This window comes from Aequorivita sp. IT1183 (assembly GCF_058068265.1).
In genome coordinates this window covers 115,343-173,013 of sequence record NZ_JBYRHS010000006.1, presented here as the reverse complement: position 1 = coordinate 173,013, position 57,671 = coordinate 115,343, and the positions used below count along the sequence as shown (strand labels likewise).

The 57,671-nt window shown below is 36.5% G+C and carries 50 protein-coding genes (1 of these 50 cut by a window edge); 34 read left to right on the top strand and 16 right to left on the bottom strand.

All coding sequences use genetic code 11. From position 1 onward, the window contains the following. The 3 genes in view from AC3RVF_RS13455 to AC3RVF_RS13445 are tightly spaced (each overlapping or abutting the next) and all read left to right on the top strand, a layout consistent with a single transcriptional unit that may run on beyond the window. On the top strand, window positions 1–158 hold the 3' portion of the coding sequence (locus AC3RVF_RS13455; RefSeq protein ID WP_489693586.1) for an RNA polymerase sigma factor. 388 nt of this gene lie to the left of the window's left edge; 158 of the gene's 546 nt are visible here — the last part of the coding sequence; its start codon lies beyond the left edge, outside the window; it ends in the stop codon at window positions 156–158. Beyond that, complete coding sequence (locus AC3RVF_RS13450; protein WP_489693585.1) at window positions 142–762, top strand: hypothetical protein; 621 nt, start codon at window positions 142–144, stop codon at window positions 760–762. The genes AC3RVF_RS13455 and AC3RVF_RS13450 overlap by 17 nt, the downstream gene beginning before the upstream one ends. After that, on the top strand, window positions 713–2,149 hold the full coding sequence (locus AC3RVF_RS13445) for a DUF4097 family beta strand repeat-containing protein (protein WP_489693584.1): 1,437 nt from the start codon (window positions 713–715) through the stop codon (window positions 2,147–2,149). The genes AC3RVF_RS13450 and AC3RVF_RS13445 overlap by 50 nt, the downstream gene beginning before the upstream one ends. A 247-nt stretch (window positions 2,150–2,396) precedes the next feature. Here the strand turns inward: AC3RVF_RS13445 and AC3RVF_RS13440 are convergent, their stop codons facing one another. The 15 genes from AC3RVF_RS13440 to AC3RVF_RS13370 form a co-directional block, all read right to left on the bottom strand. Beyond that, complete coding sequence (locus AC3RVF_RS13440) at window positions 2,397–5,048, bottom strand: YCF48-related protein (protein ID WP_489693583.1); 2,652 nt, start codon at window positions 5,046–5,048, stop codon at window positions 2,397–2,399. A 184-nt stretch (window positions 5,049–5,232) separates the two neighbouring features. Next, a complete protein-coding gene (locus AC3RVF_RS13435) occupies window positions 5,233–6,360 on the bottom strand; it encodes a tetratricopeptide repeat protein (RefSeq protein ID WP_489693582.1) in 1,128 nt (375 codons plus the stop codon). Further along, a complete protein-coding gene (locus AC3RVF_RS13430) occupies window positions 6,344–7,831 on the bottom strand; it encodes a helix-turn-helix domain-containing protein (RefSeq protein ID WP_489693581.1) in 1,488 nt (495 codons plus the stop codon). Before AC3RVF_RS13430 ends, AC3RVF_RS13435 begins: the two co-directional genes overlap by 17 nt. Window positions 7,832–8,007: 176 nt before the next feature. Next, window positions 8,008–8,484 (bottom strand): DUF4199 domain-containing protein, encoded by a 477-nt coding sequence (locus AC3RVF_RS13425; RefSeq protein ID WP_489691741.1) that lies wholly within the window; start codon window positions 8,482–8,484, stop codon window positions 8,008–8,010. Between the two features lie 117 nt (window positions 8,485–8,601). After that, window positions 8,602–9,255: a DUF1579 domain-containing protein gene (locus AC3RVF_RS13420; protein WP_489693580.1), complete on the bottom strand. Its 654-nt coding sequence runs from the start codon at window positions 9,253–9,255 to the stop codon at window positions 8,602–8,604. A 151-nt stretch (window positions 9,256–9,406) separates the two neighbouring features. Beyond that, window positions 9,407–12,766, bottom strand: a complete 3,360-nt coding sequence (gene secA, locus AC3RVF_RS13415; RefSeq protein ID WP_489693579.1) for a preprotein translocase subunit SecA — start codon at window positions 12,764–12,766, stop codon at window positions 9,407–9,409. A gap of 249 nt (window positions 12,767–13,015) precedes the next feature. After that, window positions 13,016–13,237 (bottom strand): DUF2795 domain-containing protein, encoded by a 222-nt coding sequence (locus AC3RVF_RS13410; protein WP_014782927.1) that lies wholly within the window; start codon window positions 13,235–13,237, stop codon window positions 13,016–13,018. Between the two features lie 181 nt (window positions 13,238–13,418). Then, window positions 13,419–13,994, bottom strand: coding sequence for a cob(I)yrinic acid a,c-diamide adenosyltransferase (locus tag AC3RVF_RS13405; protein WP_489691738.1), 576 nt, complete (start codon window positions 13,992–13,994; stop codon window positions 13,419–13,421). Between the two features lie 92 nt (window positions 13,995–14,086). Further along, on the bottom strand, window positions 14,087–14,263 hold the full coding sequence (locus AC3RVF_RS13400) for a hypothetical protein (RefSeq protein WP_489693578.1): 177 nt from the start codon (window positions 14,261–14,263) through the stop codon (window positions 14,087–14,089). A gap of 108 nt (window positions 14,264–14,371) precedes the next feature. Continuing rightward, window positions 14,372–15,055 (bottom strand): ABC transporter ATP-binding protein, encoded by a 684-nt coding sequence (locus tag AC3RVF_RS13395; protein WP_489691736.1) that lies wholly within the window; start codon window positions 15,053–15,055, stop codon window positions 14,372–14,374. Between the two features lie 109 nt (window positions 15,056–15,164). Next, window positions 15,165–15,938 (bottom strand): O-methyltransferase, encoded by a 774-nt coding sequence (locus AC3RVF_RS13390; protein ID WP_489691735.1) that lies wholly within the window; start codon window positions 15,936–15,938, stop codon window positions 15,165–15,167. 160 nt (window positions 15,939–16,098) lie between these two features. Then, complete coding sequence (locus AC3RVF_RS13385) at window positions 16,099–17,970, bottom strand: ABC-F family ATP-binding cassette domain-containing protein (RefSeq protein ID WP_489691734.1); 1,872 nt, start codon at window positions 17,968–17,970, stop codon at window positions 16,099–16,101. 74 nt (window positions 17,971–18,044) lie between these two features. Then, window positions 18,045–18,977 (bottom strand): leucine-rich repeat domain-containing protein, encoded by a 933-nt coding sequence (locus tag AC3RVF_RS13380; RefSeq protein WP_489693577.1) that lies wholly within the window; start codon window positions 18,975–18,977, stop codon window positions 18,045–18,047. 86 nt (window positions 18,978–19,063) lie between these two features. Next, window positions 19,064–22,075 carry an alkaline phosphatase PhoX gene (locus tag AC3RVF_RS13375; RefSeq protein ID WP_489693576.1) on the bottom strand — a complete coding sequence of 1,004 codons (3,012 nt, stop codon included), beginning with the start codon at window positions 22,073–22,075 and terminating at the stop codon, window positions 19,064–19,066. 252 nt (window positions 22,076–22,327) lie between these two features. Next, window positions 22,328–24,157: a cytochrome-c peroxidase gene (locus tag AC3RVF_RS13370; RefSeq protein WP_489693575.1), complete on the bottom strand. Its 1,830-nt coding sequence runs from the start codon at window positions 24,155–24,157 to the stop codon at window positions 22,328–22,330. Between the two features lie 187 nt (window positions 24,158–24,344). Here AC3RVF_RS13370 and AC3RVF_RS13365 point away from each other — a divergent pair, with 187 nt between their 5' ends. From AC3RVF_RS13365 to AC3RVF_RS13355, 3 genes are all read left to right on the top strand, one after another. Continuing rightward, window positions 24,345–25,139 carry a polysaccharide biosynthesis/export family protein gene (locus AC3RVF_RS13365; RefSeq protein WP_489691730.1) on the top strand — a complete coding sequence of 265 codons (795 nt, stop codon included), beginning with the start codon at window positions 24,345–24,347 and terminating at the stop codon, window positions 25,137–25,139. A gap of 4 nt (window positions 25,140–25,143) precedes the next feature. Beyond that, entirely contained in the window at window positions 25,144–27,606 is a 2,463-nt protein-coding gene (locus AC3RVF_RS13360) for a polysaccharide biosynthesis tyrosine autokinase (protein WP_489693574.1), read from the top strand. Window positions 27,607–28,102: 496 nt separating this feature from the next. Further along, window positions 28,103–28,465, top strand: coding sequence for an endonuclease domain-containing protein (locus tag AC3RVF_RS13355; RefSeq protein WP_489693573.1), 363 nt, complete (start codon window positions 28,103–28,105; stop codon window positions 28,463–28,465). A 274-nt stretch (window positions 28,466–28,739) separates the two neighbouring features. Here AC3RVF_RS13355 and AC3RVF_RS13350 read toward each other — a convergent pair whose 3' ends face one another. Further along, window positions 28,740–28,913 (bottom strand): hypothetical protein, encoded by a 174-nt coding sequence (locus AC3RVF_RS13350; RefSeq protein ID WP_489693572.1) that lies wholly within the window; start codon window positions 28,911–28,913, stop codon window positions 28,740–28,742. A gap of 140 nt (window positions 28,914–29,053) precedes the next feature. Between AC3RVF_RS13350 and AC3RVF_RS13345 the strand changes: the two genes are divergently transcribed. The 28 genes from AC3RVF_RS13345 (at window position 29,054) to AC3RVF_RS13210 (ending at window position 57,645) form a co-directional block, all read left to right on the top strand. Next, entirely contained in the window at window positions 29,054–29,920 is an 867-nt protein-coding gene (locus AC3RVF_RS13345; protein WP_489693571.1) for an ABC transporter permease, read from the top strand. Window positions 29,921–30,100: 180 nt separating this feature from the next. Next, the gene (locus AC3RVF_RS13340) at window positions 30,101–31,372 is read left to right on the top strand and encodes an ABC transporter ATP-binding protein (RefSeq protein WP_489693570.1); all 1,272 of its coding nucleotides are present in this window, start codon (window positions 30,101–30,103) and stop codon (window positions 31,370–31,372) included. Then, window positions 31,369–32,097: a class I SAM-dependent methyltransferase gene (locus AC3RVF_RS13335; protein ID WP_489693569.1), complete on the top strand. Its 729-nt coding sequence runs from the start codon at window positions 31,369–31,371 to the stop codon at window positions 32,095–32,097. Before AC3RVF_RS13340 ends, AC3RVF_RS13335 begins: the two co-directional genes overlap by 4 nt. 2 nt (window positions 32,098–32,099) lie before the next feature. Further along, on the top strand, window positions 32,100–33,086 hold the full coding sequence (locus tag AC3RVF_RS13330) for a glycosyltransferase family 2 protein (RefSeq protein ID WP_489693568.1): 987 nt from the start codon (window positions 32,100–32,102) through the stop codon (window positions 33,084–33,086). Continuing rightward, window positions 33,079–34,047 (top strand): glycosyltransferase family 2 protein, encoded by a 969-nt coding sequence (locus AC3RVF_RS13325; protein WP_489693567.1) that lies wholly within the window; start codon window positions 33,079–33,081, stop codon window positions 34,045–34,047. The genes AC3RVF_RS13330 and AC3RVF_RS13325 overlap by 8 nt, the downstream gene beginning before the upstream one ends. Next, the gene (locus AC3RVF_RS13320) at window positions 34,040–34,867 is read left to right on the top strand and encodes a glycosyltransferase family 2 protein (RefSeq protein WP_489693566.1); all 828 of its coding nucleotides are present in this window, start codon (window positions 34,040–34,042) and stop codon (window positions 34,865–34,867) included. The genes AC3RVF_RS13325 and AC3RVF_RS13320 overlap by 8 nt, the downstream gene beginning before the upstream one ends. Before the next feature lie 8 nt (window positions 34,868–34,875). Then, the gene (locus tag AC3RVF_RS13315; RefSeq protein ID WP_489693565.1) at window positions 34,876–35,784 is read left to right on the top strand and encodes a glycosyltransferase family 2 protein; all 909 of its coding nucleotides are present in this window, start codon (window positions 34,876–34,878) and stop codon (window positions 35,782–35,784) included. Continuing rightward, window positions 35,781–36,728, top strand: a complete 948-nt coding sequence (locus tag AC3RVF_RS13310; protein ID WP_489693564.1) for a glycosyltransferase family 2 protein — start codon at window positions 35,781–35,783, stop codon at window positions 36,726–36,728. The genes AC3RVF_RS13315 and AC3RVF_RS13310 overlap by 4 nt, the downstream gene beginning before the upstream one ends. Beyond that, complete coding sequence (locus tag AC3RVF_RS13305; protein WP_489693563.1) at window positions 36,728–37,561, top strand: glycosyltransferase family 2 protein; 834 nt, start codon at window positions 36,728–36,730, stop codon at window positions 37,559–37,561. Before AC3RVF_RS13310 ends, AC3RVF_RS13305 begins: the two co-directional genes overlap by 1 nt. 7 nt (window positions 37,562–37,568) lie before the next feature. Further along, window positions 37,569–38,504, top strand: a complete 936-nt coding sequence (locus AC3RVF_RS13300) for a glycosyltransferase family 2 protein (protein WP_489693562.1) — start codon at window positions 37,569–37,571, stop codon at window positions 38,502–38,504. Window positions 38,505–38,561: 57 nt separating this feature from the next. Further along, window positions 38,562–39,464, top strand: a complete 903-nt coding sequence (locus AC3RVF_RS13295; protein WP_489693561.1) for a glycosyltransferase family 2 protein — start codon at window positions 38,562–38,564, stop codon at window positions 39,462–39,464. Beyond that, window positions 39,461–40,675, top strand: coding sequence for a glycosyltransferase family protein (locus AC3RVF_RS13290; RefSeq protein ID WP_489693560.1), 1,215 nt, complete (start codon window positions 39,461–39,463; stop codon window positions 40,673–40,675). Before AC3RVF_RS13295 ends, AC3RVF_RS13290 begins: the two co-directional genes overlap by 4 nt. Then, the gene (locus AC3RVF_RS13285; RefSeq protein ID WP_489693559.1) at window positions 40,668–41,489 is read left to right on the top strand and encodes a polysaccharide pyruvyl transferase family protein; all 822 of its coding nucleotides are present in this window, start codon (window positions 40,668–40,670) and stop codon (window positions 41,487–41,489) included. The genes AC3RVF_RS13290 and AC3RVF_RS13285 overlap by 8 nt, the downstream gene beginning before the upstream one ends. An 8-nt stretch (window positions 41,490–41,497) precedes the next feature. Beyond that, complete coding sequence (locus tag AC3RVF_RS13280; protein ID WP_489693558.1) at window positions 41,498–42,517, top strand: glycosyltransferase; 1,020 nt, start codon at window positions 41,498–41,500, stop codon at window positions 42,515–42,517. A gap of 7 nt (window positions 42,518–42,524) precedes the next feature. Next, window positions 42,525–43,433 (top strand): glycosyltransferase family 2 protein, encoded by a 909-nt coding sequence (locus tag AC3RVF_RS13275; RefSeq protein WP_489693557.1) that lies wholly within the window; start codon window positions 42,525–42,527, stop codon window positions 43,431–43,433. Between the two features lie 2 nt (window positions 43,434–43,435). Next, window positions 43,436–44,101, top strand: a complete 666-nt coding sequence (locus AC3RVF_RS13270; RefSeq protein WP_489693556.1) for an acylneuraminate cytidylyltransferase family protein — start codon at window positions 43,436–43,438, stop codon at window positions 44,099–44,101. A 50-nt stretch (window positions 44,102–44,151) separates the two neighbouring features. Further along, the gene (locus tag AC3RVF_RS13265) at window positions 44,152–45,201 is read left to right on the top strand and encodes an N-acetylneuraminate synthase family protein (protein WP_489693661.1); all 1,050 of its coding nucleotides are present in this window, start codon (window positions 44,152–44,154) and stop codon (window positions 45,199–45,201) included. Between the two features lie 39 nt (window positions 45,202–45,240). Then, window positions 45,241–46,359 (top strand): UDP-N-acetylglucosamine 2-epimerase, encoded by a 1,119-nt coding sequence (gene neuC / locus AC3RVF_RS13260; RefSeq protein WP_489693555.1) that lies wholly within the window; start codon window positions 45,241–45,243, stop codon window positions 46,357–46,359. Between the two features lie 56 nt (window positions 46,360–46,415). Then, the gene (locus tag AC3RVF_RS13255) at window positions 46,416–47,804 is read left to right on the top strand and encodes a hypothetical protein (protein WP_489693554.1); all 1,389 of its coding nucleotides are present in this window, start codon (window positions 46,416–46,418) and stop codon (window positions 47,802–47,804) included. Beyond that, complete coding sequence (locus AC3RVF_RS13250; RefSeq protein WP_489693553.1) at window positions 47,795–48,877, top strand: glycosyltransferase family 4 protein; 1,083 nt, start codon at window positions 47,795–47,797, stop codon at window positions 48,875–48,877. Before AC3RVF_RS13255 ends, AC3RVF_RS13250 begins: the two co-directional genes overlap by 10 nt. Further along, window positions 48,874–50,016 (top strand): glycosyltransferase family 4 protein, encoded by a 1,143-nt coding sequence (locus tag AC3RVF_RS13245; protein WP_489693552.1) that lies wholly within the window; start codon window positions 48,874–48,876, stop codon window positions 50,014–50,016. Before AC3RVF_RS13250 ends, AC3RVF_RS13245 begins: the two co-directional genes overlap by 4 nt. Continuing rightward, window positions 50,013–51,542, top strand: a complete 1,530-nt coding sequence (locus AC3RVF_RS13240; RefSeq protein WP_489693551.1) for a glycosyltransferase family 2 protein — start codon at window positions 50,013–50,015, stop codon at window positions 51,540–51,542. Before AC3RVF_RS13245 ends, AC3RVF_RS13240 begins: the two co-directional genes overlap by 4 nt. 5 nt (window positions 51,543–51,547) lie before the next feature. Then, window positions 51,548–52,582, top strand: coding sequence for a glycosyltransferase family 2 protein (locus tag AC3RVF_RS13235; RefSeq protein WP_489693550.1), 1,035 nt, complete (start codon window positions 51,548–51,550; stop codon window positions 52,580–52,582). Window positions 52,583–52,589: 7 nt separating this feature from the next. After that, complete coding sequence (locus AC3RVF_RS13230) at window positions 52,590–53,141, top strand: serine O-acetyltransferase (RefSeq protein ID WP_489693549.1); 552 nt, start codon at window positions 52,590–52,592, stop codon at window positions 53,139–53,141. Beyond that, a complete protein-coding gene (locus AC3RVF_RS13225) occupies window positions 53,138–54,247 on the top strand; it encodes a glycosyltransferase family 4 protein (protein ID WP_489693548.1) in 1,110 nt (369 codons plus the stop codon). Before AC3RVF_RS13230 ends, AC3RVF_RS13225 begins: the two co-directional genes overlap by 4 nt. Then, complete coding sequence (locus AC3RVF_RS13220; RefSeq protein ID WP_489693547.1) at window positions 54,247–55,314, top strand: glycosyltransferase; 1,068 nt, start codon at window positions 54,247–54,249, stop codon at window positions 55,312–55,314. Before AC3RVF_RS13225 ends, AC3RVF_RS13220 begins: the two co-directional genes overlap by 1 nt. 32 nt (window positions 55,315–55,346) lie before the next feature. Next, window positions 55,347–56,660: an O-antigen ligase family protein gene (locus AC3RVF_RS13215; protein ID WP_489693546.1), complete on the top strand. Its 1,314-nt coding sequence runs from the start codon at window positions 55,347–55,349 to the stop codon at window positions 56,658–56,660. Beyond that, window positions 56,623–57,645, top strand: a complete 1,023-nt coding sequence (locus AC3RVF_RS13210) for a glycosyltransferase family 4 protein (RefSeq protein ID WP_489693545.1) — start codon at window positions 56,623–56,625, stop codon at window positions 57,643–57,645. The genes AC3RVF_RS13215 and AC3RVF_RS13210 overlap by 38 nt, the downstream gene beginning before the upstream one ends. Window positions 57,646–57,671 lie beyond the last annotated feature (26 nt).

The following is a 57,671-nucleotide window of genomic DNA, read 5'->3' as shown; positions in this document are numbered from 1 at the left end:
GACTTACGGTAAAGCTATTTTTATTGGAAGGGTACGATCATCAGGAAATTTCAGAAATACTGCAGATTTCTGAAAATGCTTCACGCACATATTTACATCGGGGGAAAACGAAATTGAAAGAAAAACTAAAACACTTGCGTTATGGGACGGGATATTAAAAAAATGTTTGAAAATTATGAACCTAAGAATGTCAATCTTCGGGAAGGGCATCGGGCTCGTTTTGAGGATAAACTTGACAAGGCGTTTGTAGAAACTATTTCTAAAGAAAAAGCCGCTTCAATTCCTTGGTTGAAAATAGCTGCAATACTTGTGGTTTTTCTGTCAGTTGGCTTTTTCGGATACCTACAATTGTCAAAAAATGGTTCGGTAATTTCTGAAAACCCAAATAATTCTATAGTTGAAAATACTCCCGAAAATGTGGTGAACACCGAGGCTCCAAAACTTACATTGGCAGATATTTCGCCAAATCTTAAAAAAATCGAAGAATATTATATGACTGGCATTAACGTGCAACTGGCTTCCCTTAAAATAACCGAAGACAACAGAGATGTGGTAGACGGCTATATGCAGCGGCTTGCAGAACTTGACAGAGAATACAATTCGCTTAATGCCGAACTGAGCAACTTTGGCCCCACCGAAGCCTCCGTTACTGCCTTGATTGATAATTTGAAATTGCGTTTGGATTTGCTGTTCAAACTAAAAAACAAATTAAATGAACTTAAAACTCAAAATAATGAAGAATTTAAAGCTATACAATCGTAGTGCCATTATCGTACTGTTACTGGTTTCTGCCTTTGGCTATTCGCAAAAAAAATATGTGGAGAGCTTCAACGTAAACGATAACGTGGAAGTTTCTGTGAATACTTCTTTTACAAACGTCATTTTTGAAACTTGGAACAAAAATAAAGTTGAAGTTGAAGCTTTTATTGAGGGCGAAAACCTTTCAGAAAGTGAAAGGGAGCAACAAATGAAAAACTGGAAGCTGGATGTTTCGGGCAATAGTAAAAAAGTAAGTATAAACTCCAACGTATCAAACCAAAGTTTTGCGATGACTGATATGCCTTCAATGGATTTTATTGGTCCGCTGATGGAAGATATGGTTATGCCGATGATCCAAAATATAAAGGTGCCACCGCTACCCAAAGATTTACTTGAGAATATTGGCAATATTCAGTTTGATTATGAAGCTTTTAAAAAGGATGAAAAGGGTTATATGAAGAAATTTGAAGCCCAAATGGATAAAAAATTCGGAAAGAATTTTGAAAAGCGAATGGAGGAATGGGGCAAAAGTTTTGAAAATTCGTGGGACGAAAAAAGGGCCGATAGCATTGGCGATGCCTACGGTAAAAAGATGGAAGCTTGGGGTGAAAACTTCGGGAAACGCATGGAAGCTTGGGGCGAAGAATACGGAAGTAAAATGGAGGCTTGGGCTAGCGAAATGGAAAGAAACGCAGAAAAGGAAGGCGGTAATTATTCAAAAACCGTTACAAAATCGCCTAACGGTACATCTGTAACTATTCAAGGAAACGGTAACAACGTTAATAGTAGCAATGTAAAAAGAACTATAATTATACGTGTGCCGAAGAATACCAAAACAGATGTAAACATTCGCCATGGCGTGTTAAAAATGGCAGATGCTAACAATGTAAAAGCCAATTTAAATTATACGCCATTTACGGCAAACAGTATTGATGGGGGGCAAACTCTCATCAATGCTGCTTATGCGCCGGTGACGGTTAATGTTTGGAAACAAGGGGTTTTAAACGTAAAGTATGTGGACAACTGTAGAATTGAAAACGTTCAAAATATAAATCTGCAAGCTAATTCCAGCGATGTGCGGATAGGGAATATTTCAAACCAAGCTTTTCTATCTGGTTCGTTTGGCGATTTGCGAATCGATAAGGTTGCCGATAGTTTTGAAACTTTAGACATCCGTTTAGAAAATACGGATGCACGCGTGAAAGTTCCGGCGGGTGCATTTTCGTTTTATTTCACAGGAAATAAATCTACTTTAAAATACCCAAAATCACTTCAACTTAAAGAATCAAAAAGTGCAGATAGGGTATTGGTGAAAGGGTTTAATCAAAATAACGGGTCTAATAAAACCATTACGATTAACTCCAATTATAGCAATGTTTCACTTCAATAAAAATAAAGTATGGTTTAAAATTTACTCTCGTATTTATTTCAAAAGAAAACCCGCTCCAAAAAATGAGGCGGGTTTTTAAATGAACTAAGAATTAGGGAGTGTTGACCATTGTTTAACCACTTTTAATTTGAAATAGGGAAGGCACTAATCCAGAGCAGCGTTATTTAATACCACCGCCCCCAAATAATTGGAGGCGGGGCTTAAATAAACAAATTAACTATGAAAAGAATTACCTATTAACTAAAAATTAGTTTTTTATGATTTTGAAAGTTCCAACAGTGTTGTTTGATAAAACTCTAGCAAAATAAATACCTGTTGATAAAGAATTTAAATCGATTTCACCGTGAACGGCATTTAGTGTTTTACTCATCAATTGTTGACCGTTGATATTATAAATTTCAACTGAAGAGATTTCGGTTTTTGCTGAAATTTGTAATATATCTGTTACAGGGTTTGGATATAAAGCTACTCCGGTTAATTGATTATCATTAACACCCATAACATCACAAGTAAGTTCTAATTGGAAATTGCCTGCTTTTGTGTCATCATAACCTTCGATCATTATAATATATGTACTAGTTCCATCAGACTGAAATTCAAGTTCTGGTTGGTTTACGCAAGAACTGTCGTTGAATGCAATTTGAGTGGTAAGCGTACAATCACTATAAACTCTAACCGTTGTTGGAAAGTTGGTGTCTGGACCACAAGCATTAAGTATAATCGTTTCTGCAATACCGTTTCCAGTGTATGAATAAAATACATCTGGAGATGCGTTTCCGCCAGAATCAGTTCCAAAAATAGTTGAGTTTGTAACAAGATCGCCGCAAGCTAGTTCAATTGCTTCTACGCAACCATCATTAGTTGGTACTCCTGGCATTTCAACTCTGTAAGTAAAAATATCGCCCCATGGGCCAATAGTTGGATCGTATCCCCAACCAACAACGTATTTTCCGTTCGCAGATATTGAAGTTACAGACCATATTGGACTAGCACTCATTGTAATTCCCAATGTTTCTGTAACAAAGGAGTTAAACTCAACGATACCGGTTGATTCAGTCCAGATGAAAGGAATCATTGGATCCCAAGGTCCTACATTAAAAAAGCCAACTATTCTACTACCATCAGCGCTCATGTCTGTTACAACACCTGAGGCACCAGCAGACAAAGTACCTAATGATTCATATCCTGTAGCTTCGCTCCATCTCCAAGGCTCATTATTGTTAGCGTAATCACCATCACCAGCTATCCAGATTCCGTCTGCAGAAACTGCTTTGGCTTCTCCTAATTGATTGTATTCATCATTTGGATCTCCAGCAGGATCTACTAATAAATATTCGTTTGGTAAATAATCGCCATTAACGTCTTTTCTCCATACGGCAGCTTTCCACGGGCCGTTAAAATCTTGCCAGCCTACAATAACACTTCCATCTCCGTTTACAGCGTTTGCACGTGTACTTCTGTTAATATTAGAATAAAGACTTCCTAAATCTATTAAACCAGTTGCAGCTGTCCAAGCTGTAGCGTGAGCGGGAGATCCAGGTACACCGGGTGTTTTTACAACATATGAAAGTCCTACTATAGTTGAGCCATCATCAGAAATATCGTAACCTGAGCTTCTGCTTGAGTCAACATTAATTCCAAAACTTCCCATTACAGTCCATTCATTGTTTACTATACTATACATTGATTGTTCAGTATAAGTGACGTTCTCTGGAAGTTTTTTGAACATTACACCATGCGCGCCAACAATATAACCGGTACCATTTGGTGTATAAACAATGTCATAAAGTGCCTCGCTAAAGGTAGTAGTGCCAAGATTGTTTGTTGGCCACGTAGCGCCACCATCTGTAGATTCAGCAATAATTTCTGGTGTTCCTACTATAACTACATTATCATCGTCTAACCAAGCTGCATCACGCCAAATTACTCCTTCAATTACTTCTTGTCCTGTCCAGGTTGCACCACCATCAGTGGTTCTATATACATCGCTATCTGCTGTTGCAATTCCATTCATAGCATCGTTGAAAGCAATTCCAACCAAAATAGCATTTCCGGGAGTAGTATAAACTGTGCTCCAAGTTGCGCCATTATTGGTAGATTTTTGAATCTGCCCTGCATTAGTTACTAAGAAATAGGTATCACCTTCAACATAAGTTAATTTATAAGGAATCGCTGCTAAGCCTGAACCTTCAACCCAAGTAGTCCCACCATCGTTGGTAGTATATACTGCCATACCAGTATCGGTTTGCGCAGTAACAACGCCATTCCAATCATCTTTAAATTCAATTCCTGTGTAGATATATGCATCTGGAATTGGAGTTTGTTGCGTCCAAGTATTTCCGCCATCTTCAGTTTTTGCAAAATATTGATTCCAGCCCCCAACATATCCAGTCCAAGGGGTAGGAAAGCTCATAGCTTCCAAGCCTTGGTCTATTCCTGACCAAAGTTCGGTCCAAGTAGCTCCAGCATCAGTAGTTGTCAATATTATTCCATCACCATTATAAGTTAATGATTCGCCTATTGCAAAGGCAGTAAAATCACTACCTCCCGGAAATTCAATATCTCTAATTATGTAGTCAAAACCAACATTTAATTTTTCCCAAGCTGTAGGATCTGTGTCAGTAACATAGCTTGTTCCTGATAGGAAGTTTCCGTCATCAGAAAATTCTGCAGAACCACCTCCACCTAAACCAGGTGCGGCACCGCCAATTTCTTCGAATGAATTTGTTTCGGGAGTCCATAATGAATATGGGCCTGCTTGATTTTCGTACCCTGAAACCACTCCTGTGTTTGAAACATCTTGTGTTTCAAAAAATGTGGGCTTCACCTCAAATTGGGCAAACATTGTGGCTGTCCCAATAGTGCAAAAGAATAAAAGAAGTAAAAATGTTTTTTTCATTTTGAAAAGTTTTATTGATTTATGTTACCGCTAAAGTATGGCAGCTAATACTATAATAAAAGGAACTATCTTTTAAAATTCACGAAATTTGAAAGGGAAAAACAACCATAAAACACTGTTGATTAAGCGCTTAAGTTGATTTTGTGAAAATTTTTAAATTGGAGAGATAAATAGCTTTTGTAGCCTAATTTTTAAGCTTTTTTTGAAGTTCTTTCAATTTTTTCTCCTCAGAAAAGACTAACCGAAGTAAAATTAAAAGCGCAATAACTATAAAAATTAATAAACCTATCTGAAAAGGTTTATAAAACATTTCTAACTGATCAATTTCTTTAGCTTTGATTTCGGTTAGATTTACTAATGATTGATTGACGGTTTTTCTTTCTGAATTTTTGGTCTCTTGTTGCAAGGCCAGAAATTTATTGTGAAAAAGTATGTAATTGTTCCAATCGTGCAATGCCAGATAATTATTAGACAATCCATCGTAAAGTCCTTTATTCAAAATTAGATCGCCCACACTTTCAGAAATAGCGGTGGCATTGTTTAAAAGTGAAATGGCTTCTTTGTAATTTCCTTCTAAAGTAAATACTTCAGCTAAGCCTTTTTTACCAAAGGCTATTAAACTTTTTGCTTCTGCATTTTGTGCATACGCTATGGAGCTTAAATAACTGGCCTTTGCTTCTACAGTTTTCGTCATTGATAATAAACAATTGCCCTTGTTGTAATAACAAATACTTAAGTTGGCATTTTTTACGTGTTCTTGTAGTGTCTTTTTGTAAGCCTCTATTGCCTTATTGAAATAAGTAAGAGCAATATCGCAGTTCATTTGTTCTCTGTAAATAAAACCTCGCATAGTAGCATTATACCCCAAAAATGGCTGGACGGAATCTTGAGCCGGGTACTTTTCAATCAGTATTAATGCTTCATCTAAATATTCAATTGCCTTGTCATAAATCTGAAGTTCTTGGTAATGACCCGCAATTCTATTTAGAATATTCATTCGCAAGCGGTCATTCTTAATTTTTGGAAAAAGCTCTTTTATTTTTTCTACATATTCTGAAGATTTATTGTAATCTCTTTTTGAAGAATAAGCAGTTGAGATGGTTAGTAAAGAATTTACTTTATTCTTAACTAAAACATTCGGATAATTATACGCTTCCTGCGCAAGAGAAATTGCCAGGTCAGGATTTTCATAAATCTGCTTATTGGCCTTTACCAAAATACTGTCCACTTCTTGTTGAGCATGGGCAGTGTGTATAAGCAGGAAAAAGCTTATCAAAAATAATAGAAATGTATATTTAGTCTGCTTCCTCATACTGTTCTGCAAAAGCTTTTGAAGCTGATTTTTTAGTTCTTAAAAGTTCTATGAATACAGTTGGAGGTATTCCTGTAACCGCTTTAAAAACGGTTGCAAAACTACTGTGCGACGAAAAGCCACTCTCTTCGGCCAAATAGCTAATTTTGTAGTGTAAGTAGGTTCTGTTGTTTTTAAGTTTATCGGTTATATAATTTATACGCAGCTCGTTGATATAACTATTGAAATTTTTATTTTTATGCGAATTGATTATTTCTGAAAGATATTTGGTGTTGGTGTCAAAGTGCGAAGCCAACATAGCAAGAGACATATCTTGCTTTGTATATTGTTTCGAATTTTCGAATTGTTTTAGCTTTTGAACAATTGCATCTTCCGTTTCCTTTGGAATATTTAAACTTTTTGAAACTTCTTTTACAGGAATTGTTTCCGCCGTTTTTTTCTTGTTTTCAAAATAACTGATAAAATTCTCGTATTGTCTCGCTCTATTGCTGTATCGATATCTTAAAATTAACCAAGTAAGCAAAATGAGAGATAAAACGCCACTTAAAATTAAAAGATTGCGTTGGTACATTTTTTTTACGGAATCCCATCGTTCGGTGTGGTTATCGTTTATGTAGTTGTAAATAGAATTTATTGCTTTGTCTTCTTCAATTTCCACTTCATTTGCCACTTGTCCGCTTTCGGTTCTATTGGAATAAAAAAGAGAAGCTTCGTCTAAAGCTAAATAAGTGGTTGAAAGTCCTTCGATGATTCTAGATTGGTAGGGTTTGTTGCTTAGTTGCTGAGAAATTTCTAACGCAGTTTGATAGGAGGTAAGCGATTTTTCATATTCTTTTTTCAGAAAATACAATTTACCTAATTGGTTTAAGGCAACCATTCTTAAAAAAATATTGGGGTGTTCACCAATTGCATTTTGAAGTGTGGTTTGAATGTATTGTTCTGCCAAATCAATAGTTGAAGCTTTTAGATAGGCCTCAATAATAGCAGCGGTAGTTTCGTTTGTGAGTATGAGATTGGGAATTTTTTCGAAATAGGTATTGGCTATTTCAAAATTGCTTAAAACCTCGTTGGGCTTGTTATTTTCGATGGCATTGTATGCTGTTACAAGCGCGGTGCCAGCGTTAAAATAATTGGCAATTATTTTATTATTTGTTTTAGAAGCTAATGTATTGATTTGTAGTAAATATTCTTCAGCTACACGGTTCATTCCCAATTGGTTTAACAAGTGGATAGACGAGATGCCTGTAATAATCTGCATTTCTAAATCGTCCGTAGTTTCTGCAAGTTTTTTTGCTTCAATATTTGCTTTTATGGCATTATTAAAACTGCCCATAGCATAATATGAAGCCCCACTATGAAGATATGCCTGAATGCGTAAGCGTGTATTGTCTGAATTCTGAATTAAGTGTTCAGCTATTTTTATCGACTCTTTGGGTTGGGAATACAGAATGCTTTCCGCCTCTAGCAACATCTGATTGTAATCTTTGTTACTTTGGGCAGAAATGTTTGTAATGAAGCATACAAATGTTATTAAAATAGAGAAAAAGCGCATACATACTACTATGAGCGACCAAGGTACATAAAAATTAATTTTTTAGGATTCAAATTTTTAAATAACAGTTGCACTTATTTAAGAAATTTTTAAATCTATTTTTTCCGCACAAAAATTGCAACTACAGCTGCTGTAATAATTCCTAAACCTAAGGCGCCAAACAACGATTGCCATATATAATTGTTTATATTGAAATATTCATTTGCCTTGGTTCGCGTCATTAAATCGTTTGTAACTGAGTGCTCTATTACGTTATTGAAGTATTCGGGAGTTATATAATTATGTGTTATATATTGCGCTAACGGTGAAAGAAGCGCCACAAAAACACTTAGCATTACCCCTGAAAGAAAACCTTGTAACCAAGTCATTTTTTTATTGTAAACGCGTCTTCTTTTTTCGCGCATCGCTAATAAATACATCAAAATAGAAAAAGGAGCGAATAATAAGGATAGCCATTGATGGTCTGCAATTTGCTCTTCGTGCCAGCCTAAAGTTTTCTCTAGCAGCATCCATGCAAGTATCGTGATTGTGAAAATTACGGCCCACTTAAATTCGATGTATAGTTTTTTCATTGAAGTATAATAGTATTTCTTTTTATTTCAATTTTTATTAAAGATAGCCTTTTTTGGGTAAAAAAATCCCGAAGTTTTTTTACTTCGGGACTTAAGTTTTAATGGATATTAGTGAGATTAAGCTCTCTTCATCACGATTTCCATATTTTTAATTTCTTCACCACCCGCAGATATTTCAAACATTTCCATTTTACGGGTATTGTCATCTATAAATGTATATACTTGTTTCATCTGCTTTTCTTTTCCCGTCATGGGGTCTACCATGGTGCCGGTTAGTGTTGTAGATTTACTAGCCGCATCATATTTTCCGCGCATTACAGCCAAACCAGTGCCCATATTGTCAATCCAAGTAGAAATATATTCATTGCTAGCATTGTCGTAAGCAAGGGTCGAGCGCCCCTCAAAGGGCATGCCCATCATTTCTCCAGTGGTGGTGCCAACTTGATAACGGCCGCCCAATATCATTTTTATATTTTCAGTTGCAGTTGCTTTTTCTGGCGGAGCATCGGGACCCATCCAAAAAGTGAGTTCGTCATTCCATTTGCCTTCATCGGCAGCCATTTTTTTGTGAACTTCGCCAGGCGTCATATAGGCTTCCCAAGCTTTTTGCATGGCAACGGAATCCATTGGTTCCGCAATCATCTCGGGTTCTTCAGTAGCAGTAGTGTCTGCTACAACTGTGGTTTCGGCTTCCATAGCTTCCTTATTTTCATCTTTACAGGATACAAAACAAAGTGAAGCGACTGATAACAGAATTAATAATTTTTTCATAATCGTTGAATTTAAGGTTGTTACAGAGAACTAAGTTATGAAAAAAGCTATAAAAAAGATAGCATATTATAAAGTTAAAGGTAGGTATGTAAATCAAAACCCCTTACGGTTTTTTACTGTAAGGGGTTGAAATATTTAAAATATAAACTTTCTATTCATCCACAAGTACCCAATCTCCTTTGTCTAACAACGGAATTGCTTGCTTGAATTTCATCTCTTTGTTTTCACCGCTCATAACATTTTTTATAGTCACTTTATCGTTGCGGTTAATCTTTGGGCGCTCGCGAGTAATGGTTTCCGTTATCTGCTGACGCTGAGGTTGTGTATTTCCAGCAGCTCTAGATTGTGAAGAACGTTCATCCAAATTCGGGATTTCGTCTTTCTGCTCGCTTAAGTTTTCTTTTCGTTTTACCTCTCTTGCTTCTTGAATTTGTTGTTGGTTTTCCTCTGGCAATTCACCTTTAAACAGGAATGAAACAACATCTTTATTCACTTTTTCAATCATCGCTTTAAAAAGTTCAAAAGCTTCAAACTTATAGATAAGCAACGGATCTTTTTGTTCGTGAACTGCAAGCTGAACAGATTGTTTCAATTCGTCCATTTTGCGTAAATGCGTTTTCCAAGCATCATCAATAATTGCTAAAGTGATGTTTTTCTCGAAGTCATTTACCAATTGCTTTCCATTGGTTTCGTACGCTTTTTCAAGATCGGTAGCAACGTTCAATGTTTTTACGCCGTCTGTAAAAGGAACAAGAATACGTTTGTATTTGTCTTTCTGAGTTTCGTAAACATTTTTAATAACTGGGAAAGCCATTTCAGCATTACGCTCCATCTTATTTTGATAGTGAATAAACGCTGCTTTATAAATTTTTCCTGCAATTTCCGTGCTGTCCATTTTATCGAATTCCTTTTCAGAAATAGGGCAACTCATGGAGAAGAAACGTATTAATTCGAACTCAAGATTCTTGTAATCCTGCGCCATTTTATTACTCTCGGCAATTACTTCTGAAGTATCAAAAATCATATTCGCAATATCTACGCGTAGACGATCGCCGAATAATGCGTGGTAGCGACGTTTGTAAACTACTTCACGCTGCGCATTCATAACATCATCATACTCAAGCAATCTTTTACGAATACCAAAGTTGTTTTCTTCTACTTTTTTCTGCGCACGCTCAATAGATTTCGAAATCATAGAGTGCTGAATCACTTCGCCTTCTTTCAAGCCCATACGGTCCATCATTTTGGCAATTCGATCACTTCCGAAGAGACGCATCAAGTTGTCTTCCAAAGAAACATAAAATTGTGAGCTTCCTGGATCGCCTTGACGACCACTACGACCACGTAACTGTCTGTCTACACGTCGTGAATCGTGACGTTCTGTACCTACAATTGCAAGTCCGCCAGCTTTTTTAACTTCTTCGCTTAGTTTAATATCCGTACCACGACCCGCCATGTTTGTGGCTATGGTTACGATTCCGCTTTTTCCTGCTTCGGCAACAATATCTGCCTCGCGTTTGTGAAGTTTCGCGTTCAATACGTTGTGTGGAATATTTCGGATACTCAACATACGGCTAAGTAATTCTGAAATTTCTACAGAAGTTGTACCAATAAGTACTGGTCTTCCTGCTCGTGAAAGCGCTACAACTTCTTCACCAACGGCATTGTATTTTTCGCGTTTGGTTTTATAAATTTTATCTTCTCTATCGAAACGTGCAATTGGACGGTTGGTTGGAATTTCAACCACATCCAGTTTGTAGATTTCCCAAAGTTCACCAGCTTCCGTAACTGCAGTACCCGTCATTCCCGAAAGTTTGTTGTACATACGGAAGTAATTCTGAAGTGTAACCGTTGCAAATGTTTGGGTCATTGCTTCAATCTTCACATCCTCTTTTGCTTCAATTGCTTGGTGAAGTCCGTCACTGTAGCGGCGACCGTCCATAATACGACCGGTTTGCTCATCTACAATCATTACTTTGTTATCCATCACCACATATTGATCATCTTTTTCGAAAAGCGTGTACGCTTTCAAAAGCTGATTCATTGTGTGAATACGTTCACTTTTTACAGAAAATTCACGGAAAAGCTCTTCTTTTAATTCTACTTCTTTTTCAGTAGGAAGACCTTGCTTTTCTATTTGGGCTATTTCGTTTCCAATTTCTGGCATTACGAAGAATTCTGGATCTCCTTCGCCAGATAGATAATCTACCCCTTTATCAGAAAGTTCTATTTGGTTATTTTTCTCATCAATTACAAAATAAAGCTCAGCATCAACCTTCGGCATTTCGCGATTGTTATCGCTCATGTAATGATTTTCAGTTTTCTGAAGAATTTGTTTTACACCTTCTTCCGAAAGATATTTTATCAAGGCTTTGTTTTTCGGTAAACCGCGGAAAACACGTAGTAATTGAAAACCACCTTCTTTATGGTCGCCTTCTTTAATAAGTTTTTTTGCTTCCGATAAAACTCCGGTTAAATATTTTTTCTGAACTTCAACTATATCGTTAATTTTTGGTTTAAGTTCGTTGAATTCGTGGCGATCGCCTTCTGGTACTGGTCCAGAAATAATTAGTGGCGTACGTGCATCATCAATTAAAACCGAATCCACCTCATCCACAATTGCGTAGTGGTGTGGGCGCTGTACAAGATCGTTTGGCGAATGTGCCATATTATCGCGCAGGTAATCGAAACCAAATTCGTTGTTGGTTCCGTAAGTTATATCAGATAAATAAGCTTTTCTACGTGATTCAGAATTTGGGCGGTGATTATCGATACAATCTACCGTCATTCCATGAAACTCGAAAAGTGGTGCCATCCACGCGCTATCACGTCTTGCAAGATAGTCGTTAACCGTTACAAGGTGAACACCGTTTCCGGCAAGGGCGTTTAAATACATTGGCAGTGTAGCAACCAAAGTTTTTCCTTCCCCTGTATGCATTTCGGCAACTTTTCCTTCGTGAAGTGCAACCCCACCAATAAGCTGAACGTCGTAATGAACCATATCCCAAGTAATGGGTTTTCCTGCGGCATCCCAAGAGTTTTGCCAGATGGCTTTTTCGTCTTCAAGGGTTACATAACCTTTATCTGCGGAAATTTCGCGGTCATATGCGGTTGCAGTAACCGTAAGTGTTGGGTTGTGCTTAAAACGCTTTGCAGTTTCTTTCATTACTGCAAAAGCTTCGGGAAGTATTTTAGTAAGGGTCGCTTTTTCAATTTCGTAGCGCTCTTCCTTTAATTTGTCTATTTCGTTGTAATTATCTTCTTTTTTATTGATGTCTTGTTCAGTCTCAGATAGTTTTTCGAGTTCATCAATTCGGTCTTGCACCACTTTTTGGGCATCTTTAATTTCTTTTTTGAAATAAGCTGTCTTTGCCCTAAGCTCATCGTGGGAAAGTTTTTCGATTACAGCTTCGTGTTTTTTTACTTCATTTACTAGCGGCTGGATAATACCAATATCTTTTTTTGATTTATCGCCAACAAAAACTTTAAGTACATTATCTAATATTCCCATGATGTGTAAATTTATTTTGAAGTGTTGCTTGGCAGCACTGTTTTGTCAATTTTGTTTTAGTTACGGATGGTAAAATAGGTCTCGACTGTGATCGACCAGACATCCATTTTTTTTCCACCACGAATACACGAATAATTATGCAATTATCGTGTATTCGTGTTTTTCATTTTCAATAATTTTTAAATAAAAAAAAGCCTCCTAAAAGAGACTTTTTATATTATTTTTTAAATGTTTCCCAAAATCTTGGGATTAATATTCATCCTCGTTCCAGAGATAATCGTCGTCTGTAGGATAATCTGCCCAGATCTCTTCAATAGAGTCATAGGAGTCTCCCTCGTCTTCGATTGCCTGAAGGTTTTCCACTACTTCTAGTGGGGCACCAGTCCTGATCGCGTAATCAATCAATTCATCTTTTGTTGCGGGCCAGGGTGCATCGCTTAAATAGGATGCTAATTCTAATGTCCAGTACATAGCACTTAGGTTTAATTTTCTGCAAAAGTAATTTTTTAGATCAAAAAGTCAAGTAAAATCCGAATTATTTCTGCTGTATTTTAAAGAACGTTTTTTGTGTGTTGATAATCAGATGATTACAAACGAGGTTGTTAATAAGTAATTTAAGCTAAAGTGCTGTTTTTCTTCTATTTCCAGAAAACTATCCTAGTTTTTCAGGAATCCATTGTGTCTCTTCCGCGTTCTGATCTTTAGACAACTTCCGTGCCAGCACAAATAGGTAGTCAGATAGTCGGTTTAAATACATGAGTACTTTTTCGTCAATTGGCTCATTTTCATTTAAAAGCGTTGCTCTTCGTTCTGCACGTCGGCAAACTGTGCGTGCAATGTGACAATATGACACGGTGGAATTTCCACCTGGTAATATAAAATGCGTCATTGGTGGTAGCGCATCGTTCATTATATCCATTTCATTTTCTAAGAGCGTGATATCCTTTTCTTCAATTTTCGGAATATTGAGACGCTCCTTCCCACTTTTCAAGGTTGCTTTTGCAGGATCTGTGGCTAAAATAGCGCCAAGGGTAAACAGTCTGTCTTGGATAGAAATTAGTATTTCCTTGCTTCGTGGATCTATATCTTGTGTGCGAATTAAACCGAGGTGCGAATTTAGTTCGTCTACTGTTCCGTAACTTTCAATGCGCATGTTGTGCTTAGGAACGCGGGTGCCGCCAAAAAGTGCCGTGGTTCCAGCATCTCCGGTTTTAGTATATATTTTCATAACCGTTGTGTGATTTTGAGGAATGAGATTTTAAACAAATTTACGAATAACCCTAGGAATATTACAATGAAATTACTGCCAACTGCAACTGCTCACTGCCCACTTCCCTTCTCTCGATCTTTTTTTCGTTCGTAATAACTACTTCTGAAATTTTTGTTCTTTCGTTGGCGCAGATTGGTGGCGTTACGTTTGTTCCAAAAATAAAGAATGGCTAACAGAAGAATTCCGCTAATTATTAAAACGATGGGGTTTGAAAGGTCAAAATTCATTTTTCAAATATAAAAGATGAAGAGGAAAGAACGAAAACTTTTTCTAAGAATAAAGAGAAAAGCTTTTTCGAATCTTTAAAATTGTCAACTGCTACTGCCGACTGCAACTTATTTTCTAGTATCGCTCTCTACTATTCCATCGCGAAGACGAATGATTCGGTGTGCATTTTTGGCGATTTCCTCTTCGTGGGTAACTAGAATTACGGTGTTTCCTGCTTTATGAATATCACCAAAAAGATTCATTATTTCTTCTGAAGTTTTAGAATCTAAATTTCCCGTGGGCTCATCAGCAAGAATAATCGAGGGTTTGTTAACCAATGCTCTACCTACGGCAACACGTTGGCGTTGTCCACCAGAGAGTTGATTGGGTTTATGATCCATTCGGTCTGCCAAGCCAACATCTGTTAAAACTTGTTTTGCCCGTTCGGTACGGTCGCTTTTTGAGGCGCCTGCATAAACCATTGGTAATGCTACATTTTCCAGCGCAGTGGTGCGTGGGAGCAGATTGAAGGTTTGAAAAACGAAGCCTATTTCTTTGTTTCGAATTTCAGCTAATTCATCATCCGTCATATTGCTTACATCGTGCCCATTAAGTTCATAACTACCCGAAGTAGGCGTGTCTAAACATCCTAAAAGGTTCATTAATGTAGATTTTCCAGAACCGGAAGGCCCCATTAACGCAACATATTCGCCACGTTGAATGTCCAGATCAATTCCTTTTAAGACTTTTACAACTTCGTTGCCAAGTGGGAAATCTCTAGTTATATTTCGAATTTTAATTAGTAAACTCATAGGTGTTTTTCAATATATGCTATAGGACGCAAAGGTACGAGGGATGTTACAAACAAATAAATTTCAAATAAATCACAAAGGACAAAAAACAATTATTTTTCTTCTAAACTCAAACCCTAATAATAAAATGTTGTTTTGGTTGCTCTTTTCTGAAAAAAACCATTCCCCATTGAAAAGTGTCTATGCTTACCGTAACATTCTCATCAGCAATTATTTTCTGCCATGCCAGCGTCATATCTCTGCTCCAATAAATATCGTCAAAAATAATAATTGAATTATTGTGAACATTGTTTAACAGTGAATTGAAATACTGCAAAGTTCGTTCGCCATTGTGGTCGCCGTCTATAAAAATTAAATCGTATTTTTCTGTAACGTTTTCTGAGAGGAAATCCTTAAATATTTTCTGGTGGATTTGAATATTATGCAAGTTGAATTTCTCAAAATAATCTTGCGCTTTGTTTAAGGTATTTGGGCAGCCATCCACGGTATGAATCGCGGCAAATTCATTTGAAAGTGAAAGTGCAACTGTTCCTAAACCCAGTGAAGTTCCAAGTTCCAAAATGTTTTCACTTTTAAAATACTTCGCCAAACGCAATAGCAACTTTTGGCGTTTCTTCTTCATTCCAGCGTTTTTTACCACAGCAGAAACTTTTCTGGCGTTGCCTTTAAACACTCGGGAACCTTGACCGTAATCCTTCATTTCCACCATGGAAATGTCACTCCGGAGCGCTCGTCGGTGCTTTTTTAATATTTCGTATTCAGGGTAAATTGTTTTGTCGTTAAAACATTTTGTAACCAAATCATACACAAATGGAGAATGAACCCCGTGCTTGTTTTTGGAAAGCCGAACAAATTTTATAAAACTTTTGGACTGATGAATCACGAGGGAAAGTTAATGGTAAAAAATTAATTGATAAATCGCAGCACCAATATTTTTTCAAACTAGAGGAAACTTTTCTCTGCTCCCTTCGCGTTTCGGCGGTGCTATTTCAACCGCAGAGGCGCAGAGGGCGAAAGTTTTTTAAAATCTCACCACTGACCACTTATTCTCCCATCTTTGCTGATAGCTCAAACCAGCGCTCGGTTTGTTTTTCAATTTTATCCATAATTTCCTGAAGTTTTATGGATTGCTTATCAATTTCGGCACCATCCCAGTTTTCGGTTGCAAATTTATTTTGAAGTTCCTCGCGGTTTTTTTCAAGATTCACTATTTCCTTTTCTAGTTTGTTGTATTCCTTTTGCTCGTTATAATTCAGTTTTGCAGGGCTTGAATCTTGTTTCCAATCTTTTTTATTCTTTGGAGTTGCTTCACTAGCATTGCGTTTTTCCTGAATATTGCTGTCTTCATAAGATCTAAAATCTGAATAGTTTCCGGGGAAATCTTCTACTTCAGAATCGCCTCTGAAAACAAAAAGGTGATCTACAATTTTATCCATAAAGTAACGGTCGTGACTCACTACCAGCAGACAGCCAGGAAAGTCTAATAGAAAACTTTCCAGAACATTTAGGGTTACAATATCGAGATCGTTGGTAGGTTCATCGAGAATTAAAAAGTTTGGATTTTTAATTAAAACCGTACATAAATAAAGTCGTTTGCGTTCACCACCACTAAGCTTTTCAACAAAATCGTATTGCTTTTTTGGGTCGAAGAGAAAACGTTCCAAAAGTTGCGATGCAGATATTATTTTACCTTTTTTCAGCGGAATATAATCGCCGTATTCTTTGATAACATCTATTACTTTCTGGCCATCTTTAATATTAATGCCGGCTTGGGTGTAATACCCAAACCTCACGGTTTCACCAACCACAACTTTGCCAGAATCTGGTTTTAAGGCACCGGTTAAAATATTTAAAAATGTAGATTTTCCGGTTCCGTTCTTCCCAATGATCCCAACGCGTTCGCCACGGTTAAAGTTATATTCAAACTTATCCAGCAGCACTTTATCACCAAAAGATTTTGATACTTTGTGAAGTTCCACCACTTTGGTACCCATGCGCTCCATATTCAATTCTAACTGAACTTCGTGGTCGTTTCTGCGTTTACTGGCGCGATCCTTAATTTCGTGGAAATCGTCAATTCGGCTTTTACTTTTTGTAGTTCGCGCTTTTGGCTGGCGGCGCATCCAGTCTAATTCTTTTTTGAAGAGTTGCTTCGCTTTCCCCGTTTCGGTAGCTTCGTTTTCTATTCGAGCATCGCGTTTTTCTAAGTAGTAGCTGTAATTTCCTTTATAGTTATAAAGAATTCCTTCGTCCAATTCCACAATTTCGTTACAAACGCGTTCCAAAAAGTAACGGTCGTGAGTAACCATAAACAGCGTGAAATTTTCTTTAGCGAAAAGATTTTCTAACCACTCAATCATTTCCAGATCCAAGTGGTTGGTAGGCTCATCCATTATCAACAAATCTGGAGTGGTGAGCAATGCATTGGCCAAAGCCAAACGTTTTTTCTGTCCACCGCTTAGTGTAGCTACTTTTGCGTGCAGATCTTCCAATTTTAGTTTGAAAAGAATCTGTTTGTAACGCGTTTCGAAATCCCAAGCGTGATGGGCGTCCATGGCGTCGAAAGCCTTTTGATAGGTTTCAGCCTCCTCCGGATTTTCTATGGCGTGCTCGTATGCCTCAATTATTTTCAGAATTGGATTATCTGAAGAAAATATAGTTTGCTCTACCGTTAACGCAGGATTTAAATCTGGTTCCTGTGGCAAATAGGCAATTTTTAGGCCGTTTCGAGAGACAACATTTCCGCTGTCGGCTTTATCGTTTCCGGCGATTATATTTAGAAGCGAGGTTTTCCCAGTTCCGTTTTTTGCTACGAAGCCTATTTTTTGTCCTTCGTTTATTCCAAAGGAGATGTTTTCAAACAAAGGCTTCATGCCAAAGGACTTGGAGATGTTTTCTACTGAAAGGTAATTCACGGTTTGTATTTTCGGCAAAAGTACTGTAAATGATTAATGATTAGTGAATAATTTGTGGGAATGTCTTTACGCTTTTAAAAATATACACTGCAATTTGGCAGCAAGCTTTTAATTCGTTCTTTTTCCGAAGCAGCGATTGGGTTTCCTACTAAGATCAAGGTTTTTAGGTTTTTAAGATTTTCAAGATGCTCCGGCATTTTTTTTAATTGATTATTTGAAGCTATCAACAGTTCTAATTGGCTTAACTCTGAGAGTTCTTCGGGTAGTATCCTTAGCTTATTGTCATTCAGAATAAGGGTTTTTAAATTTTGAAGGGATCCAAGTTCCTTTGGGAAATACTGCAATTGATTGTATTCTAAATTTAGCTCTTCCAATTTTTTTAAATGGGTCCATTGGTCATTAAACTCATTGAATTGGTTGTAGCCCAAATCTAGCGATTTCAGGTTTTTCAATTCAAAAAAAGAAGTAGGCATATAGCTTAGTTGGTTGTTGTCTAGTTCCAAAACTTCCAAACTCTTGCATTTATTGATACTTTCTGGAAGTACGGTGATGTAATTAAATGAAAGGTGAAGAAAACGAAGGTCTCTCAGTTTGCTTATTTCTGAAGGAACTTCGGCTATTTCATTATTAGAAAGATTTAAACGGATTAATTTTTTTAATTGGTCAATTTCTTGTGGAATGTATTTTAGAGAATTCAGCATTAAATTGAGGACTTCCAGTTTTTTTAAATTGAAAATATAGGCATTCAGAGTTTCAAGATTATTTCCCATTAAATTTAGAAAGCGAAGATTTTTTAGCGCTGCAATTGAATCTGAAACATAAAATAAATGATGGTCGCGCAAGTTTAGCTGGGTAGCATTTTTATCTTTTACCGCATCGTGAATGCTTCCGTAAACGGGGGCTTCCAAAGGATTTGCATTTTGGGCCATAGCTGAGTTGTAGATGCCAAAGGCTAAAAACAAAAAGATAGTGATTCTTAAAAGACGCTTTTTAGGGGAGTGGGTCATTTTTGTGATTTTTAAAATGAATTATGTTAAATGGAAAAAAGGACCGATAAAAATTACCGATCCTTTTCCTTTTAATCCTTGCTTCGTTAGTTGCTTGTTAATATTTTGAATTGGCCGTTTTTGCCATCAATTTGAATGTTCAAAATCAACACACTATTGTTCGCAGTATAATTTGAAAGATCCAATGCTACTTTTTGGTTTCCACCTGTTGTTTCAGCATTTGTGCTGTAAAGGCTTCTTCCCAAAAGGTCATACACTTCAATAGTGATTGCTTTTCCGGCATCTGCGGAATTCAATTCCAAAGTAACTTCACCTTTAGTAGGGTTTGGATATACTGATAAGTTTTCCAAAGTGTTATTATCGTTAACACCCAAAATCTGTTCAACCGTTATATATTCAGTTTTTACTTCTGTATCGCTTGTTCCCGCAATGTTTGAAACAACTAAGGAAACATCATAAACACCAGGAGTGCTGTAGGTAACTACAGGCGTTTGATCTGTAGAGGCAGCAGGAGTTCCTCCTTCAAAAATCCAAGACCAAGAATCTGGTGTGTTTTCGCTTAAATCTGTAAAAGTTACTGTTTCACCTTCGGTAATTACCACATTGTCTGCAACAAAATTAGCAACAGGAGCTTGTATTCCTATTTCTCCGCGAAGCGCAAATACTACGGTCGCAGATTTATCAAAAGTAACATCTGCAAGAGTAGCATCTTGTTGTGGCGTATTGCTACCACTTGGGTGCTGTACCGAAAAGAAACCGTATTTAAAATCTGGAGTGAAAGTTAAACCAGTTGGCTCAGCCCCTGATGGCATAGAACTGTGAAGCATTACTTTTGGATTACTCTGGGTGTGGTCTGGACGCACAACCCAAATGTAGTTGTTACCTCCATCTTCAAGAACCCAAAGATTTCCTTGGTCGTCAAAAGTAAGGTTATCGTTCCCATTACCCCAAGGCTCGGTAAATACGCCTTGGTCTGTATCCAAATCGTATGATTTTCCGCCTACAAAGGTTTCAAATTCTGAAATAGTGCTTCCGTCGTCCTTAAATCTGTAAACGCGATTTTTTCCTTTTGCGGCAAAGTATATTTTTCCGTCAATAGGGCTAATTTCACAATCTTCTACGCCGTTGAAATCGGTTCCGCCAAGGGCTCCTGCAACAGATGAAAGGTTGTTTCGATCTGCTTGGGTAGTGTTTGGAACTTGAATCCAAGTTGCAGTGGCTGAACTTGGATCGTTTCCAGAAAGTGGTAAATCCAGTTTCAACACATAAACAGTACCTGCAGTAAGGTCGCCGGGAGTATCTGCTACAAATTTATAAACACAGTCTGTTCCGCCATCTTCACCGTAGTATGCTGTAACTTGGTCATTGCTTACCACTACGTTTTCGTGTTTCAAACGGCCCATTGCCCAAAGTTTCTCTTGACCATTTCCATAATCCATAACCTGTGCGGTAACTGGATCAATTTCCACAAGCCAGCCCACATCTTGGTAGCCGTCGCCATTTGCATCGCCTGCGCTCGTGTTTTCTTCAGCGGTAATTGCTGTTCCCCAAGGTGAAATACCACCAGAACAGTTTCTAATTGTTGTTACCAAAGCACTGTTGTAAAGATCTACCGCTTGTGTATCGTCAAGAACCCAAAGGTTTGTTGTTTCGTCTAAATGAAGATTCACAATAGAAACTCCACCGGGAGTATTTTCATGGTTAACTGAAAGACGACCAAGTGTACTGCTTCCGCCTTCGGCTATATAGCCTGTGAAATCGTGATTTCCAGGAACGGTTCCACCGCCAATGGTGTAGGCGCTTCCTTGTTTCAAAATTTGCTGGAAATTTTGTTCGCTTGGAATAATCATTTTATCGGTTTGTCCTGTTGGCACTATTGAAGTGAAACAAGCAATATGTGGCGAAGCACAATCTACTGAAAGATCTTCATAATCCTTGATATACATGTCAAAACGAAGATCTGAACTCTGCCCATCACGGTTATGGATTTCTACAGCAATTCGGTTTGTTCCGTTTACAAAAACGCTTTTCGGCAATTGCTGGGTGAAGTAAATATTTTCATTAATTCCATCAATGATAGTTGAAGAAGTAGTTAAATAATCTGTCGGTTCTGCAGGCATATTATCTCGGAAAACTTCAACACCATTTACGTACACAATGGCTCCGTCATCTCTTTTCATACCAAACTCTATAAAATCTGCAACGTTTGTAAGATCAACTTCTACGTCTTTTGTAAAATAGTAAGTGATGAATTTGTTATTTGAATCTGGACCAAAAGAAATGTTGGTATTTACAGGATCACCGTAGCCCAAAGTTCCGTAGCCATTGGCCCAAGTGGAATTGTCGTACGCAAGTTCTGTCCAATTATCGGCATCAAGACTTGTTCCGTTATCCAAATATCTCCAACGGCTGTCTTTTGCTACTGGATAAGGAGTTGGTTCCAAAGGAGGAAGTACAACAGTTGAACTAACCGCCATATCAAAACCAAGATCGCTGCTGCTCGCAGATGCTTGATGAAGTTCCACGGCAATAACGTTTGTGCCATTTACCAATAAATTCGCAGTTGCTTGTTGAAAGTAAGTAGACTCATCGGAGCCGCCCACAGTTGAAGAAGCATAAGTATTATAAGTAATTGCTCCCCCGGGCATATTCATACGAAAAGCTTCGGAACCATTTACGTAAACAGCCACTCCGTCATCACGGCGAACATCAAAAATTAGATCGATAAATTGTGAGGCATCAGCGATATCAAAAGTATTTCTGAAATAGTAGGTAGGGTATTTGTTATTTGAATCTGGGCCAAAATTCAAGGTAGTGGTTTCAACACTATCACCGTAGCCGAAGATTCCGTTTCCAGAAGTCCAAGCGGCATCGTTAAAAGCAACATCTTTCCAAGAGGTGCCTAGGTCAACACCAGTGTCGTTGTATTTCCATTCGCTCATAGCAGGAATTGGAAATACTCCGTTTATTGCAAGATTTTCCGAAGTTCCATTTACACAAACCGTGTTTGTTTTAGGAACCTCCCGATTTTCGGCTGCAACGCCAAAACCAGTAAGGATGGACATTAGTAAACTAACTAATAGGAATTTTTTTTTCATTTCTAATTGTTTAAAGGGTTTTGATTAATTAGTGTAAAAGTATATTTGGCAGATTGCCTTACAGTAAACGACGGTTTAAGGTTGGGTAAAGACTTTGGTAGGGATGTTACTAAATTCCTAAGATGAAGAATGGTTCTAGTTAAACTTTCTGAATAGCGATTAAAAAGGAGTAGTTTATGTAAAAGCGTCAGTTTGAGTGTAGTGGAAGTCCTTTTTAGTAAGCACCTCTACTGCGCTAAGTGAGACACTATGTTATTTATAGGAATTTGTATCGCTTAACGTTTTAATAAACGCAATCAATTCCTTTTTTTCGATATCGCTTAAATCCAGTTTGTCTGGGGCGAGGGTTTGGTTTACCACATTTAGGCCTAAGCCCGCGCCACCGCCTTCGTTGTAGAAATCGATTACTTCTTCCAAAGTTTCGTACGCGCCGTTGTGGAAATACGGCCCAGTGAATTCAGCGTTGCGAACCGTGGTAGTTTTAAATGATTTTTCATAAATCCACGCTTTTTCGCTAATTATGTTGCTCGCTATTCTTCCTTCGTCGGTATCGAGGGTTTTTGTTTTCGCATTCGGATTTTTTAAAACACCTAATATTTCTGTTTCATTTTCACTAAAAAAAGGCGGCACTAAACCTGCGAAAGTAGGAGCGAAGTGGCAAGTGGCGCAATTCGCTTTTCCCATAAAAAGGTTGAAACCGTTTTTCTCTTCGGAAGAAAGAACTTCAGATTCGTTGCGAACATATTTATCAAATTTGCTATTCCAAGAAGTAAGGGAAAGCACATAGGAAGCTAAGGCTTTTGAAAACTTTTCACGTGTAATTTCCCCTCTTCCGTAAACGATTTTGAACTTCTTAGCATACTTTTCATCGCCATTCAGTTTCTCCAAAATGTTGCTATAAGCCGTATTAAATTCGTCCTCATTAAAAATAACATGCTCCGCTTGTTGCTCTAAAGTAAAAGCGCGCAAGTCGTAAAAATATCTGGCGGCGTAAACAGCATTTAGCAGTGTGGGGGCGTTGCGAAGGACTGTTTCCCCTTGCACATTGCTAGCAGATTGTGGAACATTATCTGTAAAGGCCTTGTCCGGGTTGTGGCAAGAAACACAGCTCAATTGCGCATTGTTGCTGATGGAAGTATCATAAAAAAGATCTTTGCCTAACATCTTCATTTGTGCATTGTCTTCTTCTTTTTTCAACCCGGTGAAAAAATAAGGGTTTAAAAAATCTGCAGCAAAAATGGAGTTGCTTTCCGGGTTCCAAGAAGTTGTGTTAATTAATGAAGCATCTTTTTTTGAAGGTTGAAGTTCTCCCAAGTATTTATAAAGTGGATCGATATATTTTTTAAGAAATTCCAAACGGTCAAAAGTTTCAAACGACGCTGCTTTTTGCAAGTTTGAAATTGCCCCTTCAAAAAGTGAAACAATTGTTTCATTTTGATAATTTTCAGAAAAATAATCCTTCATTCCTTTCAATGAAGATTCCGTTTCGGGAACAGCGTTTAACGAACCGGGCGTATCGAAACCCGTGATTCCCATAGAAAAAATGCGAACTAATTGCAGGCGCATTGCGGCAATGTCATTTTTAAAAAAGTTCTTATTTTTTGGAATTGAGCCGTAGAGCCTGCCATAGCTCGCCTTCAGTTTAGTGGCGAGGGCTGCGATTTTTGTTCTTTCAGAAAATGCATCTTCCGAAAAAGCTAATTCGTCTAAAATCTGTAAACCTTCTGGCTCCAAAACTGCGGGGCGTGTGTTTTCGCGTTCAATATGTAACAAAGGCGCACCGTTAAAATGTTCGTTGGCGTAAACTGTATATTGGAAAGAGAGGAAGAACTCAATTTTTTTGTATTGGTTTCGCGCAACTAGCACAGCTTTTTGAAGGGAATCCTGATTTGTTTTTCCTAGTTTGAAATCTGTTGCCACTTTTTCTAAGGCTTCCGTTGTTTTTTTAAAGTTTGAAGTCTCTTGCTGAAGAAAACTGAGTTTTGTGAATTCATTAGTTGATGGAGAAAATGAGTAAAAGAAGAAAACGCAGACTGCAGAAAGAAAGAAAAAAGCAAAACTAAATTTTTTGGTACGTGGCATGTAATATTAAAATTTTAGGGTTTCAAACAATTCCCGAAAGTAAATAGGTAGGCAAGGAGCCGTGTTATTTAAATATTAAATAATGATTAAATTGCAGTAGCGAAATGAAGTAGACTAATGGACTAGAAAATATGTTTCATTATTTAATGCGTTACTCTATATTTGTCTATTATCAACCCTTTCCTTTATGAAGCTTACGTATGTATTGCTATTTTTGATTGTCGTGTTATGCGTTTCTTCTTGTGTAACCACCAAACAGCTTACCTATTTGCAGGAAAACACAAGCGGGACAGATACTTTGGCGCTTTTAAGAAAAAGACAGGAACCGTATAGACTTCAAATAAACGATCTTTTAAGTATTCGTGTTAAAGCTTTGGACCAGGAAACCGTTGGAATTTTTAACCCAATTAATGATGCGAACCCAAATGCTACGGGTGAAGAAAGATTGTATTATGATGGTTTTGTTGTGGATGACCACGGAAATATTCGCATTCCTAGTTTAGGCGAAATGAATGTGCTGGGTTATACGGTAGATGAAGTTCGCGAAAAGCTAGAAGAAATTTTATTAAGAGATTATTTTAAGGAGGAGGCGAACGTATTTGTTACTGTGAAACTGGCTGGAATTCGATATACAATTAATGGCGAAATAGGAAGTCCGGGTTCAAATATTATTTATAGGGACCAAGTGAGTATAATGGAGGCAATCGCCAATAACGGCGATATTAATATAACGGGCGACCGAAGTGATGTAGTTATAATCCGTCAGTATCCTGCAGGGCAGAAGGTGCACCACATAGACCTAACAAAATTGGAAGCAATGAATTCGCCTTACTATTATATTAAACCCAACGATTTAATTTTAATAAATCCGTTGCCACAAAAAGCTTTGGGTACCGGCACCACTGGAATTCAATCTTTCACAACCATTATTTCAATCACAACTGTATTGGTTACTACAATATTGTTGTTTACCACATTATAAAAATATGAGTGACGAATTCGAAATAAACGAAGCCCACACTACTTTTGATTTCAAAGGTTTTCTCTTTCGGTTGTTACAACATTGGCCTCTGTTTGTGGTTTCTTTGGTAATTGCATTTTCGGTTGCGTATTATGTAAACGTGCGGAAACTTCCGGTTTATCAAATGGAGAATCTTCTTTCTATAAAAGATGACCAAAATCCTTTTTTCACAAGCACAACCAGTCTAACATTCAATTGGGGTGGAACTACAGACAAAGTTAATACAGCTGTTATTTCATTAAGATCACGATCGCACAACGAAAAGGTTGTAGAGCGCTTGGGATTTTATTTGGAATATTTAAAGGAAGGGAAATACCAACAAGTAAACGCTTATAAGCAGACACCATTTATAGTTGAAGCGGACACTACAATGCCACAAATGCTGAACAAGCAAATAAAAGTGGTTTTTAAAGATTCGGTTAATTTCGATTTGAGTGTTTCATTTGAAGAAGGTGGAAATATCAATTTACAAAATTATAGCACCAAAGAAACCAGTAGTAAGTTTGTAGATGCAGGCACGTTTACGCAATCGTTCAAAATAGGGGATCGTATAAAGTTGCCTTTTTTCAATGGTACTTTTATGCCAAACCCAGATGTAATATCGAATCCGGGAACCCCTTATTATTTCGTCTTTAGAAGTTTTGATGGTATTGTGCAAAGATATTCGGGTATTCGCGTTGATGCAGAAAGCAAAGGTTCTTCTGTTTTGAAAATGCAACTCATTGGCGATAATAAAGCCCAATTGGTTGATTATTTGAATACTTCGGTACAAGTGCTAAGCGAAGATATGTTAGAGCGAAAAAATCTATTCGCCACTAAAACAATACGGTTTATTGATAGTAGTCTTGCCGTAAAATCAGCTGAACTGTCTACAGTTGAAGACGAGTTAAATCAGTTTAGAGATAAAAATGCCATCTTCAATCTTGAGGAAGAGGGTACTGAAATAAATACAAAATTAAGCGAATTAGACCTTCGCAAGGAAGCCGCTAGCCGTGAGCTTAATTATTACAATATGCTAGAGGAGTACCTTACAAACCGTACAGATTATAAAAACGTTCCGGCACCATCTGTAGCAGGAATATCTGAGGCTAGTGTGATATCTGGTGTAGGCAAAATAATAGCTTTAGCAGAGGAACGTAATAAACTTCAGTATTCATTTAAAGAGGGTGCTCCCATTTTTAAAGATATTGACAGACAGATTAATGCCGTTAAAACTGTTTTATTAGAAAATCTTCGTTCTTCAAAAAGTTTAAAAAATCAGGAACTTGACGCTATTAATCGTGACCTAAGTCGATTTGAAGGACAGATTAGGAAACTTCCGAAGGAACAACAAGATCTTTTGAAAATTGAGCGTCGCTACAATCTTAGTCAGGGTACGTATAATATGTTTCTTGAGAAACGCAGCGAAGCAGGTTTAGTGAAGGCTGCCAATGTTAGCGACGTTATGGTTATTGATACGGCTAAGGATACTGGCGGTGGACAAATTGGCCCCAACACTCAGTTGAATTATATGATGGCGACGCTTCTCGGATTTTTCTTTCCGTTTTTTATCGTGTTCCTTCGTGTATTTTTCGATACCAAAATAACCAAAGTAAAAGATTTGGAGCGCATTACCGCTATTCCCTTATTAGGAATTATTGGGAAAAGCCAGATAGATGGTAACTTAGCTGTACTAACACAACCAAAATCTGCCATTGCTGAAGGGTTTAGGGCACTGCGTTCAAGTTTACAGTTTATATATAAAAAACAAGGAATTAAAGGCGCTAAAACAGTACTTGTAACTAGTTCGGTTAGTGGGGAGGGAAAAACATTCTGCTCTATTAATCTAGCATCGGTATTTGCACTAAGCGAAAAGAAAACCGTATTGGTTGGTCTTGATCTTCGTAAGCCTAAAATATTTGGCGATTTCAATATAATTAATGATATGGGAGTGGTGAATTATCTGATAAATGAGGCAGATATTGATAGCATAATCCAAAAAACAGAAATTGAACATTTAGATGTAATTACTTCTGGACCAATTCCGCCAAATCCTTCCGAATTACTGATTAGCGAAAAATTGGATGAACTTATTGAAAGCCTAAAAGAACGCTACGATTACATAATTTTAGACTCTCCACCCTTAGGGATTGTTTCCGATTCGTTGGAACTGATGAAACACGTTGATGCCACGCTCTATTTAGCGCGATTCAACTATACACATAAGAATATGTTCACCTTTGTAAATGAAAAGTATAAAACTGGCGAAGTAAAACATATTAGCATAGTGCTAAATGATTATATCGAGAAAACTGGTGGGGCATATGGCTACGGTTATGGTTACGGCTATGGCTACGGATCTTATGGAAATTATGGAACTGGCTATCACGATAAGGCAAAGCCGTCTGGGTTTGTGGCTAAAGCGAAGCAGTTTATTAAGAGGAAGTAACATCTCCCCTAAATCCCCTCTTCAAAGAGGGGACTTTTGATTCGTACTACTAATCACAAATGAATTCCGAATCTTGCTCCTCCCTTTGAAGGGAGGCTGGGAGGGATGTTTTTCAGTTTCGAAGCGGGGACTTTTGATCCTGACTTAAATTGATAGTAGGAGGTCCTTTCGCTTTAAGGCTGGCGTTTTTAATACTATCTAAATCAATAAATTACATCCAAATCTGCCCCTCCCTTTGAAGGGAGGCTGGGAGGGATGTTTTTGTTTGTTTCGACGTTGTTACTTTGGTTGCAACCTCGCGAACATCTCCCCTAAATCCCCTCTTCGAAGAGGGGACTTTTAAGTCCTTGCCTACATTGATAGTAGGGGGTATTTTCGATTTACTTTTCGCTTTAAGGCTGGCATTTTTAACTCTAACGAAATCAATAAATTACATCGAAATCTGCCCCTCCCTTTGAAGGGAGGCTGGGAGGGATGTTTTTTATATCTTTATAATGTGGCTAACAAGATCATTCCATATAATAAGCATCTTAAACTTATGGCAAGGGAACTTCGGAAGAATATGACCCCTTGTGAGGAATTGGTATGGGATAAAATTAGAAAGAAGTCCTTGGGAATAGAATTTCATAGACAAGTTCCAATATTGAATTATATAGTTGATTTTTATTGCCACGAAATTGGACTGGTAATAGAAATCGATGGCAGCGTGCACGACAATAATTTTTTAGAAGATGCCGAGAGACAAGGGGAAATGGAGAAAGAGGGTCTACGGTTTTTGCGCTTCTCTAACAATGAAATTTTAAATAATATGGACTACGTTTTGGTGACAATTAGAAATTATATTAAAGAAAATACGTAGAACATCTCCCCTAAATCCCCTCTTCGAAGAGGGGACTTTTGATTCGTACTACTAATCACAAATGAATTCCGAATCTTGCTCCTCCCTTTGAAGGGAGGCTGGGAGGGATGTTTTTGTTTGTTTCGACGTTGTTACTTTGGATGCAATCTCGCAAACATCTCCCCTAAATCCCCTCTTCAAAGCGGGGACTTTTAAGTCCTTGCTTACATTGATAGTAGGGGGTATTTTCGAATTATTTTTCGCTTTAAGGCTGGCGTTTTTAATTCTAACTAAATCAATAAATTACATCGAAATCTGCCCCTCCCTTTGAAGGGAGGCTGGGAGGGATGTTTTTCATCTTCGAAGCGGGGACTTTTGGTTCTGTCTTATTTCGATAGTTTGGGTATTTTTGATTTACTTCAACATTTCCTTTTAAAATATTTCCAATAATTTCTTCGATTGTATTCAACAAGATGAATTTCAAATTTTATTTTGAAATGATAAATAGATATAAAACCTATTTGCTAATGCCGATCTAAGCTAAGCTTGAATAAAGTGAAGAGAAGTGTTTGCAAATTTCCTATCTTAGCTCCCAATTAAATTAGACATTTGACTTCCCAAGAAAACGATACCTGGCTTTATGAGATTTCCTCAAAAAGAAAAGCCTTCGACCTAAACTTAAAAGAAGTATGGCGCTATCGCGATTTGCTTATTCTTTTTGTGAAGCGTGATATAACCACCGTTTACAAACAAACCATTTTAGGGCCGTTGTGGTATTTTATACAGCCGCTATTTACGTCCGTTATTTTTACTTTGGTGTTTAATAATCTTGGGAGTATAAGTACTGGCAGCATTCCGCCGTTCTTATTTAACCTTGCGGGGATTACAGCTTGGAACTATTTTACTGCCTGTTTTACGGGCACTTCCAATACTTTTAGAAGCAATGCAGGGATTTTTGGGAAGGTGTATTTTCCACGGGTTATAATGCCAATGTCTATCACCATTAGCAACTTGATGAAGTTTGGAATTCAATTGCTGATATTTATTATTTTCTATTGCTATTATTTATTTCATGGCGCTGATTTAGGTCCGAACTTACATTTATTGTTATTTCCAGTTTATATTTTAATGATGGCGCTACTTGGTTTGGGAATGGGGATGATTATTAGTTCGATGACCACCAAATACCGCGATTTAAACGTGTTGGTGGGCTTTGCGGTTTCATTATTGATGTACGTTTCGGCTGTGCCGTATCCATTATCGGAAGCCCGAAAAAAACTACCGGGTTATGTAGCAGATTTTGTGGAATATAATCCGCTTACCCAAATAATTGAAGGATTTAGATATATGCTTTTAGATACAGGAAGTTTTAGCTGGCTTGGGTTTTTCTATACCTTGGCGGTGAGCGTGTCGCTGTTTCTGATAGGTTTAGTGATTTTTAATAGGACGGAGAAATCATTTATTGATACGGTTTAAACTAAGTATTGAGATATGTGACTTGAGATGTGAGAGTTACTGAAGATTGTTTAATTTTGAATTTTGGAAAAAGAGGTTAGCCGCAAAGTAATCCTATGAAGGCGCGAAACGAAAATAGCGAGAAATAACTGTATTCTTTGCGCCATTGCGAGAGAAAAAAAAGAGTTAATTAAAAAACCAATGACAATATTAAAAGCCGAAAACATAAGCAAGCAATACCGTCTCGGGAACGTGGGTACTGGTACGCTTTCGCACGATTTAAATCGTTTTTGGCACAACATCCGTGGGAAGGAAGATCCTTATTTAAAAATAGGGGCAGTGAATGATAGAAGTAGTAAAGCCAAATCTGATTATGTTTGGGCGCTGCGCGATATTAATTTTGAGGTGCAGCAAGGGGAAGTATTGGGAATTATCGGGAAAAATGGCGCAGGGAAATCTACTTTGCTTAAAATACTCTCAAGAGTTACAAGCCCAACAACGGGCGTTATAAAAACCAAAGGACGAATAGCCTCCTTATTGGAAGTGGGCACTGGCTTTCACCCCGAGCTTACTGGCAGAGAAAACATTTACCTTAATGGTGCTATTCTGGGGATGACCCGAGGAGAGATTACCGCCAAGCTAGATGAGATCATAGATTTTTCTGGTTGCGAAATGTATATAGACACTCCAGTAAAACGTTATAGCAGCGGAATGACCGTGCGCCTCGCTTTTGCCGTGGCAGCCCATTTAGAGCCAGATATATTGGTGGTAGATGAGGTGCTCGCCGTGGGCGATGCAGAGTTTCAGAAAAAGGCGATTGGAAAGATGCAGGATATTAGTAAAGGGGAGGGTAGGACTGTTTTGTTTGTTAGTCATAATATGGCTTCCATAAACAGTTTATGTACTAGGGGCATTTTGATGAGCAATGGCAGTATCGAAAATATGGGTAGTGTTACAGAAATTATAGAGAGTTATCTGAACGCCAATAGCCAAACAGATGCTTTATCAAACAAAAAGAATATTAGCGATTCTGAACGCACGGGAAATAAAAAGATAGAAATTGATTTTGTTGAATTTATTACCGAAAAGGAAGGAATAGTACCTATAACAGGTAAGCCATTAATGATTAACTTTCATTTAAAAAATCCCAATTCTATCTTGACCGAAAATATTCAACTCGATTTCCGTATCGATGATACCATGGGAAACCGCTTGCTATGGCTGAGTACTTCAATACATGAAGTTAAAAAGAATATCCAGGCAAACGTCATATCTTTTGAATTTGAAAAACTGCCTTTAAATATGGGGAGTTATATAGTGACCACTTATTTGACGGTAGGCAATGAGATTTCAGATTGGGCTAAAAATGCTTTTCGTTTTAGTGTAGAGGAGGGGTTTTACTACGATAGCTTTAAACAGGTAGTTACCAATCAGACTAAGGTTCTAACAGATTTTAATGTGGTTTATCTATGATACAAAAATTCAAAAAGCTTAAATTATTTTTAAGGGAATTAAGGAGTAATCAAATCGCGATCCGTAAAGGACAACAACAAATTTGGGCAACCCAGAAATTACAATCCATATTCGGTGCTGAGTGTTTTATCCCCCAAACTTCCTGGTCTTTACAGCCAGAAGCTATATTACATATTTTAAATTTTATTTCAATAAATAAGCCAAATACAATTATTGAATTTGGCGGTGGTGTTACTACTCTGTATATAGCAAAACTGTTGCAAATTGAAAACAGCGCTGCAACTTTCATTTCGGTTGAGTCAGACTCAGATTGGTTAGAAACATTAAAATCAAAACTTGCCGAAAATAATTTAGATCATATTGTCACGCAAATTCATGCTCATATAGAAGCAATAGATTCAAAACTCGCATTTAAAGATCAGAAAACTTGGTATTCACAATCATCCGTAGAAAATGCCATAAAGAATACCCCCCAATTCGATTTGGTGATTGTAGATGGTCCTGTTGGTGGAAGTACTCCTTATGCTAGATATAGTGCTTTGTCAGCTCTTAAAAAGCAAACAAATGGAAATACCGTTTGGTTTTTGGATGATACGGACAGAACCCATGAAAAGGAGATTATACACGAATGGGCAAATCAGACAGGACTTAGTATAAAACCTTATGGACGATATTCAATATTGGCCAAAAAGTCAATCTTTGATCTTTCTTCTATCAAGATTTAATTATGAAAAACCCGTTGGTCTCCATAATAATTCCAACCTACAACCGAACTCACCTTATTGGCGAAACGTTGGATAGTATTTTAGCGCAGACCTATACCAATTGGGAATGTATAGTGGTGGACGATGGCAGTTTAGATAAGACAGATGCCCTTATGACTAAATACGTTGAATGCGATAAGCGTTTTCGGTACTATTTTAGACCAAAGGATATGCCAAAAGGTGCCAATACCTGTAGAAACTATGGTTTAACAGTTGCCAATGGCGAGTTTATAAAATTTTTAGATAGCGATGATTTAATTTCTAAGAATGCTTTGACCGATCAAGTCGATTTTTTGAAGGAAAATTCTAAATTTGAAATGGTTACTGGCTATGCCCGTTACTTTAAACATAATACCAATCAATATTGGGAGCGCATACCAGAGGCCATTGATAGTTTGGAGCCACTAACTGATTTCGTAATTGGAAATTTGTACATACCTACAGCGGGACCGTTATGGCGAAAATGTTTCCTGAACAATCAGCAAATTGTTTTTGACCCTACCCGGTACCGTCTACAGGATACAGAGTTTTATTACCGTATGCTATTACAAAAAATACCTTTTAAATTTTTAAGAATTCCTGTGGTACTTTACCGACATCAGAATCCAGACAGCATCACGATGGATGATGATTGGCGTAATTTAAATTCGGTCTATTGTTATTGGGAACAAGTATTGCAGACCTTCGTTCACGAGGATTATAAGATTCAATTGAAAATCAAGCGAATTGTAGCAAACAATCTTTCTCTATTGACGCACAAGATGATAGGTCTTGGAGAAGGAATAAGGGGTAGGAAAAGAAACCTCGTCAGAATAAAACCCAGACTTGAAGAGGCTCTCACATTTGTAAATATATCCTATAGAAATAAATTGAACATAAGAATGGGATACTCTTTGACTTTATTGACTGGAAGAGGCCTCCAATTTTTCAGAATTCCGATCCATGAATAATCCATTAATTTCTATCATTATTCCTTCTTTCAATAGAGCACATCTAATCAGCAAGACTTTGAAATCTATTGAAAATCAGACGTATAAAAATTGGGAATGTATCGTGGTAGATGATGGTTCAACAGATAATACAAAGGACATTGTTAGCATTTTTGCGAAAGAGGACGCAAGATTTAAGCTACTTTCACGACCTGATCAACGACCAAATGGAGCCAACGCCTGTAGAAATTATGGAATTGAATGTTCTAATGGAACTATGATAAATTTTTTCGACAGCGATGATTTAATGATGCCAAACAAGCTGGAATTACAAGCAGGTTTTTTAATCACCTCCAACAAGCCTTATACTATTTGCCAGAGTGAGATTTATGATAGCATTACAGACAAAGTCGTTGGATTGCGATCTGCAAGGATCTACAGTGATAATTTATTAGACGACTATATTAGATTTGAGATATTTTGGGGAACTCAAGCGCCATTATGGCAAAAGCACTTTCTTGAAAGTAATAAGCTTATCTTTGATGAAAGATTACAACAGTCGCAAGACTATGATTTTCATATTCGGGCATTGCTTAAAAGCATAGATGGACATTTTGATGATGAGGTATTGGTGCAAATGGTACAACATGATTCCAACATGTCCCTAAGTATAAAAGATGATCCTAGGAAATTCTTTTCAAATGTGTTGGCGAGGTCAAAAGTGTTAAGATATCATCGTTCTAGTATCAAAGCAAAAACTGAAGTCTATCTATTCCACGAAATATTTTCTTACTTTTTAATCTCATTAACGACTTTCTCGAAAACAGTGTCATTCAGGATCTGGATGGAATTGTCGAGAAGTTTGTTTGTGCTCGATTTTAGTTTTAAGCATAAGGCCATTTCTGCATTGAAATGGTTATTGAGTATTTATATTGATAGAACATCACTTAAATATCCCATATCTTTCAAAAATTATGAGTAAAGTTTCCATCATAGTGCCTTGTTATCAGCAGGGTGTATATTTGTCAGATTGTCTAAATTCTGTTTTAAAGCAGAAATTTCAGGATTGGCAGTGCATCATAGTCAATGATGGATCCACAGATGAAACAGAAGTCGTAGCCTTGAGTTTTCTAAAACGTGATTTAAGGTTTAGTTATATACACCAACAGAATAGTGGCTTGAGTGTAGCCAGGAATACCGGGCTGAAAGCTTCAAAGAGTGAATTTATCCTACCTCTGGATGCAGACGATAAAATATCAACTGAATATGTTTTAAAGGCAGTCAGTGCCTTTGAACATAACAATGCCTTGATGGTTGTTTATTGTAGTGCAGAAAAGTTTGGTGTCGAGTCTGGATTATGGGAGCTACCAATATTTTCCCTTTCGCAGCTTAGTAAAAGAAATGTGATTTTTGCAAGCGCCATGTTTAAAAGAGAAGATGCTCTACACATTGGGGGGTATGATGAAAGTATGAAATCTGGTTGGGAAGATTGGGAATTATGGATATCATTGCTCAAAAATGGCGGAGAAGTTGAGAAACTTGACCATATTGGTTTTTATTACAGAATAAAGGCTAGTTCTATGCTGACCTCTATGAATAGAAAACAAGAAGACGATATTTTGAAGTATTTGAGTATAAAACACGTGGATTTTTTTGTTAATCAGTTAGGGTCTTTTTTAGAACTTAAAAACAATTCTATTAGAGCTGTTTTACTTGAGCGAGAAAAACGAAAAAGTAAAAAGTTTGTTATAGATCTTTTTTGCAAAACATTTTTTGGATTTCAAATTTTTAATAAAGTTTAAGACTTAATATGATTGCTGTAATTATTCCGTTTTATAAAATTGATTTTTTTGAAGCATGTCTAGAATCTCTTGCCACTCAAACAGACAGTCGCTTTAAAGTTTATATAGGTAATGATGGCGCTCAGAATAACCCCCTTCCAATTATATCCAAATACACGGATGAACTAGAAATAATCTATCATAAATTTGAAAACAATTTGGGTAACATATCTCTTACCGGGCAATGGGAGCGTTGCATTGCATTGTCTTCAAATGAGGAATGGATAATGGTACTATGCGATGATGATTTACTTTCTGAAAATGTTATTGAATCTTTTTACAATAATCTATCTGATATAGAATGTTTGAAAGTAAATGTAGTCAAGTTTGCTTCACAAATAATTGATAAACATGGAATTGCAATTTCAAAAAAGTATATTCATGCTAGAATTCAAGATTATAAAGATGTCTTCTATGATCGTTTTTTTAAAGGAAATAGAAGTTCACTTTCTGAGCATATATTTCGCCGATGCGCATTTGACAAATTTGGATTCCATGATTTTCCATTTGCTTGGCATGCCGATGATATGGCTTGGTTAGAATTTTCGGAATTCGGAAAAATCTATACCATCAATGAGGCTACAGTATATTTTCGGTCTTCTCCAATACATCTTTCCCGTGCAGGATTTTTATTGGAAGAAAAGAATGAAGTTAGATACCTTTTTTTTCAAAGTGTAATTTTTAAATATTTGCACAAATTTAATAAAGAACAGATCCTAGGCTTATTAAAACGTTTTGAATTAATGACATATTCTTTAAAAAAGGGTAACTTTAATTTTTTGATTCATTTTTTTCCTTTAAAATTAAAGCATGAAGGTATTTATGAGACTCTCAAATTTGTTCGCCGAATAAATTTAAATAAGAAAGGCCCAAGATGAAAAAAGTTTCTATAATCATTCCCAATTTTAATCGGTCGCACCTCATAATTGAAACATTGGAAAGCATTCGAGCCCAAACCTATACAAATTGGGAATGTTTAATTGTTGATGATGGTTCTACAGATAATTCTTTAGAGGTAATTAAAGAGTTTACAGCGAGTGATGTGCGATTCACTCTATTACAACGGCCTGCGAAAAGACCAAAAGGTGCCAACGCTTGTCGTAATTATGGCTTTGAACAAAGCGATGGCTATTATATTCAGTGGTTTGATAGTGATGACATCATGACTACCAACCATATCGAAGAATTGGTATCCGCCATAGCGGTGAATTATGTTGATTTCGCGGTTGGAGATAGCTATAATTTTGAAGTTGGAAAAGGAGTGACAGGAAAACCCTACCAATTTGATAGAAGTAATGCTTGCATTAATGTTAACAGTTTTGGTAAACAGGCAATTGGATGGATAACAGACGATTTTTTAGGAAAAAAAGGGATTTTGGAAAAAACGAAATTTAATGAAACCTTTAAAACAGATGGAGATGAATATAATTTTTTTACTCAATTACTACATGAAAATAGTAAAGGCTGCTTCGTTAACGAGGTTTTGACTTACAGACGTGTTCATGAAACTTCTTTAAGTAATACTTCAAATTTTGCTACTAAGGAATATTCGTATAAAGTAGCTCAAGTAAAAATGATTACATTTTTAGATATTGAGAAATTCAAAAATATAAATTTATTAAAATGGTTCTTATCGGGCTATATGCAATATTCGTTTAGGATTGCCACGAAAAAAGTTTTGCCACCCCATTTTATCAGAGCGTTTCCTAAACTAATTAAATATTTTGGACCTAAGCAATCAGGTCTATTTTTTCTATCAATAATTTCAACCTTTCTTTTTGGTAAAGGATACTATTTTCTAAGAAAAGCCATACAATATTGATGAATAAACTTGTCTCCATAATAATTCCATGTTACAACGATGCTGAGTATATTGAACAAGCGGTACAATCTGCTATGGACCAAACGTACGTGAACAAAGAGATTATTGTTATAGATGATGGTTCAAACAGAAAAACAAAAAACCTTTTGAATTCTCTAAAACATAAAATAGATTTATTAATAAAACAAGAAAATCAGGGTGTGTGCACCGCTCGTAATAATGCAATTGCAAAAGCAAAGGGTTCCTACATTCTTACCTTGGACTCTGATGACTTTTTTGAACCTACGTTTTTAGAAAAGGCAGTGGGGGTACTGGATCAAAATAAGAATATTGGAATGGTTACTTGTTCTGTTAATGTGATTGTTGTGGGGGAAAAGACTACGTATAACCTAAGGCCTTCTGGTACTGATGGTGTTGAGCCATTATTCTTTAATAATTCTATGGGGAGTTGCTTATATAGAAAAATTTTATGGGAGCAAGTCAACGGTTATGATAAAAATTTAAACAAAGGCTTTGAAGATTGGGAATTCAATATTGCAATTACTAAAATCGGTTGGGCCGTTCATGTTATAGATGAAGTATTATTCAATTATAGAATCAAACCAGTTTCAAGAAATAAAACTGCAAAGAACTTTCAGAAAGAAATAAGGCGTTATGTCTTCTTAAAACATAGGGATATTGCTGAGTCAAATTTTGAAAAAACGTTGGATTTCTTTTTGGACGAGATAGAAATGTTAAGAAAGCTTATTCATCAACAGCAGAACTCAGAATCTTTTAGAATAGGACATTTTTTTGTTAAGTTAGGAAAGCCGTTTTTATCAATTTTTAAATAGAATTAGCTTGGCACCATTAATTTCAATAATAATCCCTACCTATAATAGACCTAAACTCTTAAATAGAGTCGTAAATAGCCTGTTAGAACAGACTTTCGAAGATTGGGAGTGTCTTATTATAGATGATAAATCTAAACCCTCCGTTTTTAAACAAATCGAAAAAATAGCAAGTAGAGATGAAAGAATAAAGTTGTTTAAAAATAGCATTAAGAATAAAAATGGGCCTTCTGTTTGTAGGAATATTGGTCTAATCAAAGCTTCAGGAAGCTATATCCAATTTTTTGATGATGACGATACTATGTTTTCAGATATGCTTGAATTTAAAATCAAAGCTATACGATCAAACGACTTAGATGTAGTTATTGCCCCTCTCGCCTTTTTCGATGTACAAAATCAAAAAATAATCTATCAAAACAAGATTGCATCGAATAATTTAATCGAAGATTATATCTTGGGAAAAGTTTCTTGGTATGTTAGCGGTCCTTTATGGAAAATGAAATTTTTAAAATCTAAATTTGATGAAAATATACAGACCCTCGACGATTGGGATTTTAACCTTATGAATATTTATAATCTACCTAAACCTTATTACTTAGACAGACCGTTGCAATATTACAATAGGTATAATACAAAATCTACTTTGAGTACAAAAAAAATAAATAGGGGAACCGTTCAAAACAGCTCTTTATTTTGGACATATCAAAAACATTTCGATATTTTAGAACAAAAGAGAATGCTTGATCCGATTCTTTCAGAAAGGCTTATAAACGTAATCATCGGCTCTTTTCGTGAATCTTTAAAAGAAAACAATAGAATTTCGGTTTCAATTTTCAGATTCCTGTATAGACGTAGGATGTTTTTAAATACAAAAAGGTATTATAAACTAATAATCGGTTACTATAGTTATAAAATTTTTGGTAAGGGGTATCGATTGATTCGATAACGGTGTCCAAATCATTAAGTTAAATACAAGTCGATGTATCCAAGAGTTTCAATAATTATGGCAACTTTTAATAGGGCACACCTTATTGAAGAAACATTGGTTTCTATAAAAAATCAAAATTTTAAAGATTGGGAATGTTTAATAATTGATGATGGTGGAACCGATAATACAAAGGGAGTAATAGAGTCCATTTTACGGAAGGATAAAAGATTCCAATATTTAAGCAGGCCAAATACATACAAAAAACAGATTCCTGGTTGCCGAAATTATGGATTGGACATTGCCAAAGGCGAATTTATTATTTTTTTTGACGATGATGACATCGTACATCCACAAAACCTCGAATTATGTGTAAACGAACTTCTGCACAGCAATTATCAATTTTGCAGGTACAAGAGAGAAGTTTTTACTGGAGAATTTGATTTAAATTTCGATCTTTCTACAAAATACGACACTTTTGAAATTTCTGATTTCGATCTTTATAAAGTTATTGATAATACTTTACAATTCAATTCCTGTCAAGTAATGTGGAGAAAAGCGTGTTTTGATAATATTCGCTTTAATGAAGACTTATTATACGCTGAGGAATGGGAATGTTACGCGCGCATCTTAATGAACCACATAAAGGGTATAAATATTAATAAAACATTATTTTTTGGAAGAAAACACGATGAGTCCAATACTGGGGAATTCTGGGCTAGAAATGATGATAGATTTTATTCTTATAAAAAGGCAATTAAATTAATGGCAAGCAATCTTTTTTTACATAAAAAACTTTCAGACTATTTATTTAAATACCTAATTGGTCTAGCAATATCTTTTGGCGATAAACAATTGATGCAATCTATTTTGAATATCAATAAGAGTAATATTGTACTGAATATTTTTTACAATTTAAAGTATTATATTTTTCCGATAACCAAAAGAGTTAAACTGAGCTTAAAGAAAGTTAAAAAATGAAAATTTTAATCATAGCGCAGGATTTAAGAGTTTCTGGAACAAGCGAAGGCATTGTGTCAAGATCCTTTATCGCAAAACTTAAAAAATGCTATCCAGAAAGTTTTATAAAATTAGTTTACTTAAAGCATTCAAATAGTGATGATAGTTTGGAACTTTTACCTGTTGATGTGTTGGAAGTAAAAAATATCGAGATTAAAATACCTTTTGGCACAAAATGGAAAAATAAATTCTATTGGCGCTTAAAGTATAAATCTCTAAATGAAAAATACATAGTAGACTATTATGGAAAGCTTATTTCGGAGATTGATTATGAGGGAATCGACCATGTTTTCGTTCGAAGTAGCGGTCTTGAATATGAAACTATTTTAGCTTTAAAGGATTTGCCCATTTTAAGAAAAGCGATCATCAATTTTCACGATCCATTTCCTGTATTCTGGGACAATGGATCGAATGCATATCCAACCGGCTTGGAACTTTTTAGGTTCCAAAAAATGTTTGAGGTAGTGAAGAATTCCAAAATGTGTATAACCCCAGCTAATTTATTATCGAAAGATCTCCAATTTTTATATGGCACGGTAAAGCGATTTTTCACATTGCCACACCAATTTGATAGAAGTGTGTTCGATCTTAGTGATAATTCTATTGTCTTAAAAAAGAAAAAAAAGGTAACTATATCTTACCATGGTGCCGTACAGTTTGGTAGGAATATCGATATTCTGCTTGATGCTTATTCAGATTTAATTAGCGAAAATAGAAATATCTTCAATGAAACCGAAATGATATTGAGATTGCGCGGAAGCCACAATAAAAGGCTTGTCCAAAAATATGGCTCAGTGGAAAATATTTTTATACTGGATTGTTTAGATTTTTCAAACTCCGCCAATGAGCAACAGTCTCAATGTGATATTTTTATCATTTTGGAAAACTGCGCGGCGCACAGTAATATTTTGGTTGGTAAGGCACCTTTTTTGGCTTCGCTCAATAAACCTGTTTTGGTTTTGGCACCGGAAACAAGTGAAATGCGAAATGTCCTTACGCAACCAAAATATATAGCTAATTGTGCTGACAAAGGCGAAATAAGGCTTAAGCTCAGAGATCTTATTTTGGCGTGTTTAAATAACGAAACATCTGAAAACCCCTTTGGTGACTATTTTAGCGATGAGAACTTCAAAAATTCTTTGCAGTTAATTTTAAATTCGTCAAATGAATAACCTTTTGCCAATATACCTGTACTCATTTTCATTTAACAATGAATATTCGTTAGAAAACTTTGGCGACCTTATAGGACCGTATATTGTAAAAAAGCTTACGAGTAAGCGAATAGTAGAGATTAAACATCCTTCAATGAGAAGGTATAAACTTTTCATAAAGCATTATTTGACAGTTGGTAGTATTTTAGAAGTGGCAAATAGAAATTCAATTATTTGGGGTAGTGGGATAATACGTAAAAATGATTTTATAAATAAAGGCAAATTTTTATTGGTTAGGGGGCCTTATACTTATAACCGATTACTTCAACTTGGTTATGATGTTCCAAAGTTGTTTGGCGATCCCGCCCTTATCCTTTCAGATTTGTATAAAAAGGATATTAGTAAATCATTTCAATTTGGCATTGTACCACACTACGCTGATACCGAGGTAATTAATAAAAATGTAATACAAAATCAAAAAATAAAAATTATCGAATTACTTACACAAGATGTAGAATCTGTAATAGACTCAATGTTAGAATGCAGTGTAATTATTTCATCTTCGTTGCATGGTGTAATAGTAGCGCATTCATATGGGATTCCTGCAATTTGGATAAAGTTTTCAGACTCACTTGGTGGTGATAATATCAAATTTTTTGATTATTTTGAGTCTGTGGGTTTATATAATTATCCTGAGATTGAATTTAATCTAGAGGAAGTGACTCCCAAATATTTAACTACTTTACTTGAAAAATATAAATCCTTTGCTATACCGAATAATGAAGTAATTAACAACCGTAAAGAGGATATCTATAAAAGCTCGCCCTTTAAATAACTGAATGTATGCGGAAAGGCCTTAATCCACAAAAAGAAGCGGTATTGGTGCAAGGCGATTTTAGCCACCTTGTAGTTATGCCTGTTTACATTCCAAATTTGGTAGACTATTATGCAGAAAGTTTCAAAATTTTACAAAACTGTATCTTATCCCTTAATAAAACGGTACATGCAAAAACTTTTATCTGTGTTGTAAATAATGGAAGCTGCGATGAAGTAGTAGCGTATTTAAACGAGATTTACCAGATAAAGAATATACATGAGGTGATACATACTACCAACATCGGTAAGATAAATGCTATTTTAAAAGGCCTAAAAGGCCATGCCATACCTTTGGTAACCATTACGGATGCTGATATCCTTTTCAAGGAGAACTGGCAGGCGGAAACCGTGTCCATTTTCAATAATTTTCCGAAAACTGGTGTAGTAGGACTTATTCCACAATTCAGAATGTTTACAACTTATAGTGCCAACCTTATATTCGACAGATTTTGGAACAAACGATTGTGCTTTACTAAGGTTGTTAATAAAGAGGCCATGAAGTTGTTTTACAAAAGCATAGGCTGGGATGATACCTACAACAAAGATTACTTAAAACAACAGCTTTCCATAACGGCAAATGGGCTTACGGCTATAGTGGGTTCCGGGCACGCAGTGGCAACATATAAAGGAGAAATCTTTACTGAACTGAACCATCGGAGCTCACGGTTCAAATTGGGAGGTGATTCCGAAACAGAAGTATTGGATATTTCGGTGCTTAAATTGGATGGATGGAGACTGACTACCGAAAAAAATCTCGCTTTTCACGTAGGTAATACATGGGAGTTGTGGATGCAAAAAGAATTGGAGGCACTCTCAGAAAATGATACATTACAAAAAAATGAGTTAAATAATGTAGTAATCAAAAAAAGAATATTTATATATTTTATAAAATCTAAAGTGTTCAAAAAAATATTTAAGACTAAAATATTCTATCGTATATTCCTCCGAAAAAAAGGTTTGTCTAAAGACGTTGCTCAAACATATTGAATACCAAATGATAAAGAAAAAAATCAGCGTATTATTAGCTACTAAAAATAGACTGCCAGAATTAAAGATAACTTTGCTTAATAGTGTTTTTCTATTGGAAGATCCTGCGGTGGAGTTTTTATTATGCAATGATGGATCTAACGACGGAACAAGCGATTATATTTTAAAGAATTATCCTTCTATACGATATTTTGAAAATGAAAATAGTAAAGGAATACATTATTGTCGAAATTTGCTTTTTGATAATTCTAATACGTCTTATGCCATAACTATTGATGATGATGTTAATTTTGTAGAGCAATTTTCAGTTGATGATATTATCTCTTATTTCGAAAATAATCTTAGCTGCGGTATAATTGCGTTTAGAATGTTTTGGGGTAAGCAATTACCAGAAAGCCTTGGGTCATATGATACTAGGGCAATAGTGAAGTCGTTTGTGGCTGGAGGTCATGCATTTCGTTTATGTCTATGGAACAAAATACCCAAATTGCCAAATTGGTTTTTTTTCTATGGAGAGGAAGATTATTTATCTTTACAAATTTTTAAACTTGGTTATTACGTTCATTATGTGCCTAGTTTTTTTGTCCATCATCGTGTAGATTTAACATCAAGAAAGTTGCAAAAAGATTTCCATAAAAGATCTCGAATGTCGTTACGTTCAGGATGGTATTTATTCTTCATTTTCTATCCTCTACAAAATGCAGGTTACAACTTTTTATATTCAATTTACGCTCAAATAAAATATAAATTATGTAAAGGGAATTTTCGTGTTGTACAAACCTTAACTTTGGCATTATTTGATTTGACGATTAATCTTCCAAAAATATTAAAATCTTCCAACCGATTAAGTACTACAGAGTACGATGAATATAATAGCTTGAATGAAAGTAAGATTTATTGGAAGCCAAAAGAATAATATTGAATAAAACTATAACCATAATTCCAGCCCGAGGAAACTCTAAACGGTTTCCGGGCAAGAATCTCCTCAAATTGGGAGAACTATCTTTGTTGGAATACTCCTTGAAATACGCCCGTGCGAACACTGAAATTATACATGAGATATATGTTTCCACAAACGACGATGAAATTGCCACTGTTGCTAAAAATTATGGCGCAAAGGTTATAATGCGGCCTGAAGACCTGAGCGGAGATATGGAGCCTACCGTTACGGCATTGAAGCACGTTTTGGAAACACTCGATTTTGAAGTGGAAAATGTTATTCTTCTTCAGCCCACTAATCCACTTAGACCGGAAAGTTTGCTTAGGGAATGTTTCCAGGCTTTCAAAAATGGTAGGTATGACAGCGCAATGACAGTAACCAGAAATCACCAAAAATTCGGTAAAATTGTGAATGGCAATTTTGAACCATACAATTACAGCTTTGGGCAGCGCAGTCAGGATTTGGAGCCACTTTATTTTGAAAATGGCTTGTTGTACATATCCAAAGCTGAATTGATTTTGGAAGCAAAGATTTTAGGCGTAAAAAACTTGCCGTTTATTGTGGAGCATCCGTACGCGAATGTGGATATAGATACCGAAGATGACTTTAAGTATGCTAACTTTGTATTGCAGAATTATAAATAGCCATGGAAAGATTAGATCAAGATAAAAATATTGATGAAAAAGATTCCCACATGCGCAGGAATGGGTTTGCCATTGCAGGCAGGAAGATAGGAGCAGATTTTCCACCACTGGTTATTGCAGAAATTGGTATAAATCACGAAGGTTCGCTTAAAGTTGCAAAGGAAATGGTAGATGCCGCCAAGCGTGCGGGCGTTGAGGTGGTAAAGCACCAAACCCATATCGTGGCAGATGAGATGAGTGGTGCAGCGAAAAAAGTGATTCCGGGTAATGCAGATGTTTCTATTTATGAGATTATGGAACGCTGTTCTTTAAAAGAGGGAGACGAACGAGCGTTGATGGAGTACGTTCAAAAACTAGGGATGATTTTTATAAGCACACCTTTTTCACGAGCTGCGGCAAATAGACTCGAAAAATTTAATGTTCCTGCATATAAGATTGGCAGCGGTGAATGTAACAACTATCCATTGTTAGAACATATTGCGGCATTTGGGAAACCCGTAATATTGAGTACGGGAATGAACAGTATAGAAAGTGTATCTAAAGCTGTTGCGATATTTGATAAACATAAAACTCCTTTGGCACTTTTACATACCACAAATCTTTATCCAACTCCGATTCATTTGGTGCGTTTTGGCGCGATGATGGAACTGCACGATGCATTTCCACAAAATGTATTTGGGCTAAGCGATCATACCTTAAACAACAACGCGTGTTTGGGCGCTGTTGCTTTGGGAGCTTCAATTCTCGAACGTCATTTTACAGATCATAAACAACGAACTGGTCCAGATATCGTGTGTAGTATGGACGAAACCCAGTGTGCCGAACTTATAAAAGGGAGCAATGAGATCTGGCAAATGCGCGGAGGCACCAAACAGGCCGCCAAAGAGGAAAAGGTTACGATAGACTTTGCGTTCGCAACGGTTTGTAGCATTGCGCCCATAAATAAAGGAGAAAAATTCACAAAAAAAAATATTTGGGTAAAGCGACCAGGAACTGGAGAGATTTTGGCTGAAAAATACAACCATATTTTAGGTAAAATAGCGGCGGAAAATATTGAGAATGATATGCAATTGAAGAAGAAAAATATTGTTGATTTTTAGCACTTCGACCATGCTCAGTGGCCTAAATTATAATCAAAAATGAAAAAAGTAGCCTTTCTTACAGGTACACGTGCAGATTTTGGCAAGATAAAATCGCTTTTTAAGATCCTTCAAGATGATGAAGGATTTGAAGCGCATATTTTTGTTACCGGAATGCATATGATGGAAACCTATGGCTATACAAAAATTGAGGTAGAACGTGCTGGCTTTGGGAATATACATACTTTTTCCAACCACACTTCCGAGGAAACGATGGATTTAACCTTGGCCAAAACAATGCAAGGTTTTTCAGAATTTGTAAAGAATATCGAGCCAGATATGATCGTGGTGCACGGCGATAGAGTAGAAGCATTGGCAGGCGCGCTGGTAGGATCGCTCAACAACATTCTGGTGGCACATATTGAAGGCGGCGAAGTAAGTGGTACAATTGACGAACTTATTAGGCACAGCACCAGCAAAATGAGCCACATTCATTTTGTAAGTAACGATGCGGCCAAAAATAGGTTGATACAAATGGGCGAATTGCCAGAATCAATCGCATCCATTGGTTCGCCAGACGTTGATATTATGTTTTCTGAAAATCTTCCCAACCTTAAAACGGTTAAGGATTATTATGAAGTAGCATTTCAAGATTACACCGTAGTACTTTTTCATCCAGTTACAACTGAAGTTTCAGAAATAAAAGAGCAGGCAAAAGTTTTAATTGATGCGCTCATTAAAAGCGATAAAAAATATGTGGTTATATATCCCAATAACGATTTAGGTAGTAGCGACATTTTGGAAACCTATAAAAGGCTTGACCGAAACAATCATTTTAGAGTTATACCTTCAATACGATTCGAATATTTTTTAACTCTTTTAAAAAATGCGGATTGTATAGTTGGTAACAGCAGCGCGGGAATTCGCGAAGCACCTTACTACGGCATTCCTACCATAAACATAGGCACACGGCAAGAAAATAGAGCTTTGCACTCGCATATTATAAACGTAGATTATGAGGTTGATGCTATTTTAGAAGCTTTGCAGTCACCTATGGAAAAAATACCTGTCGCGGAACAGCATTATGGCGATGGCAAAAGTGCTGAAAGGTTCTTGAAGATTCTTCAAGATGAAAAAATCTGGCAGCTAAACCACCAAAAACAATTCCGTGATATTTGATGCAAAAGGGTTGGATTGATTATTTTGCACCTTGAAGCTGAAAGAAAATTGACTTTATGAAAAAATTAGGAGTCGTAATCACAGATGGAGTAGGTTTCCGCAATTTTGTGCTGAGTGATTTCTTGATGGAAGCAGAGAAGAATTTTAACGAGGTGGTTATATTCTCCTGTCTACCAGCTTCAGTCTATGTCGGAATTACAGATTGCCGGGTCATTGAGCTTGATGTTTTTGAGGAGCATTTTTTCACTTGGTTTTTCCGAAAAGCGAAAGAGGTAGCGCATCTTCAAAATCATAAAAAGGGTAATTTCGGAATTACCGATAATTTAAAGGCCAATAAATCTAAAAGTAAGAGTCCGCGAGGATATGCCACGCGATTTATATTAGGGCTTACTAGGTTCTTGCACAGTGAAAAATGGATTTCTGTTTTCAATAAACTCCAGCAAAACACTTTCAAGAACAAACCGATTACCAAGGTTTATTTTGAAATATTAAAAAACGAAAAACCAAATCAACTTTTCTTTACGCATCAGCGTCCACCTTATATTGCGCCTTTGGTATATGCAGCACAAAAATTAAAAATTAATACTTCAGCCTTTATTTTCAGTTGGGACAATTTGGCTTCGAAGGGAAGAATGGCGGCCGATTTTGAAAATTATTTAGTTTGGAGTGAATTGATGAAAAGCGATCTGCTTCGTTTTTACAAAAATGTGAAACCCGAAGCGGTAGAAGTTGTTGGCACGCCACAGTTTGAGCCTTATATACTGCCGAGATACGCTAGCTCCAAAGAAAATTTTCAACGAAGCTTAGGCTTGAATCCTGATTTAAAAACGGTATGTTTCAGTTGTGGTGATATTTCTACCAGCAAAAATGATGAACTTTATATTGAAACAATAGCGGAAGCTTTGAAAAATGGGGAGCTTCCGAATGTCAATTTTATGGTGCGTACTTCCCCGGCCGAAGACCCGATTCGGTTTAAGGAGATTTCAGATAAATATTCCTTTATTGTTTGGAATTATCCCGATTGGAAAGTGAGCCGCTACGGGCATCAAGAGGCTTGGTCGCAACGCGTACCTTCTGTGGAAGATGTAAAGAAATTACGTGCTATCCTTGAATTTTCAGACGTAAGCATCAATATGCTTTCTACCATGAGCCTCGATTTTATGGAGTTTGATAAGCCAGTGATAAACCCTGTTTTTGGCACGGAAAGTAATGGCCTCTACAATGACGGTCGTTTCCTGAATTATGAACATATAGAATATGTGGTAAACAGTCAGGCCACTAGAATAGCGAAGAATAAACTGGAATTGATTGAAGCTGTAAATTTCTATCTAAGAAACCCAGATGCTAATTATGCGGAAAGACAACAATTACTGGTACAACAAATAGGAAAGCCCTTAAAAGACACCAGCAAACATATTGCCAAAACATTGAAGCGATGGGCTTAGGAACTAAAAAATTAGCGGTGCTTTGCGATTATAGATTGATGCCTGATAGAATAGGGGGCATGGATTATTTTTTTTGGCAGTTTGACGCTGCCTGTAAAACAAAGAACATTGCTGTAGATTGGTTTTTTCCGAATGATGGGAATCACGGCGATTATAACAAATTGACTATTATTCCCGCAGAGGAGAAGTCGATTGAAAGTTTGTTTTTGGTGCATTTACAGAAAGACAAACCTGCATATTCCCACGTAATCACTCACTTTTTAGAATTATGTACTCCTTTTTTTAAGGCGGTAAAGCAGACTATTCCAGTCAAGATTATTGCTGTGGACCACAATCCACGGCCATTAGAGGGCTATCCATTAAAAAAGAAAGTATTTAAACGAATCAAGGGTTTTCTTTATTCAAAATATATAGACGTTTTCGTTGGCGTATCCCAATACACAGTTAATGAATTAATACGCGATTTTGGCAATCAAATCGATTCTAAGATTGTGATGATTCATAATGGTTTATTGAGTGATAATTTTATAATAAAAAAATCTTATCGGAAACCTATTTCATTTATTGTAGCGTGCCATCTTAGAAAAAGCAAAGGGGTTCAGGATTTATTGGTGGCGATAAATAACTTAGAAAAGGAATTTAGAGGAAAAATTAAAATTGATATTTTTGGTAATGGACCTTACGAACAGGACTTAAGAGATTTGGCAAAAAATTTAATTGCTGAAAATATAATAGAGTTTAAGGGGAGTGTCCCTAACCTTTATCAAATATATCATGAATATGACATTCTTATTCATCCCTCACAGGCTGAAACCTTTTGTTATACTGTTTTGGAGAGTCTAATTTGTAAAGTGCCAGTAATTACTACTAGAAATATTGGGAATGTTTTGAATATCGTTGAGGAATATAAAAATGGTTTTCTTTTTGAGGCTGAAAATCATGAACAACTCACATCATTATTAAAGAGTATCATTAAAAAGAATGAGATAATTAAATTTGCTAGTATTAAAAATCTTTCTGAAACATTCAGCATCGAAATTATGCTAAAGAACTACCTGAATTTATTGAAATGAAAATCGCCTTCCTAACCCCTGAATATCCTCACGAAAAAACTGGCAAGTCAGGTGGCTTAGGAACTAGTATATTAAATCTGGCCACAGGCTTGGTTTATCTAGGCCATCAAGTTTCGGTGCTGGTTTATCAACAAAAGGAGGATGCTCTTTTCGATGACAATGGCATCACAATTTACCAAATAAAAAACATAAAAGTTAAGGGCCTGTCCCTGCTACTTACCCAACAAAAAGTGCAGTGGCTCATCAATAAACTATACGCGAAAAATACACTAGAAATAGTAGAAGCACCGGATTGGACTGGCTTTACAGCTTTTGTAAACCCAAGATGTCCCTTGGTGATTCGCTTAAATGGCAGCGACACTTATTTTTGCCATTTAGATAAACGCTCCGTGAAAGCTAAAAACAAGTTTCTGGAAAAACGAGCTTTGCAAAATGCAGATGGTATAATTTCCGTAAGCCAGTTTACGGCAGAGGTTACTAAAAGATTGTTTGCCCTTAATAAGGAAATAACTGTAATCCCTAATTCCATAGACATTAGTAAGTTTCGACCAAAAAACATAGAAACTGAGGATGCCACAATCTTGTATTTTGGAACCTTGATTCAAAAAAAAGGACTATTGGAACTACCTTTTATTTTTAATGAAGTACTAAAAAAGCATCCGTTGGCAAAACTTGTTTTAATAGGGAAAGACAGTGCCGACAAGCAATCGGGAAGCATCTCAACTTGGCAGTTGATGCAACCGCTCTTCACTCCAGAGGCTTTAAAAAATGTAGAGTACAAAGGGTTGGTGCCTTATACCGAAATAATCGACCACATAGCCAAAGCCACTGTCTGCGTTTTTCCTACCTTCGCAGAGGCACTGCCGGTATCGTGGATCGAGGCCATGGCTTTAAAAAAGGCCATTGTCGCTTCAAATATTGGTTGGGCAAAGGAGGTGGTGGATGATGGGAATGATGGATTTTTGGTCCATCCAACAGATCATTCGCTATTCGCCGAGAAAATTACCCAGCTTTTGGAAGACCAAGTATTGCGACATTCTTTTGGGGAAGCAGCGAGAAAAAAAGTGGAACAACGGTTTGCCATGGAAATTGTAGCAGAACAAAGTGTGAATTATTATGAGAAATTTATAAAACAATGATCCTACTGCTGCACAAAAATAATAATATTGTATCCGTAAAGGGAGTAACAGATTTTTCAGCCTATGTAGGAAATGATTTGGTTTCAGCTATTTTCAGAATTGCAGAAAAATTTCCAGAGGCCTTGCTCGTTTGGTGCGCTGAAGAATTAAAGACCTTTTTAAATATTGATGGCCTAAACTCTATCTTTCATCATAAACGGGTAATGGCTTCGTTCTCTGTCTCTGGACAACATTTTCTATCAGACCGCATTGGTTATGTAGAGGATTCTCCCTTTCTAAAAATAAATAGAGATGTAATCTATCCCACTTGGCTTATGAGTAGTGATGTGGGCGGTGTCTATGCTGAAATATTATTACAATTCCAAGCGCTAAAGCGTCTAGAAAACTTTGAATATTTTCTAAACTCACTAGCGAAAAACGGACAGCCAAAAGGGCTGCTCTGTTATTCAACCCCTTTTTTACTGCAGAGCAAAAATGGAAAAGCACCACTTAGATTTCAATATAAATTTTCTCAGAATACTTTATTTCGTTTTGTAAAACAGCATTATAGAACGCGGTGGGTGTTTTTATTATTTTTGAATCTATTTATTTACGAAAAGAAATTCCCTGTAATCTCTTTTCTGAAAAGTTTCTTTTATAGAAAATTTACGATTGTTGACAAATTGTCAAAGTCGGATTTTAATAGTGATAAAACTAAGAAAATTGAAAAGCAGATAGATGTAGTAATTCCTACCATAGGACGTAAGCTGTATTTACACGATGTTTTAAAAGATCTTTCAGAACAAACATTGTTGCCCCAAAATGTAATTATTGTAGAACAAAACCCCGACCCAATTTCTCAAACTGACCTTAATTATCTGCAGAGTGAATCGTGGCCATTTAGAATTATCCATAAATTTATTCATAAAACAGGTGCATGCAATGCACGGAACATTGCACTTAATGAAGTGAAATCGCCATGGGTTTTTCTTGCAGATGATGACATTCGCATTCCAAATGACTTTCTTAATGAATGTTTTCATTTTATTGAGAAATATAATTCAAATGTATTTACGGTAAGCTGTCTAAAGGTAAATGAGTCGGAACAAATAACTGATGTTTTGCAATGGGGAACTTTTGGGTCTGGATGTAGTATAATATCTAATAAAATTGCTAAAAAAGTTAAATTTGACATTGGCTATGAACATGGTTTTGGGGAAGATGCAGACTTTGGCATGCAAATTCGTAATATAGGTGTAGATATACTTTATAACCCCTTTATTAAATTGGTTCACTTAAAAGCACCCATTGGAGGGTTTAGAAATAAGGTGCTTCTACCTTGGGAAGATGAAAATATTTCTCCAAAACCTTCCCCAACAGTTATGCTGTTTAAAATAAAACATAACACTCGCGAACAAATTTTAGGTTATAAGACGGTATTATTCTTTAAGTTTTACAGCAGACAAGCCATCAAAAACCCTTTGAAGTATATGAAAATAATGAAAGGGAGATGGGAGAAAAGTGTTTTTTGGGCTAAAAAACTTTAAGCATTATGAAATTCTCTCTCATTATCTGTACCTATATGCGACCACAGCCTTTACTGAAGCTACTTACTTCAGTAGAAAAGCAGTCACTGTACCCAAATGAAATCCTGATTGTGGACGGCTCTATAGATAATGCTACCGAAGGTGAACTTCAAAAGCACTTTTTTGAAAATTTAAAGTATTTAAAAGTAACTGAAAAGGAGCGCGGCCTGACCCGGCAGCGTAATTTTGGGATCGAAAAAGTTGGAGATGAGATAGAAATAGTCTGCTTTTTGGACGACGATACTATTTTGACCGAAACTTATTTTGAAGAACTTTTAAAAACCTATTCCATCCATCCCGAAGCTTTGGGAGTGGGAGGGTATATTATTAATGAAGTTGCATGGCAAAAAAATGACGACCTTGATGGGGCGCAGTTTGGATTGTCAGGTCGAGCGCAGTCGAGACCTAATGAATATTCCTACGATGGCTGGACACGCAAAGATGGGTCACGCTTTGTACTTCGTAAAAAACTTGGGCTGGATGCAGATAGGCCGCCAGCGCACTTTCCAGATTTTGGACACGGTAGGAGCGTAAGTTTTCTTCCACCCAGCGGAAAGATATATGAAGTGGAACAGTTTATGGGTGGAGTCGCTTCCTATAAAAAGAAAGTACTGGAGACTGAGAAATTCTCTGAATATTTTGAAGGCTATGGCCTTTACGAGGATGCCGATTTTACACTTCGGCTATCCAATATTGGGAAGCTATATGTAAATACTGCTGCCCAGCTTTTGCATTATCACGAAGCATCGGGTCGGCCAGACTTTTACAAATATGGTAAAATGGTGGTCAGAAATGGATGGTATGTTTGGCGTGTAAAACACCCTAACCCATCTTTAAAAGCGCGTTTTAAATGGAACGCTACGTCATTTTTGCTAACTGTGATTCGTTTCAGTAACGCGCTGACGACCTCTAATAAAAAAGATGCTTTTAAGGAAGCATGTGGAAGGGTATCTGGTTGGTTCAGTTTATTGTGGGACGCGAGAAAAATATCACCTAATTAATTTATAAATGTTTTACTTTAATTCCGATTTAAAAAAATATAAGCACTATTCTGGTAAGAATGGTATTATCTTGTTGTTGATGCATCAAGGCCTTTGGGCATTGTTTGTTTACCGAATTAATTCAGCTATTTATAGGTCAAACATACCTCAAGTTTTCAAGAAAATTTTGTTAGTGTTCTGCGTGCTCAGTCAGAAATGGATTGAGATTGTTGCGGGTATTTCTATTCCATATACGGCGCAAATAGGCCATTCTTTTTATATTGGCCATTTTGGAAATATAATTATTAATGCGAAGGCGGTGATTGGTAATAATTGCAATATTTCACAAGGGGTTACAATAGGTGTGAGTGGGAGAGGAGAAAAACGCGGCGTTCCCGTGATTGGTAATAATGTTTATATTGGTGCAAATGCGACCGTAGCAGGGCAGATAAAAGTTCATGATAATTCGGTAATAGCTGCCAATTCTTTAGTGATAAAGGATGTGCCTGAGAATACTACGATTTTGGGAGTGCCTGCGGAGCCAATTAACATGAATAGTTCGAAAGATTATATATTTTGAAGTTTTTGGTAATTACATCGGCGCCTACATTTTATAAGGACTCAGATTATCGTGCTTATGCGCCTTATGTGATGGAAATGAATATATGGTTTAAAAGTGCTGACCAAATAACCATTGTTTCTCCTACCAAGTACGATAAGCCTTTACTTAAAGCATCTTTTTTTGCTAAGAACATAAAATTGGTAGGAATTCCCAACCTTATAATGATTTACCATTGGAGTACGTTAAAGCTTCTGGTTCTAATTCCTTTTGTGTTTTTTAAGATATGTAAAGAAATGAGTCACGCTGACCATATCCATCTGCGATGTCCTGGTAATATTGGTCTGTTGGGATGTATTGCACAGGTATTCTTTCCGAAGAAAAAAAAGACTACCAAATATGCCGGCAATTGGGACCCAAAGGCAAAACAACCTTGGAGCTACCGCCTGCAAAAATGGATTCTTTCAAATACCTTCTTAACGCGGAATATGAAAGTACTTGTTTACGGGGAATGGCCCGAACAATCCAAAAATATTAAGCCTTTTTTTACCGCTAGCTATTCGGAAGAGAAAATTGAGGAGATTGTCACAAAGAACTATAATGATACCTTGCGTTTTATTTTTGTAGGAACGCTTGCCAAAGGAAAACGTCCGCTTTATGCACTTCAAATAGTAGAAAATTTAAGGAATAAGGGAATCGACTGTCAGCTGGATTTATACGGGGAAGGAGTGCAGCGTGAGGTTCTTGAAGAATACATTATTGAAAAAAAGCTGGGTAACTTTGTCAAGCTGCATGGAAACCAAGCTTCAGAGGTTGTAGAAGCCGCCTATAAACAAAGTCATTTTTTGATCTTGCCGTCGCAATCTGAGGGTTGGCCAAAAGTAGTGGCAGAGGCTATGTTTAGGGGTGTTGTGCCGTTGGTAACGCCAATTTCCTGTGTGCCTTGGATGCTGGATCACGGAAACCGGGGGATATTACTAACTTTGGACGTGGAAGATGATACTGAAAGAATACTGGAGTTATTAGGACGTAAGGAAGTTTTGCAGCAAATGGCTGTTCAAGGTTCTAAATGGAGTCATCAATATACATTAGAGGTGTTTGAAGCGGAACTTAAAAAATTGATTTAATGCGGGTATTGCAACTTATAGATTCCCTAAATCCAGGTGGTGCCGAACGCGTGGCGGTCAATATTGCCAATGCTTTGAGCAGCGTGGGGGTGGATTCGTATTTGTGTGCCACTAGAAAGGAAGGGGAGCTTAAAAACGAATTGGATGCAAAAGTGGGTTATTGCTTTTTGAATAAGCGTAGCGCTTTAGATTTTGGAGCGTTATTGAAATTGACACGATTTGTTAAGCAAAATGATATTGATATTGTTCACGCACATTCTACTTCTTATTTTTTTGCAACTCTGTTAAAAATCACAGTTTCAAATGTGAAAATAGTTTGGCACGATCACTACGGCAAAAGCGAAATGCTAAGCGATCGAAAGCATTTATTGTTGACATTTTGCAGTAATTCTTTTGCAGCCATTATTTCAGTAAACAAGCTTTTGAAAAATTGGGCAGAAGAGAAATTAAAAACAAATAAAGTATTTTATCTTTCCAACTTTGTGAGTTCTGATAAATCGCAACCATCCATTGTTCTAGAAAACAGTAATTCCTTAAAGATAATTTGTGTCGCCAATTTAAGGCCACAAAAAGATCATATAAATCTTTTAAAAGCTTATAAAATAATTCAGGAAAGGAAATTGAATGTTTCATTGCATTTTATTGGAGCAATTGATGATAAGAGAAATACAGCCGCAATAGAAAGTTTTATTTTCGATAATAATCTAAATGATGTATATATTTATGGATCACAAACAGGGATTCATCAGATATTAAAAACTGCAGATATTGGGGTTCTGTCTTCATTTTCAGAGGGGTTGCCTATATCTTTATTGGAATACGGCTCCGCTAGGTTGCCTGTAATATGTACAGATGTGGGCGAATGCAAAGAGGTTGTAAACGGCTTTGGGAAAATTGTGCCTCCCAAAAATGCGGAGGCCCTTGCGGCAGCACTTCTATTTTATATTAAAAATGAAGAAAAAAGGATTGCTGATGGGATGGCTTTTTCAGTACATATTGCAGAAAATTATGCAGAAGACGCCATAATCCCTAAATTGCTAAATATTTATAAAGATATAAGCCAATAAAACTTTCTCAGAACATATTTTACTTTCAACTTTTGGCGTTCCACATCGCCTTAGGCTTTGCTGTTTTTACATTTAATGCGCTATCCAAATACTATCTAATAGCGATCTGTTTTTATTTCTTGTATCGGATTATTTCCAATGCAAACCGCAAAGATGAAGTGCTTTTGGCTGCTGGTTATATTACAGGTTTTGAAGTGCTATCTAGAATGACGGGTGGGGCAATTAGTTATGAATTTGCTAAATACGCAGTTATTGGGTTTGTATTGATAGGTATGTTTTACAAAGGGTTTAAAAAGTCTTCTTGGCCCTACCTACTTTATACAGTGTTTTTAGTTCCTGGGATTGTATTTTCTATTATTAATCTAAACTACGATACAAATGTTGGGAATGCTATTGGATTTAACTTAAGTGGGCCAATTTGCTTAGGGATTGCATCATTGTATTGTTACGACAGGAAAATACCAATGGTACGTATGCAGACTATCTTATTTGCTGTGCTTCTGCCTATAGTTTCTATTACTGTTTATTTGTTTCTATATTCCCCAAGTATTCGTGACGTACTAACAGGTACTGGTTCTAACTTCGCGGCCTCGGGTGGGTTTGGACCCAATCAAGTTTCGACAGTTTTGGGGTTGGGTGCGTTTATACTTTTTACACGAATATTCACTGTTAAGAACAGGCTTATCAATATTGTTGAGATAATTCTCTTGTCAGTAATGGGGTATCGTGCGCTGATTACCTTTTCGCGTGGCGGCGTAATAACCGCAATAGCATGTACAGTCTTATTCTTAGTAGTATTATATTTAAAGTCTGGAGTAAAACAGAAGCTTTATTTGTTGCCGAAAATAGCTATTATGGGAGCTGTAATTGTTGGTGTATGGATAATTAGTTCGTTTGCTACCATGGGCTTAATTCAAAATAGATATGCAAATGAAGATGCGGCAGGAAGGGAAAAGGGGGAAATTGGAACTGGACGAGCTGCGATATTTGAAACTGAATTAGACGCTTTTAAAGAGGCTCCATTTACAGGAATAGGCGTAGGAAAATCGAAGGAATATAGGGCAGAACAAACAAATATAGAAGCTGCCAGCCATAATGAAATAAGCCGCTTATTATCTGAGCACGGATTATTTGGAATTTTAGCATTGGTGATTTTGCTAATAACTCCTTTAGCATTTGGATTGCAGCATCAATCGAACATATATTTATATTCTTTTTTATGTTTCTGGTTTTTTACCATTAACCACTCCTCAATGCGGATAGCCGCGCCAGCGTTTATATATGCCTTAAGTTTGTTGAAGATAGATTATGCACCAAAGAAGAAGACTGCTCTACATAGGAAATAAACTGGCCGCTCACGGAAAGCCGCCGACTGCTATCGATTTGCTTTCAGGGAAACTGCAAGACGAAGGGTACTCGGTAATTTCGGCTTCTTCTAAAAAGAAGAGATTAATCAGAATGATCGATATGATAGTGGTTACTATCAAAAACCGGAACAACGTAGATCTAGTTTTAATTGATACCTATAGCACTAAAAACTTTTATTATGCCGTTGTAATTGGTTGGATATGCCGCTTGTTTAAATTGCCTTATGTTCCCATTTTGCACGGTGGAAATCTTCCCGACAGATTAAAGCGCAATCCAAGTTTAAGTAAGACTCTCTTTGGGAAGGCTTTTGCAAATGTTTCCCCTTCAAGATATATGATGGAGATGTTCAAGAATCAGGGGTTTAAAAGCTTAACTTATATCCCCAACACTTTAGAAATAGAAAATTATCCTTTTCAGCTTAGAGAGTTAGTAAAACCAAAGTTATTATGGGTGCGTTCTTTTTCTGAAATATATAATCCGTTGTTGGCCTTGGAAATCGTAGAAATGCTGAAGAAGAATGGAAGAGATGTCTCGCTGTGCATGGTTGGGCCAGATAAAGATGGTTCTATGATTCGTTGTAAGAAAATAGCAGAAGAATTAAAGTTGCCTGTTACTTTTACAGGGTTATTAGAAAAGAAAGAATGGATAGCACTTTCAAAAGATTACGATATTTTCATAAACACAACCAATTTTGATAATATGCCTGTAAGCGTAATGGAAGCTATGGCTTTGGGGCTTCCGGTTATTTCCACAAACGTAGGCGGTTTGCCTTTTTTAATTCAAAATGAAATTGACGGTATATTGGTTCCGCCTAATAATTCAGAATTTTTTGTGAAAGCCATTGAAGCGCTTTGTTTGGACGAATTAAAAGCACAAAAAATAGCTACAAATGCAAGAATTAAAATTGAAACGTTTGATTGGAATAAAGTAAAACAACAATGGATAAAACTATTGGAATCTTAATTTTTAAATAAATTTGTATTTTATTG

Excerpts from the sequence above, each read along its gene's own strand:
- AC3RVF_RS13450 (WP_489693585.1), top strand. The coding sequence starts at position 142 with ATGGGACGGGATATTAAAAAAATGTTTGAAAATTATGAACCTAAGAAT.
- AC3RVF_RS13445 (WP_489693584.1), top strand. The coding sequence starts at position 713 with ATGAACTTAAAACTCAAAATAATGAAGAATTTAAAGCTATACAATCGT.
- AC3RVF_RS13440 (WP_489693583.1), bottom strand. The coding sequence starts at position 5,048 with ATGAAAAAAACATTTTTACTTCTTTTATTCTTTTGCACTATTGGGACA.
- AC3RVF_RS13435 (WP_489693582.1), bottom strand. The coding sequence starts at position 6,360 with ATGAGGAAGCAGACTAAATATACATTTCTATTATTTTTGATAAGCTTT.
- AC3RVF_RS13430 (WP_489693581.1), bottom strand. The coding sequence starts at position 7,831 with ATGTTGCTAGAGGCGGAAAGCATTCTGTATTCCCAACCCAAAGAGTCG.
- AC3RVF_RS13425 (WP_489691741.1), bottom strand. The coding sequence starts at position 8,484 with ATGAAAAAACTATACATCGAATTTAAGTGGGCCGTAATTTTCACAATC.
- AC3RVF_RS13420 (WP_489693580.1), bottom strand. The coding sequence starts at position 9,255 with ATGAAAAAATTATTAATTCTGTTATCAGTCGCTTCACTTTGTTTTGTA.
- secA (WP_489693579.1), bottom strand. The coding sequence starts at position 12,766 with ATGGGAATATTAGATAATGTACTTAAAGTTTTTGTTGGCGATAAATCA.
- AC3RVF_RS13410 (WP_014782927.1), bottom strand. The coding sequence starts at position 13,237 with ATGTACTGGACATTAGAATTAGCATCCTATTTAAGCGATGCACCCTGG.
- AC3RVF_RS13405 (WP_489691738.1), bottom strand. The coding sequence starts at position 13,994 with ATGAAAATATATACTAAAACCGGAGATGCTGGAACCACGGCACTTTTT.
- AC3RVF_RS13400 (WP_489693578.1), bottom strand. The coding sequence starts at position 14,263 with ATGAATTTTGACCTTTCAAACCCCATCGTTTTAATAATTAGCGGAATT.
- AC3RVF_RS13395 (WP_489691736.1), bottom strand. The coding sequence starts at position 15,055 with ATGAGTTTACTAATTAAAATTCGAAATATAACTAGAGATTTCCCACTT.
- AC3RVF_RS13380 (WP_489693577.1), bottom strand. The coding sequence starts at position 18,977 with ATGACCCACTCCCCTAAAAAGCGTCTTTTAAGAATCACTATCTTTTTG.
- AC3RVF_RS13375 (WP_489693576.1), bottom strand. The coding sequence starts at position 22,075 with ATGAAAAAAAAATTCCTATTAGTTAGTTTACTAATGTCCATCCTTACT.
- AC3RVF_RS13370 (WP_489693575.1), bottom strand. The coding sequence starts at position 24,157 with ATGCCACGTACCAAAAAATTTAGTTTTGCTTTTTTCTTTCTTTCTGCA.
- AC3RVF_RS13365 (WP_489691730.1), top strand. The coding sequence starts at position 24,345 with ATGAAGCTTACGTATGTATTGCTATTTTTGATTGTCGTGTTATGCGTT.
- AC3RVF_RS13360 (WP_489693574.1), top strand. The coding sequence starts at position 25,144 with ATGAGTGACGAATTCGAAATAAACGAAGCCCACACTACTTTTGATTTC.
- AC3RVF_RS13340 (WP_489693570.1), top strand. The coding sequence starts at position 30,101 with ATGACAATATTAAAAGCCGAAAACATAAGCAAGCAATACCGTCTCGGG.
- AC3RVF_RS13335 (WP_489693569.1), top strand. The coding sequence starts at position 31,369 with ATGATACAAAAATTCAAAAAGCTTAAATTATTTTTAAGGGAATTAAGG.
- AC3RVF_RS13330 (WP_489693568.1), top strand. The coding sequence starts at position 32,100 with ATGAAAAACCCGTTGGTCTCCATAATAATTCCAACCTACAACCGAACT.
- AC3RVF_RS13325 (WP_489693567.1), top strand. The coding sequence starts at position 33,079 with ATGAATAATCCATTAATTTCTATCATTATTCCTTCTTTCAATAGAGCA.
- AC3RVF_RS13320 (WP_489693566.1), top strand. The coding sequence starts at position 34,040 with ATGAGTAAAGTTTCCATCATAGTGCCTTGTTATCAGCAGGGTGTATAT.
- AC3RVF_RS13315 (WP_489693565.1), top strand. The coding sequence starts at position 34,876 with ATGATTGCTGTAATTATTCCGTTTTATAAAATTGATTTTTTTGAAGCA.
- AC3RVF_RS13310 (WP_489693564.1), top strand. The coding sequence starts at position 35,781 with ATGAAAAAAGTTTCTATAATCATTCCCAATTTTAATCGGTCGCACCTC.
- AC3RVF_RS13305 (WP_489693563.1), top strand. The coding sequence starts at position 36,728 with ATGAATAAACTTGTCTCCATAATAATTCCATGTTACAACGATGCTGAG.
- AC3RVF_RS13295 (WP_489693561.1), top strand. The coding sequence starts at position 38,562 with ATGGCAACTTTTAATAGGGCACACCTTATTGAAGAAACATTGGTTTCT.
- AC3RVF_RS13290 (WP_489693560.1), top strand. The coding sequence starts at position 39,461 with ATGAAAATTTTAATCATAGCGCAGGATTTAAGAGTTTCTGGAACAAGC.
- AC3RVF_RS13285 (WP_489693559.1), top strand. The coding sequence starts at position 40,668 with ATGAATAACCTTTTGCCAATATACCTGTACTCATTTTCATTTAACAAT.
- AC3RVF_RS13280 (WP_489693558.1), top strand. The coding sequence starts at position 41,498 with ATGCGGAAAGGCCTTAATCCACAAAAAGAAGCGGTATTGGTGCAAGGC.
- AC3RVF_RS13275 (WP_489693557.1), top strand. The coding sequence starts at position 42,525 with ATGATAAAGAAAAAAATCAGCGTATTATTAGCTACTAAAAATAGACTG.
- AC3RVF_RS13265 (WP_489693661.1), top strand. The coding sequence starts at position 44,152 with ATGCGCAGGAATGGGTTTGCCATTGCAGGCAGGAAGATAGGAGCAGAT.
- neuC (WP_489693555.1), top strand. The coding sequence starts at position 45,241 with ATGAAAAAAGTAGCCTTTCTTACAGGTACACGTGCAGATTTTGGCAAG.
- AC3RVF_RS13255 (WP_489693554.1), top strand. The coding sequence starts at position 46,416 with ATGAAAAAATTAGGAGTCGTAATCACAGATGGAGTAGGTTTCCGCAAT.
- AC3RVF_RS13250 (WP_489693553.1), top strand. The coding sequence starts at position 47,795 with ATGGGCTTAGGAACTAAAAAATTAGCGGTGCTTTGCGATTATAGATTG.
- AC3RVF_RS13245 (WP_489693552.1), top strand. The coding sequence starts at position 48,874 with ATGAAAATCGCCTTCCTAACCCCTGAATATCCTCACGAAAAAACTGGC.
- AC3RVF_RS13240 (WP_489693551.1), top strand. The coding sequence starts at position 50,013 with ATGATCCTACTGCTGCACAAAAATAATAATATTGTATCCGTAAAGGGA.
- AC3RVF_RS13235 (WP_489693550.1), top strand. The coding sequence starts at position 51,548 with ATGAAATTCTCTCTCATTATCTGTACCTATATGCGACCACAGCCTTTA.
- AC3RVF_RS13230 (WP_489693549.1), top strand. The coding sequence starts at position 52,590 with ATGTTTTACTTTAATTCCGATTTAAAAAAATATAAGCACTATTCTGGT.
- AC3RVF_RS13220 (WP_489693547.1), top strand. The coding sequence starts at position 54,247 with ATGCGGGTATTGCAACTTATAGATTCCCTAAATCCAGGTGGTGCCGAA.
- AC3RVF_RS13210 (WP_489693545.1), top strand. The coding sequence starts at position 56,623 with ATGCACCAAAGAAGAAGACTGCTCTACATAGGAAATAAACTGGCCGCT.